Origin of the sequence: Motilimonas sp. E26 (assembly GCF_021278025.1) — a bacterium.
GTDB lineage: Bacteria > Pseudomonadota > Gammaproteobacteria > Enterobacterales > CBDFNC01 > Motilimonas.
In genome coordinates this window covers 57,672-115,342 of the sequence record NZ_JAIBHJ010000004.1, presented here as the reverse complement: position 1 = coordinate 115,342, position 57,671 = coordinate 57,672, and the positions used below count along the sequence as shown (strand labels likewise).

Sequence of the window (57,671 nt, the reverse complement as noted above, 5' to 3'; positions counted from 1 at the left end):
CGCTTTATACCATACCCAAGTCATAATCACAATCTGAGATGCGGAATTGGCGACAAAAACATCCCCGCGCCAGTCACACAAAAGAAGAGATAATCATGAGTGTAGTAATCAAAACAGCTGAAGAAATTGAAAAGATGCGCATTGCTGGGAAACTGGCTGCCGATGTGCTAGAAATGATCGAACCCTTTGTTGTAAAAGGGGTAACAACAGACGAGCTGAATCAAAAATGTCATGATTTTATTGTTGATGTACAACAAGCCATCCCCGCACCATTAAATTATCACGGCTTTCCTAAATCTATCTGTACCTCGGTAAATGAAGTAGTTTGTCATGGTATCCCAAACCACAAAAAACTACGTAATGGCGATATTATTAATATCGACATCACAGTGATTAAAGACGGTTATCACGGTGATACATCAAAAATGTTTGTGGTCGGCGACGCGAATCCGTTGACGAAAAAATTAGTGCAAAACGCACAAGAATGTTTATACAAAGGCATTAAGTTAGTTAAACCAGGTATTCGCCTTGGCGAGATAGGTGCAGTGATACAAGCCCATGCCGAACAAAACGGGTTCTCGGTTGTACGTGAATATTGTGGCCACGGTATTGGCGCAACCTTTCATGAAGAGCCGCAAGTGCTGCACTATAAAAGCAAAACCGACCCCAATGCGTTGCTTATTTTAGAGCCTGGCATGTGCTTCACCATTGAACCTATGATCAATTTAGGTAAGCGACATACTAAATTAGATAAAAAAGATGGTTGGACGGTCACAACCAAAGACGGTTCCCGCTCTGCACAGTGGGAGCATACTTTACTGGTGACAGAAACAGGCTGCGAAATATTAACCCTACGTCAAGACGAAACCATTGAACGAGTGATTAATCACGCCTAGGCCAATTCCACTACTTTAACCATAAATAGGAGCTGCCCATGCAAGCCACTGAGACATTAGCTTTAGACGACCTGTCACTTAAGAGTGTCAAAGAGGCAATGGCGGAGTTTAACGCTAAACAAGCAGCGGCCTTCAGTCAGCTGGATGATATCAGTGAGCTGGTGCTAGAGCGCTCCGATTTTATGGACCAGCTGTTAACTCGACTTTGGCATAAATTTACCGATGGAATGGCGAAAGAGCTTAGCTTAGTCGCTGTTGGCGGCTACGGTCGCGGTGAGCTTCACCCAAAATCAGACATCGACTTATTGCTATTAAGCGCTCAGCCTCTTTGCTCTGAAATCGAGCAACAAATCAGTGCATTTATTACTTTCCTGTGGGATTTGCGTCTCGAAATTGGCCATAGCGTAAGAACCATTGATGATTGTATTCAATTGGGGTTAGAAGATATTACTATTGCCACAAACCTTATTGAGAGTCGTTTAATCATTGGTAATGAAACCACCTTTACAACCCTTAAAACGCGATTACATGCTCCAACATTTTGGCCTTCTACTGCCTTCTTTAGTGCGAAACGCGAAGAGCAACGCCAGCGTCATCTCAATTATCGCGATAATGGTTATAGCCTTGAGCCTGATATAAAAAGTAACCCCGGCGGTTTACGTGATCTTCATACCTTATATTGGGTAGCAAGGCGCCATTTTGGCGCAGCGAACTTACTTGAAATGACCATCGATAATTATCTCACCCAAGCTGAATATCGTGAGTTACTTGAGTGTCAGAACTTTCTTTGGAAGATCCGTTTTGCCTTACACCTCGTCACTAATCGTGCCGACAACCGCCTACTGTTCGACTACCAAACCGATGTTGCCACCAAACTAGGCTATCAAGGACAAGGTAATGCTGGCATAGAGACCATGATGAAACAGTTCTATCGCACCATACGGCGAGTGGCAGAGCTAAACGAAATGTTACTACAACATTTTGATGAAGATATTTTAGGCAATGCAGAAATAGAATCAGTGCCCATTGATGATCATTTTCAGCTCAAGGGCGATCTGATCGTACTCGTAACGGCTGGGGAATTTTTTCATCGTCCCGAAAGCATTTTACAACTGTTCCTGCACATTGCTGACAACCCAAATATCAAAGGCATTTATTCCACAACCTTACGTGAAATTCGAGAAAGTCGACGTCGACTCACGTATTGGTTACAAGACATACCACCTTGTCGTGAAAAATTCATGGCTCTGCTTAAACACCCTAGAGGAATGGGCTTACCCCTTACCTTAATGCACAAATATGGCGTTTTAGCCGCTTACATTCCGCAGTGGAATAAAATTTTAGGACAAATGCAATTTGACCTTTTCCACGCTTACACTGTAGATGAACATACTCATCGACTGATTAAGTATATTTACAATTTCCCGACCAAGGAATCAAAAGTAGAACACCCTATTTGTGGCGATCTTTTTCCAACTATTAAAAAGCCTGAATTACTTTTTTTGGCCGCTATTTTTCATGATATAGCCAAGGGGAGAAAAGGCGACCATTCTGAACTCGGCGCCATTGATGCCCAAGCATTTTGTGATTTACACGGTTTAAGTGCTCATGATGGTCGTTTGGTCGCTTGGTTAGTTAAACATCATTTAGTTATGTCGGTAACAGCGCAGCGCCGTGATATTCAAGACCCAGATGTGATCACCGAATTTGCGCGTGTTGTACAAGATGAAAAATACCTTAATTACCTGTTGCTGCTTACCGTCGCCGATATTTGTGCGACCAATGATGATGTTTGGAATAGCTGGAAAGGCGCGTTACTCAAAGAGCTCTATTATCAAACCCAGAAAGCCCTCAGACGAGGCCTAGAAAAACCCATTGACGTACGTAGCCGTATCCGCGATCACAAGCAACAAGCACTGAACAAGTTACTCAGTAAGGCATTTAACTCAAACGCCGTAGAAACCCTTTGGAAGCGCTTTAAAGCAGACTATTTCTTACGCCACACACCGTCGCAGATTGCTTGGCACAGCGAGTATATTCTGCAGCACTATGAGAAAGACAAACCCCTAGTGGTGATCAGCAAGCGCGCCTCTCGAGGAGGCAATGAAGTGTTCATCTATTGTAAAGATTCATTAGACTTATTTGCCACTGTGGCCACCGAGTTAAACAATAAAAACCTCAACATTCACGATGCGACCATTATGAATAGTCGTGACGGCTACACCCTAGACACGTTTATTGTGTTAGAGCCAGATGGCGAGCCGTTAGCCATCGACCGAACGCGTGAAATAAAGCCGGCATTAGAGCAAGCATTGACTCACCCTGAAAAAGTGGTCGCACGCACCCAGCGATTGTCGCGCCGAAAAAAGCAGTTTTCGGTCGCCACTCAAGTGAACTTTCTCAGTAATAAAAATCATCGCACCATGATGGAGCTGATTGCTTATGATTCACCCGGCTTACTAGCAACCATCGGGGATGTTTTCCAAAAGCTAGATGTGGTGCTGCATACAGCAAAAATCACCACAATAGGTGAACAGGTAGAAGATTTTTTCATTGTCACTACCGAAGACGGTCACGCATTAAACTCTGAGCAGCAAAATGAATTAAAACAAGCATTAGTTGCTGCTCTCGCCTGTGACGCACACTCTTAAACATCATCAAATAGGTGTCTGTTAGCTCAGCTGACACCTGTTTGACCCGATAAAGTAACTTTTTTATCAACGAAGAAAATAGTACACTACACATCTCATTAATTAACGATTTGATGATGACAATGAAACAGTTTTTTGAATTTATCCCGCTAATTATTTTTTTCGTTGCTTACAAATTTTACGACATCTATGTTGGCACTGCCGCGCTCATGTTAGCAACCGGTATCATGCTCGCTTTCAACTGGTTTAAATATAAAAAATTAGAAAAAATGCACCTCATTACCTTTGTGATGGTCATTGCATTTGGTGCTCTCACCCTTATTTTACGTGATGATGCGTTTATAAAGTGGAAAGTCACGGTGATTTATTGCCTGTTTGCTGCGGGATTATTGTTCAGCCAGTATGTGCTTAAGAAGAACTTAATAAAACAAATGCTCGGTAAAGAGCTCACCCTACCTGAGGCAGTTTGGCATAATTTAAATATTGCTTGGGCGCTGTTTTTTATTTTCTGCGGTACCCTGAATGTTTACGTAGCTTTCTACCTATCGCAAGATATTTGGGTCAACTTTAAAGTATTTGGTTTGATGGGCTTAATGCTCATTTTTACCTTTCTCACTGGTATTTATTTATACAAGTATCTCCCTCAAGAAGATAAGGAATAATCTTATGTGGTACTCCATCTATGCTTCAGATGTTGCTAACAGCTTAGCACTGCGCCAGCAAGCTCGGCCAGCTCATCTTGCCCGCCTAGAAGCACTAAACGCCGAACAACGCCTGTTGGTGGCAGGTCCATCACCAGCCATAGACAACGAAAATCCAGGGGATTCAGGCTTTACCGGATCGGTAGTAATTGCTAAATTTTCGTCTATTGATGAAGCGAAGACTTGGGCAGAGCAGGATCCTTATGTAGCCGCTGGTGTTTATGCAAATGTTGAAGTCAAACCCTTCAAACTCGTTCTGCCTTAACCCCTCCTGAATAATTTTCACACATAATAATCCAGCACATGAATAATTCCTTCATGTGCTGGCCCCATTCATATTTATCCACTGCTCTTGCCAAATACTTATGTTGCCAAATAAAGTTTAGCAACCACTTTATTGATACATTTCACAATAAAGAGTAAAAAACCATTCATTATCAAATTTATCTCCTACCTTTACCCCTGCAACTAACAAAATAATCAATAGAGGATAATTATGAAACTACGTACGTTTATTGCCGCATCTTTATTTGCAGTAACATCTATGAGCCAAGTTGCCTTAGCAGCCGATACAGCAACAGATACTGGCGCTACTCAAGAGATAACAGCAGTTAGCCAACAAGTGATTAATATTAATACTGCAACTGAAGACGAGCTCACTAAAATAAAGGGGGTTGGTGAGAAAAAATCAAAAGCGATTATTGCTTATCGTAAAGAGATTGGTCAGTTTAAAAATGTCGACCAATTACTTGAAGTAGATGGTATTGGCCAAAGTATTTTAGATAATAATAAAGATCTATTAGCAGTAAAATAGACGCGCCAGCCTCTCTAGGTGTCACTCGATTATAGTGGCACCGATTCATTCTTTGATACATCTAATTTCAACACATTGCCCAGTTGAGAGGTAAAGTTTAACTTAAGCAAGTTAGGGAGCGCGATCCGATCCTGCTGATACCTGTGCCCTGCTAATATACCAAGTCCCATCCCCGTGTATTGAAATAATTTATTAGGGGGGGCAAAGCCAGCATTTGAATAAGTCAGACAATGTCGGCTAGCATCAAGATAACATTGGATTGCATTAACTGGATGTGACAATGCTAAATCATGTATTTGATCATTTAGAAAGCGAATCATTTGAGCTGGTGATCGCAAACGATAATGGCTATTTGACTGATGTTGACGGTATGAGTCATTAAGTAAACTTTTAAGCAAAACCCCTATAACAGCCGCTTCAGTACCAAACAAAGAAACATCAAGCACAAACACACATACCTCATGCTGACTTAATGGATAATGAACAAGTAGCAAACCCAACGGTTGCGAGTCAACACGGAAAGAAAAACCACTGATGTCAAAGTTTTTTGCACTCGCTAACTCTTGCATCAAAAGCGTAGAAGCTGGATCATCTTGACGAAAGTGGGCCATATGACTCATTAATTCAGCATCGGCCATATGTTTATTCGATAGTACTTCAAAACCCGATAATTTCGGTTTTAAAATCGATAAAATACTTTGTTCTATTGTGAGCCAGTTTTGCAGTGGCTTCATGAAGTAATCTTTCGCGCCGTGACGCAATGCTTCTTCTATCTCAACCATTTCACTTGCTGCCGATATGACAATAACAGGCAGATTCGGATACTGACGCAAAATAGACTTAATGACTTCCTGACCGTTCATTTCAGGCATATACAAATCGCACAGCACTAAGTCTGGCTTTAAATCGGCAACAAGAGTCAGCCCATGACGGCCATTTTCTGCTTTTGCAACGATAGCGCCCCGTTGCTTTAAAAAGGCCGCTAATTGCTCGCGAAAAACCGCCTCATCTTCAATAACTAGAAAGGTAAAGTCAGCAAGTGTATAACTGCTTTTACTCATTCATAAACTCTTCCAATTCTTCATCTGATAGAGACGGCCCTATAGGCGAAACAAGGTTAGAGCCTTCCGTTTGAAAGTTCTGATATTGAATATAACTATCACGAATAAAAATATACGAGTCCAGTGATTGCTCAATTAAAGGATCTTGATCCAATAAAATAGCACGTTTATATAGCGCGTCTGTTCCCCAATGAAGTAAGTATTCAAAGTAAGTAAACTCACTGAATGGGAAATACAGCCCATCAACAATCCCACCGACCAATTTTCGAGTGGTGCGAGGGCCATAAAATGGCACCATAAGGTAAGGCCCATGATTGACCCCAACCATCGCTAATACGCTTTGGAATTCGGCCCGATTACGCTTTAAACCACTGCGCCCAGCAACATCAATCAACCCACCAATACCAAATGTAGTATTGACTACAAAGCGCATGACGCTCCCCATTGATGACTCAATATCAAGCATCAACAAATGGTTAACTGCGCTAGAAGGCTCATCAAAGTTCAAAATAAAGTTATTGATGGCTTCTCGGCTCCCCTCAGGGAGATGCAGATAGGCTTTAGTCGCGGGAACATAGATAGACTGGTCTAGGGCGTAGTTGAAATCCCAAACTACGCGGTTCACCCCTTCAAAAGGATCGCTAATTAGACTGTCGTCGACAGGCTTAATGGCTGCTACAGATGCAGAGAAGAACAAAAAAATTCCCACTATCACTACAGATAGTCGTTTAAATAAAGCGTAGATCACATACATACCTATAAAATACACAAAAAGAGCATTAAACCAGTCAGCACTGCAGCGCTGACTAGATTAATAGTAACACTATATCTTATGATCGATGGCTATTTCTATGACACCTTTTTGACCCGATTTAATCACACTACTCTCACCTTCCCACTCTCCTGCCGCAACCGCTACATTCTCATCATTAGATATGCGAGCCTTGATAATAAACTCAGCTTGTTGGCTTAACTTTAACTCAGGCATCATCGCGTCAGCATCAGACAAGGTGACAGTGGCTGGAAACTCAGATAAAGGCAGTTTCTTTGCCGCTAGTGGCATCTTAGGACCATTAACCATTTGCGCAAAAACAAACAAATAACCCGTTTCAGGTAAATCGACTTGCTCGCTGATCGTCACTTTTACTTGATAAGTCATCGAGCCTGCTGGCGAGCCTTTTTTCGCCTCATTTGCTTTCGCCAGTTGCTGCTGGGCATAAGCGATACTGTTTTTAACCATGCCATAGCGTTCACTCGATGGCGCGAGCAAAGGCAGTATTTTACGCCAGCGTTCAATCGCGCCCGCAAAGTCTTCTTGTTGCAGCGCCATAAAGGCATAGACAGATAAGGCTTGAATATTATCTGGCTCAAGCCCTACGGTAGCAATAATCAGGTTTTCCGCTTGTTTAAGCTTTAACGCATCCTCTGTCTGCAACAACGCTTGAGCATATGCGACACGTACATGACTGTCTGCTGGCGATAGTTTATAAGCTTTATGTAGTGCATCTTGGGCCAATTGGCCGTCGCGTAAGGCAAAAGCAAGGCGGCCCAACATTAACCAACCTTGCGTGTCATCGGGTTGATTAGCAAGATGAGTACGTAAGGCTAACATAAAATCGTCAACTTCTTGTTTTGAAGGAGGCTGGCCATCCTGCATGGTCATTTTATGCTGTAGGGTTTCATAGTTGGTCATCACACTTTGCCAATGACTCACTTGTTGACCCGCGCCATATTGTAAATATAGGCCAATACATATCCCAAAAAATAATATGATTCCTGGGAGCAATAGCAAAGTTAAATTAATACGCTGAGCCGATGATTTAGCCTCTACCACATCTTCTAACAAATTTTGCTGTAGTTCAGTCAGTACCGCAGCTTGCTCAGCCACAAGCCCCTGCTCAACGTCTTGCTCAATTTCTTTAACGCGTCCTTTGTACAAGGTTTTATTCAGACTATCTCGATCAGCTTCAATCACTTGACGGTTTCTTAAAACCGGTACGATTAAAGCTAAGCTCGCAATGACTAACAGCAAAATACATAACAGCCAAAAAAGCAGCATTAGTCTTTATCTCCATTTAAAATTCGCTCCAGCCTTGCTTGCTCTGCCGGATCCATCACCGGTTTTTCAGCTAAGGCGGCATTTTTACGCGTTCTGAAAACCAATACAGCTAACCCACCCAACACAAAAAATAGCGGCCCTAACCACAAGAAGATGGTCGCGGGTGTCATGGGTGGATCATAGGTGACAAAATTACCAAAACGAGCGGCCATATAATCAACCACTTGCTCCCTATTCTTGCCTTCTTTAACTAATTCATATGCCTTTTGGCGTAAATCTTGTGCCAATGGCGCATTTGAATCTGCAATGTTTTGGTTTTGGCATTTAGGGCAACGCAGCTCCTTAGTTAACTGCTGATAAAGAACTTCCTGCTCTTGGCTATCAAACTCGTAAACTTGAATTGCTGCTAAACCCGCGCTGCTCATCAATGAAATAAGCAATAAAGTAATAATACGCATTACTTCAAATCCTTAAAAATAGGTAATAAGGTTTGCTGCCAAACGTGATCGTTAACATCACCGACATGACGATATTGGATCACACCTTGACTGTCTATTAAGTAAGTTTCAGGTGCACCATACACGCCTAAATCCAACCCTAACATGCCGTCTTTATCGTACAAGCTCACTTGATAAGGATTACCTAAATCCGTCAACCAGCGAATGGCTTTTTCTCTATCGTCTTTATAATTCAAACCTACAATGTAAACACCGTCAGCAGCCAACTTGTTCAAGTAAGTATGCTCTGCATAACAAGTTGGGCACCAAGTCGCCCAAACATTAAGTAACATCGGCTTACCTTTGAAAATCGACGCATCATGACGCGTTTCTGGCTCATAGAGATCTTGCAAGGTAAAAGTGGGTACGGGTTGACCAATCAACGCCGACTCTAATTTCGATGGATCAGAATACAATCCCTTAAATAAGAACACCACGGCCGCTAAAAATATCCCCAGGGGCAGCAGAAAGAGCCAAAGACGAGGCTTATTGTCCATTACTCATTCCTTTTCCACTAAAGCGATAGCGCTTATCTAACATCATCAGCACTCCGGCAAAAGCCATAATGAGGGCCCCAAACCAAATCCAACGGATAAATGGTTTGTAGTAAATACGTAATGCCCAAGCGCCATTATCCAGCTGCTCACCAAGAGCCGCATAAAGATCGCGAGTGAAACCAGCATCAATCGCTGCTTCAGTCATCACGTTGCGCTGCACCCGATAAAAGCGTTTTTCTGCGCGCATGGTCGTCACGTACTTATCACCTCTATCCACTCGCAACACCCCAGTATGACCATCGAAATTTGGGCCTTTTAGCGCATCTACCCCTTCAAAGGTAAAACGATAATGCTCAAATTCAATTTGATCCCCTGGCACCATTCTCACATCTTTTTCAATGCTGTAATTTTGCGTCATAGTGATACCTATGACCATCACAGCAAAACCAATATGGCCAGTAATCATCGCCCAGTGACTAATACTGAGTTTTTTAACACCAGTGAAAAAACGATGACGATGAGTTGCTCGCAGCCAAGTTTCTTGGCAAGACGTTACCACAACCCAAACCCCTAAGAAGCAACCCAACAAAGCCAGCCAAGTAACGTAAGGGGTACTGACCATAATGTAACAAGCGGTTAGAACAACGGAGGCGACAATGGCAACCAACAGTGTTGCGACTAAATCACCGGGATTTTGTTTTTTCCAACGAACCAACGGGCCTACACCCAATAGCAACATAAATGGCACAATTAATACGGTGAAGATACGATTAAAGAAGGGTTCACCAATCGAAATACTGCCTAAGCCCATTTCTTTATGTACTAAAGGTAATAGAGTTCCCAGCAACACCACAATAAGAGCAGCAATCAGCAAAATGTTGTTGCCCAGTAAAAATGACTCACGTGAAAACAAGCTGTAACTACCACGGCTTTTAACTGCATTGGCTTTAAAAGCATACAACAGCAACGAGCCACCAATAACCATGATCAAAAAGCCTAAAATAAATAAGCCTCGCTCTGGATCACTGGCAAATGCGTGCACCGACACTAATACGCCAGAGCGCACTAAAAACGTCCCCAATAAACTTAATGAGAAAGCCGAAATAGCCAACAGTACCGTCCAAGCCTTAAATACACCCCGCTTTTCTGATACCGCCAAAGAATGAATCAGTGCAGTGCCCACTATCCAAGGCATAAATGAAGCGTTTTCTACTGGATCCCAAAACCACCAGCCTCCCCAACCGAGTTCGTAATAAGCCCACCAGCTACCAAGGGCAATACCTGCCGTTAGGAAGACCCATGCGGCCATCGTCCAAGGACGTGACCAACGTGCCCAAGCTGAATCTAAACGGCCTTGCATCAAAGAAGCAATCGCAAAAGCAAACGCTACAGAGAAGCCCACATATCCCATGTAAAGCATTGGAGGATGTAAAATCAAACCGATATCTTGCAGCAGCGGGTTTAAATCTCGGCCATCAACAGGAAAGTAAGGTAAGGTGCGCTCGAAGGGGTTGGAAGTGACAATCACGAAGAGGTAAAAACCTACTCCCAACATCCCCATGACGGCTAACACACGTGCGGCAGACTCTAATGGCAAATTTTTACTGAGCAATGCAACTGCGGCAGTCCAGCCAGATAAAATCAGCATCCACAATAACAAAGAGCCCTCATGTGACCCCCAAACCGCTGAAATACGGTACTGCAATGGTAGTTCGGAGTTGGAATGTGAGGCCACATAAGCCACCGAAAAATCGTTTACAATAAAGGCGTATGTTAAACAGGCATAAGAAAGCCCAACAAACAAGAACTGGCATACAGCTAAGGTTCGAGCACTATTCATTAACCCTGCATGCCCTTTGTAAGCACCCCAAAGAGGATAAAAACTCAACAAAGCAGCTAAGCCGAAAGCAATGATTAAAGTAAATTGACCGAGTTCAGGGATCATTTATGGGCGCCTTCTAACTGTTCTTCGGTGTATTCAGGCTTGAAATGTTGCATCCCTTTAAGTGATTCAGCAATTTCAGGGGGCATATACTCCTCATCATGCTTAGCCAACACTTCCGACGCCGTGACTGTGGTCGCATCTTTTAAAACGCCCATTGCTACAATGCCCTGCCCTTCACGAAATAGATCGGGTAAAATACCATCAAACTCAACAGTGACTAAATCGCCACCCGCATCATAGAGTTTGAAGCTCACCTTTAAACTGCTTTGGTCCCGTACTACAGAACCCGGCATAACCATGCCACCAATTCTTAACCGCTGACCTGCTTCTGGTTTAACAAGCTGTTTGCCTTTACCTTTAACCAGTTCTGAAGGCGTGTAAAACAGATCAATATTTTGCGATAAGGCATATAACACCAAACCAATTGCTGAGCCTATACCGAGTACAATCGCCAAAATAACGGCAAGGCGCTTTTTGCGTCTTGGGTTCATAACGTATTCTCCATACTGCGAGCGGCTTGCATACGCTTGTTGCGCTCAATGTTATTACGTACTTGTTTAAATAATCGTGCCCGCTTCATTCGCGTGTCAATGACTATCCCTAGCATGCTGATAAACGTCGCACCAAAAGACAACCAAACATAAAAGCCATAGCCGCCCATCGCAAAAAAATCAGCCCAACTTACAAATTCCATTACTTACCCCCCATCACTAAGGCCTTAACCCAAGGACGATGACTTTCTCTTTGCAAAATTTCATTACGAAAACGCATTAACATTAGGGCACCAAAAAATGTCGCAAATGCTAATAACATAATTAACAGCGGCCAAAGCATTGAAAGCGCGATGGATGGCTTATCAAACTTGGTAATGGAAGCCCCTTGATGCAAAGTATTCCACCATTCCACCGAGTAATGAATAATAGGAATATTAATCACGCCAACTAAGGTCAGAATACCGGCCGCTCGCCCTGCCAACACTTTGTCTGAAAACGCGTTATATAAAGCAATCACACCCAAATACAAAAATAACAAAATCAATTCCGAGGTCAATCTAGCATCCCAAACCCACCAAGCGCCCCACATGGGTTTGCCCCAGGCCGCGCCAGTAAATAAAGCAATAAAAGTAAACACTGCACCCACAGGAGCCATCGCCGCGACGGCCATATCTGAAAGGCGAATTTGCCAAACCAAACCGATAAATGCCGCCACGGCCATACTGGTGTAGGCTCCCATAGACAAAATAGCAGCGGGAACATGTATATAAATGATGCGAAAGCTATCACCTTGCTGATAGTCCGCAGGCGCGAAAGCTAAACCCCAGACTAAGCCAACAGCAAAAGAAATGCAGCAAACGACAGTAAACCAAGGTATAAGCTTTCCAGCCAGTTCATAGCTAGTTTGCGCTTTGGCATAAGGGTGTAACCACTTCCACATAGATTGACTCTCTATTTTATTAATGAGCGAACCATGCCCACTTAATCATAAAAACAATGTTGTAAATACAACGTCGTAAAACAATACACTTTGTTGGCAACCCACACCCATTTAAAGCTAAACGGGTACGGGATAACACTAAAAATTAGCTAACACTAACTCGTAACGATGCGGCAACTGCAAATGGTGCAAGGGTAATCGCAGTGACAAGCATTGCGCCCATAATAGCTAAGGCACCAATGTACGACTGGCCAAAGTTAGCAGCATCAATCGCCATGGTCGAAAAAATCAATACAGGAATACACAAAGGCAGCATAATTAAGCTAAGAATAACCCCCCCTTTTCTCAAGCCAACCGTCAGCGCAACACCTATTGCACCAATGAAACTCAAAATAGGAGTGCCTATCAGCAAAGTGAATAACACGGCCCAGTAAGTATTGAGATCAAGTGAAAGTAGGACCGCAATTAAGGGCGATATTAAGATAATAGGCAGACCCGTGAGTAACCAGTGGGCAATGATCTTGGCCGTGACCAACAAAGATAATGGATAAGGGCTGAGCATTAATTGCTCTAAACCACCGTCGCTAAAGTCATCTTTAAACAAACGCTCGAGTGAAAGTAGTGACGCCAACAACGCTGCCACCCAAATAATGCCAGGGGCGATGCGTAACAACAACTGGGGCTCTGGCCCAACGCCAAGAGGAAACAAAGTGATCACTATGATAAAAAACCATAAGGGATTAAACACGTCAGCAATACGTCGAAAAGCCGTTAACAGTTCACGCCGCATGACCTGATAAAAAGCGTTTAGCATTTTTCCGCACCTATACCAACATACAACTCTTCTAATGATGGCTTGACCATCACCAATTTAGAAAAATCAGCCGCAGGCAAATTTAGGTCTTGATGGGTAGTGAGTAAGATCATGCCTGAATTCTCTGCATGTTTAACAAACAGTTGCTCTAATACTTTCACGCCATTTTTATCAATGGCAGTGAACGGCTCATCTAAAATCCATAGCGGCGCCGTTGAAATCCAAAGCCGTGCCAATGCCACTCGCCTTTGCTGACCGGCAGATAATTGCGCGGCGGGCACCTCTTCCAGCCCAGCTAAACCAACCTGTGCCAACACACTGTAAAGATCGCCTTGATAGCTAGGCTCAAACATTTTTTGATAAAAACGTAAATTTTCAAGTGCACTTAACTCAGGCTTTACCCCACTCTGGTGACCTAAGTAGAGTAAATTTTGTTGATACGCTTCACGATCGTCAGATATAGCTAACCCTTGCCACAATACTTGGCCATGGTAAGGTGTCATAAGTCCAACTAATAAGCGGAATAAGCTGGTCTTGCCCACTCCATTTGGACCTTCAACTTGGATGATCTGACCGGGTTTAACTTTAAGCGATAAACCCTCGAACAGTAACCTGTCTTCTCTCACGCAACTGAGGGATTTTGCTTCCAGCATGGGTTACGCACTATGATTATAATTGGCTGCGGATCATAGCACAGATAATACCTTGTATTAACCAGTGTTCTCGCAGTTTTAGCTTGGTTTTACCGACATTTCACCTCAGGATAGATGATGGCTCAAAAGATAAACTCAACTCCGCCCCTCTCGCAGCCCGTAAAGGTTCTGGAGAAAAAAGAGTTTAACAGTAACTGGGTAGCAAATAGCTCACCCGATCTTTTAGCTCCCAGCTCAGCAGAAGAAGTTAATAAGCAAATGGCTCAACTGACTCTCTTGGCAAAAAAACAACCTCTGTCTTCACATTTGTCTCAGCTTATCGCCTTATTAAAAAAACTCCCCCTCACAAGTCAACCTAAGGCGCTACATACTTTGCTGGGTCAGCTGTTTCCCACTAGCCCATCGGCATTAACATCGTTACTGCAACAGCTTTTATCCCCTGAAAAAAATAAGGCCAATCAACTGGCACTACGCTGGCTCGCATTGACAATGAAATTTAAAGACTTGCAAGCCTCTAGTTTAGAGCACGCGATAAAAGATGTACTACAAGGAATTCAAGTATCGCAACATGATACTCCCAACCATCAAGTGTGGTTGATGCAATTACCATGGTTCATGCAACAGCAATTAAAAACAGTGCAACTGAAGATCAAACAGCCAAAAAAAAGCGAAAAAGGCAAAAAAAAATGGCAAATACAACTTAAGCTGCCTATCAGTGACCATGAAATGTTAGCCCATGCAGTGATAGAGGAATCGATAGTTGATATAAAACTTTACACGACTCATGAGGCAGATTTAGCGAGAATACAAGCTTACCAAGGCTTGTTAAGCGAGCAACTTAGCAAAGCTGGTGTACGAAACCATTGCCAAAGCTTCCTCGGAAAGGTTACTGAGGATTTTTGTAAAGAAATACACAATGAAGCAGCTATCAATATCATCGTTTAATATTTAAGGATTCGGTATGAAAAAATCCATTGCTATTTCATATTTGGATAAATCTAAGTCACCTGTGGTTAGCCAGAAAAAGCAGGAACATGAAGCAGAAGCGTTAAATAAAGCCGCTCTCGAAGCAGGCTTAATCGTGCATCAAGATGAGCACTTACTTTCACTTTTGGACAGTTTAGAGCAGGGAGAAGAAATTCCAGAAGCTCTATATACAGTAATCGCCGAACTGATTAGTTTCTCATACTTACTCCAAGGAAAGTTCCCAGAACATTGGAATCATCCCCTAGAGCAAGTCGATATCAAGATATAGCCATTAATCAGTGCAGGTAAACTAACGAGACTTGCCGTGTAAACTGAGCAACAACTCAGCTTCCGCTTTTGGTAACTCACACTCATTCATCAGTTCTTCTAAACCAGCGCCAAGGGCGACCATTTTCACAGCGCGCGTATACAGTTTATTGTCAGGTGCGGTATCAACAATTTCTTGTTGTTTTTCGACGGCCTCTTTCAACCCTTCATTTAATTGATGAAATTTTTTCCCTAAGCCAATTGAGCCTGAATGCAGCTCTCTGATTTGCTTATTGAGGGACTCTTTTGATTTTAATAGCTCTTTTGTTAATTGCTGTAAGGCTTGTATTTTCTTCGCCTGCTTTTTTTGCACCAGCGCCGAAAAAACAAGAGAAATAATAGCTAACAGTAATGCGAGCCCAATTAGGCTCGTCTGAATTAATGGGTCTAACATGGCTTATAATGCGCTCATTTCATCCCACTCTTCATCACTGAGTAACTTGTTCAAATCAACAAGAATCAGCAACTGGCCATCACGGTTACTGACGCCTTGAATAAATTTAGCGCTTTCTTCCGTTCCAACATTAGGCGCGGTATCTATTTCAGAGGCGCGCAGGTAAACCACTTCCGCCACACTATCAACCATAATACCGATAACTTGCTTTTCAGCTTCAATAATCACGATACGTGAATTGTCACTGACCTCTGATGGACACAATCCAAATCGAGAACGGGTATCGATAACCGTGACAACATTACCACGCAAATTAATAATACCTAATACGTAATCAGGCGCACCAGGCACGGGAGCTATTTCGGTATAACGTAATACCTCTTGTACTTGCATAACGTTAATGCCGTAAGTCTCTTGCTCTAATTGAAATGTTACCCATTGTAACACTTCATCTTCAGACACATTTTCGGCTACATTTCGTTGTTCACTCATCCGCTTTCCCTCTAACCTAGAATATCGCTTTCTAACATAAAATTAGCACGACACTGATAATAATGGTTTAAAAACTCGCTTGTTTTAACAAAAACTTTGAAGAAAGACTTTTAAGCCCCTTCTATATTCACGCCACGCGACAACAACTTAACTAATTCACTTACATGAAGTAATGCGCACATCTTTTTCTTTACCATTCCTGCCAACCAAGGACGTTTACCTTCTTGATGGCGCCACTTAACTTGATCTTTGGTCAGCTTCTCTGTCCCTATCAAATTACAGCAACTTAGCCCCCAAGAAGTATCACCAAGTAAGATAAGATACTTATAATCGATATCTTCAGGGGCATTATCCGTCATCACCCATTTAGCGGTATCAACAACATTGAGCTTTTTTTCTCGTTGCGTCATCATGCCAGCAAACCAAGCAGGCTTACCGAAAATACTGGTCACGTTATCGATTTTGTGGATCCCGCCTAGCTCAGTCAACATCACAGCAAAAGATATGCCCGCAACTTCAAAAAACAAAGCTTGAAATTCATCTTCTGGCTCAATGTTTCGCCATTGATTAGACTCTGCTTGACTAACTGCTGAACTGACCTCACCTTTTATCTGAGTATCGACAACCGCTTCAACGCTTTGCTCAGGCTCAGGCTCAGGCTCAGGCTCAGGCTCAGGCTCAGGCTCAGGCTCAGGCTCAGCAAACACTAACTCACTAGGCAGCACAGAGCCAAAGGAAACTAAACCCGTTAATTGTGAGTCAACCTCTTCTAATAATGAATCAACACCGATTGATTGCTGTTCTGCAGCCAACGGCTGCGTTAACAACTCAGGCTCTGGCTGTTCAGGAGCAACGTTATTAAGTAGATTTTGTAGCGGCAACTCGCTGTTTGGCCTTGCACTTACAGCACGAGAAGTAAACGAAGCACGCGACTCTGACACAGGTGTAGCTTTTGCTTCCTGTTTAGGCTCGTCAAGCAACGCTGAAAAATAGCGTTCCATCGCGTCTTCATTGGGTAAACGACTCATTATTTAGCCTGATTCCTATTATCAATTCTAATGCTTAAGCATGCCACATTTAGGCTACTTTGATTGCTCTTTATTCTCTAATTGCTGTAAATGATTAAGTAATGTTTCATATGCAAATACCCCACGGCAGTTTCGAGAAAAGGCAGAAGGTGGAATATGCTTTAAACTTGCATCACGAAATTTAGTATCAATCGGGATCACTGAATTCCACGCATCCCTCGGATGCTTATCTTTAATTGCTTGCAACGTATTTAAAGACGCTTTAGTACGCTTATCAAACATGGTTGGAATAACACAATACTTAAATGGTTGTGGCCGCGAACGCTGCATAATATCGAAGGTGCGGATCATCCGCTCTAAGCCTTTTAAGGCAAGGAACTCAGTTTGAACTGGAACCAATATCCGACTGCAGGCTGCTAATGCATTTACCATCATCACCCCCAATACAGGTGGGCAATCTATCAATACATAATCATAGTCATCTCTGACTTGATCGAGTGCTCGCTTTAGAAATAGTCCCATGCCTTCTCGATTGCCAAGCACGCGATCAAGCGTCGCCAAAGCCATATTCGCCGGAATAATATCTAACCCCTCAAATGGTGTTTTTAAGGTATATCGCAATACCGTCGCCTTATCAGGTGAATGGGTCTGAAAAAGCTCATACAATGTGCCATCGATTAGATCTGAATCGTATCCAAGATAGCTTGTTAGGGAAGCATGAGGATCCGTATCAATTAACAAAACGCGGTGACCCCGTTCAGCAAGTAAACCTGCTAGGGAGATAACTGTGGTCGTTTTGCCAACCCCACCCTTTTGATTTGCAACTGTCCAGACTATCAAGTATTTATTCCTGTCGTGTGGTTATTCGTAAGCCACCATTTGGTAACTCAACTTCAATTATTTTACTGTCATCTGATGTATCGGCCGATGTTTCTGAAAGTATAGGCTCTATCGTCGCCTCTGTGGTGAGATTCCCTGATGCATTAACCAATGGAAGCGCCGTACTGGGCGGCTCATAAGCATACTTAGATAACGCGATCACCACTCTGCGATTTTTACGCCTGCCCGCGGCATCTTTATTACTGACAATCGGATAATATTCGCCATACCCCTCGACTGCTAATCGGGCTGGGTTAATACCATTTTGCTCTAATAGACGTAATATACTGGTCGCACGCGCGACTGATAGCTCCCAATTAGAGGAAAACACTTCATTGTTAATTTTTTGATTATCTGTGTACCCCCTGACTCGTAAAAAGTTGCTTACGGGTAAAAGAATGTCAGCAATTCGAGTGAGCAACTGCGCCGACGAGTTAGAAATTTGTGCACTGCCACTGGGGAAAATAATGCCACTACTAATATCAATGGTTAACCAATCACCATCAAGCGTGACGCTGGCTTGACCATTCTCTAATTCTTTTAAAAGGCTTTCATTTAATTCTGTTTCAAGGGAGGTAAGTGGCGCGCCTAGCTTATTCCGATCTAAATTCGAAAGATCTTGGCCACCATCAACAATTGAGCCAGCATCCTCTAATAATCCAGCCCCTTGCTCTTCTATTATTTCATCCGCTTCATTAGTTAAAATACCTTCAGTATCTGAAACTTCGACATGTTTTGAGAACTCTTTTGTTGCCGAATAAAAGTTCTCTATGACAACCTTATATTTGTCTTCATTAACTGTTGCTGCGGCGTAGAGGACAACAAACAGCGCAAACATCAAGGTCATATAGTCAGCGTAAGAAACCAGCCAACGTTCGGTGTGGTTATGCTCTGGGATATGTTTTTTTTTAACGCGCCGAGTCATATTAGTGACTCTCAACAGAAAAAGACTCTAACCGACGCTCTATAACTAATGCATTTTCTCCATTAACGATGGACACTAACCCTTCAATAGTCATTTCATGGTAAAGTGCTTGTTTGTAATTGAGCGCCCTTAATTTGTGGCAGATGGGTAGAAAAATAAAGTTAGCAAAGCCGACGCCATAAATAGTCGCTACAAAAGCAGCAGCGATACCGCGACCAAGCACACTTGGATCATCAATATGAGACATAGCTTGGATAAGCCCCATAACCGCACCTATTATACCCACTGTAGGGCTGTAGCCCCCCATCGCCTCATACACCTTAGCACTACGTTCATAGTACTCTTGCTTAAGGTCAACTTCTTGCTCTAACACACTACGTAATGTTACGGCATCGATCCCATCGACTATCATGGAGAGTCCTTTCTGAGTAAAAGGATCGATATTCTTATCTTCAATAGTTGACTCCAAGGCTAAAAAACCTTGTGCTCTTGCGATAGAAGACCATTGCTTTAAGTGGGTAATTTGCCGCTTTACCGGGTATACAGGGGGATTAACTAATTGAGGAAGCATCATTACCGCATGGCGAAATTGATCGGCGGTGGATTGGAACAGAACTGCACCTAGAGTCCCCCCTACCACAATAACAAAGGCGGCAAGGTTGAGTAAAAATGAAAGATTCCCTCCTGTGAATGACTCAGCAACTATCAATGAGGCGAATGCTAGAAATAAACCAAATAGCCCCAAGATATCCATTAGGAAAATTCCGTCATTATACGCTGAGCCACCTTATCAAGAGGCAATGATTCTGAAGAAATGCCTTCTTTGGTTACAGCTTGGGGCATGCCATACACCACACACGTTTTTTCATCTTGCGCCCAAATAGTTGCCCCCATATTTTTCAACATTCTGCCACCATCGCGACCATCAGCTCCCATTCCGGTTAATACGATAGCTAAAACCTTGCTTTGATAGAGCTTAGCTAAAGATGCAAACGTAATATCAACACAAGGCTTATAATTAACCTTATCGTTACCATCAATAATACGAATACGGGCACTGGCTCCTCGGCCTTCAACTAGCATTTGCTTACCACCGGGCGCAAGGTAAGCTTGCCCTTTGACAATAGGGTCGCCGTCTTGTGCTTCCTTAACCTTAATTTTACATAAGGAATTAAGCCTAGCAGCGAATGCTGCTGTAAAAGTAGCAGGCATATGTTGAATCAATAATATAGGCAGTGGAAAGTTCGCTGGAAGCGCTGTTAAGACTGTTTGCAATGCAACAGGACCACCAGTAGAAGTGCCAATAGTGAGAATATCGTAGCTTTTGCCAGTTCGTTTGAAATTAATGGGAGTACTACGAACCTCATTGGCCGTGGTGGTGCGTGCAACCGGTGCCGCCGCGCGAGCGTTTAATTCAGGCCTTCTTTTTAGTTCTACAGCAGAAGCTGAACCCACGGCAGCTGAAGAGCGTAAATTTGCTGAAGCGGCGCGGGGAGAAAAAACGCGACGCCTGGCTATCGCTTTCACTCGCTGTTGTAAAGTGCGAGTTGCTTCTTCCTTATCACGCGCGATATCTTCGAATTTTTTCGGCAAAAAGTCTAGCGCGCCAGCCTCTAGTGCTTCTAAAGTGGCTGTCGCACCTTGATGAGTCAAAGAAGAAAACATCAAAATAGGCGTAGGCGTCGACGCCATGATTTCACGCACGGCTGAAATACCATCTAACACCGGCATTTCAATATCCATGGTAATCACGTCGGGCTTCAGCCGCTGCGCCATGTCAACCGCTTCACGGCCATTTTTAGCTGTATCAATCACCTCTAACATTGGGTCTTGATTGATTATTTCACTTACACGTCTTCTAAAGAAGCTCGAATCATCTACAACTAATACCTTTATTGACATCTACCTTCTCAACTTCGAAGCATTAAGCGTAATGCTTTAATAAACTTGGGATATCCAAAATTAATGCAATACCACCATCACTGGTTATAGTGGCACCCGCCATGCCTGGCGTGCCTTGTAGTAAATCATCAAGGGCCTTAATCACCACTTCCTCTTGTCCAATTAGACTGTCAACCACGAAACCAACTTGTTTCATACCTAATTGCACTATCACAACATGGCCTAGACCTTCCCGCTTTTTACGGCTAGGGGCGGCACCATTTCTAATCAACCAATCTTGTAAATAGAACAGCGGAATGGCTTTTTCCCTAACAATAACAGTCAACTGACCATCCACTATATTGGTCTTACGCAGATCCAGGTGGAAAATTTCATTGACATTCGTTAAAGGTAAAGCAAATGTTTGCTTACCAACCAGTACCATGAGTGTGGGTAGGATCGCTAGTGTAAGCGGAACTTTAATTTCTAATCGAGTTCCAGTCCCTAGGTTTGAATCAATATGAATTGCACCATTCAACTGAGTGATACTGGTTTTAACCACGTCCATACCCACGCCGCGACCTGAAATGTCTGAAATTTCAACCTTGGTTGAAAAGCCCGGGGCAAAAATAAGGTTATAGGCCTCAGTGTTCGACATCCTTGCTGCTGTATCGGGATCGAGAATACCTTTGTTAATAGCAATGCTTTTAAGTTTTTCTGCATCCATTCCAGCGCCATCATCTTGGATAACCAGTAAGATATGATCGCCTTCTTGCGAAGCTGAAAGTTTAATTTGCCCCATTCTTGGCTTGCCATTTTGTTCACGCACATCAGGCATTTCTACCCCGTGGTCCACCGCGTTTCGCACTAAGTGAACTAAGGGATCAGCAAGCGCTTCAACTAAGTTTTTATCTAAATCCGTATCCTCACCTTCAAGGGTAAGATTAATGTCTTTCTTTAGTGTTCGCGCTAAATCTCGCACCACCCGCGGAAAACGGCCGAACACCTTCTTAATTGGTTGCATACGGGTTTTCATTACCCCGCCTTGCAAATCAGCAGTAACAACATCTAAATTAGCAACGGCCTTAGCCATTGCTTCATCACTGCTGTTGATGCCTAAACTCACTAAACGGTTTCGAACCAGTACAAGCTCGCCCACCATATTCATTATTTCATCTAAGGTGCGAGTATCAACTCGTACTGTAGACTCGCCTTGAGAAGGTGGATTGGCCCTGTTCGTAGCAGGTTTGTCCGCAGCAACAGGCGCCTGAGGCTTAACTGCAGCCGCTGGGGCAGGCGCTGGGGCTGCAGGAGCTGGAGCGACAGAAGCAGTATCTTTAGCGGGTTCACTGGGCTCAGGTGCACTAGCTATAGTTGGGCTTTGCCCTGCACCATGTAATTCATCAAGTAAACGCTCAAATTCATCATCGTCAATAACACTATCATCTGCTGGCGGAGGAGCCGCAGCAATTTTGTGCTGTCCCTTCCCGTGTAGCTCGTCCAACAAGGATTCAAATTCATCATCAGTGATGTCTCCCGAGCTAACACTTGGCGAAGCTGTAGCTTTCGATGGACTTGAATTACCATGTAGCTCATCAAGTAATCGTTCAAACTCATCTTCGGTAATTTCATCAATGCCAGCACCATCAGTTGCAGAACTTTCCTGTGTCATTTCAGGCTCAGGTGCAGCTATCGGTTCGGGGGTAATATGAGGCTCAGGGGAGGCCACGGGCTCAGCTCCAGCGGGCTGACTCAGTTTATGCAGGGCATCTAGGATAGCTTGTGGCGCAGGCGTTAAAGGCTCTCGGGCCTGCACTTGCGCAAACATTTCATTAATGCAGTCCAAGGCTTCAAGGATAGTATCCATTAACTCAGAACTAACAGGACGGCCACCATTACGTAATGTGTCAAACACATTTTCCGCACCATGACAACAATCTACTAATTCAGTAAGAGAGAGGAAGCCGGCTCCTCCTTTAACGGTATGGAAACCTCGAAAGATGGCATTCAGTAAATTGGTATCATCCGGCTGTTTTTCCAAGTCAACCAATTGCTCAGAAAGCAGCTCGAGTATCTCGGCAGCTTCTACCAAAAAGTCTTGTAAAATGTCTTCATCGACCTCAAAGCCCATGCGCTACTCCTAGAATCCTAAACTTGATAACAAGTCATCAACATCATCTTGACCCGAAACGACATCATCTCTCGACTCGGCATTCATTATCGGGCCTTCAGCTTCAATCCCTGATATTCGAGGTGCATCGGTACTACTTTGTTTTGGTTTTTGTTCAAACTCACCAAACATAGTCAGCATTTCTACCAATTTCACTTCCACTTCCTGAACTAAAGTGATTACGCGCCGGATCATCTGACCCGTTAAATCTTGAAAATCTTGAGCCATTAAAATTTCAGTCAATAAGTGTTTTAACTTATCGGCGTCCTGCTCTGAATCCTTAAGGATCTTGTCTAACTTGTGACAAAGTTCCTTAAATTGAACCAGTTCGATTTCTCGATTCATCAAGCTGTTCCAACCTGGCAAAACTTGTTGGATGTTCTCATTGAGTCGATCGGCTAAGGGCAAGCTTTCATCCACAGCATCCATGGTTCGGTTCGCCGCTTTATCCGTCATTTCTATCACGTAAGTCAGTCTATCTTTCGCATCCGGTATTTCACTATTTGCTAATTCAGATAAGCGATTATCGTTTTGAAAATCAATTAGCGAGTCATGTAATTGACGCGTCAGTAAACCAACTTGCTCAAACAGTTCGTTCTTAGAGGGATCTGACAGCACACCAGAAATCAAAGAATTCGCCTGTGCAACTTCGCCAAGCTTAAGTAGTTCAACCAAATGCTGTGCTTGCTCAAGCGAAAGCAGTGCTTCGTTGGTGCTTGTCATCACGCCCCCTTACTGAAGTCGTTCGAAAATTTTATCAAGCTTTTCTTTCAACGTTGCGGCAGTAAATGGCTTAACAATATAACCATTCACACCTGCTTGTGCCGCTTCAATAATTTGTTCACGCTTGGCTTCAGCCGTTACCATCAGCACTGGCAGATGGCGAAGGCTTTCGTCTTTACGTACCTCTTTTAACAAGTCAATACCTTGCATTCCTGGCATGTTCCAGTCGGTAACAAGAAATTCAAAATCGCCATTCTTCAGCATAGGTAACGCTGTGCTACCATCATCCGCTTCATGGGTATTGTTGAATCCAAGATCACGCAATAGGTTTTTAATTATTCTTCGCATTGTTGAAAAATCATCAACAATTAGAATCTTCATGTTTTTATCCAACTTATTCTCCTCAAATGGCAGTTGGTTGTACTCAACTCTATGTGCTGAAGTGTTCTGTAACATACTACAAATCAGTATAGTTACTTAATATCATATCAACAGGCTAAGTTTGCCAATCAAGCATTCGCCCTTTTAAGCGGTGAATAGCTTGGCTGTGTATTTGGCTAACTCTCGACTCACTGACACTTAACACTTCACCAATTTCACGTAAATTTAGCTCTTCATCATAATATAAAGATAATACAAGGGCTTCGCGTTCGGGTAAGGATTTTATACAAGATGCGAGGTCATACTGAAATTTTTCTTCAAAAACCCCTTCAAATGGCGAATTTTCATCCAGCTCTGTTGATGGCAAGGAATCTTGGCCTACGGCTAAGTCTTCAATGCCTATTAATTTACCACTATTTACATCTCTGAGCATGGCATGGTAATCGTCAACACTCACTTGTAACTTGTTAGCGATATCACTGTCTTTGGCATCAGAGCCCAACTCTTTCTCTACGCTGTCGATAGCTTGTGCAATGAGACGGCTGTTCTTATGCACGCTTCTCGGCACCCAATCACCACGACGCATTTCATCAAGCATGGCACCTCTGATGCGAATGCCGGCAAAGGTTTCAAAGCTTGCTCCCTTGCTCGCGTCAAAATTCCGACTGGCTTCAAGCAAACCAATCAGACCCGCTTGAGTTAAATCTTCGACCAACACACTCGCAGGTAACCTCGCCATTAAGTGATGTGCAATCCGTTGCACTAAGGTTCCATAGCGTTCAACCAGTTCATTCGGCTGAACTTGACTGGTGTAAGCATGGACTTTATTCACTAATTTTCTCTCTTTTGTCTGCTGTGTTATCAAGCAGTTTTTCGATAAAAAACTCTAAGTGGCCACCAGGCTGATTGGGTACTGGCCAAGTGATCGCTTTGCTGGATAAGGCTCTAAATGCCAATGATGAAGGAGATTTAGGAAAAGACTCAACGACTAATTTTTGCTTGCGTACTGATTGACGAACATTGTTATCAAATGGAATACAAGCGACAAGCTCTAAGGCCGTGTCTAAAAAGCGATCAGTCACACGCGTTAACTTAGAAAATAATTCTTGCCCTTCGCGTAAGCTGCGAACCATATTAGCGACAATCTTAAAGTGAAACACGCCATATTGCGTATTTAACAACTTAATTAACGCATAAGCATCGGTAATTGACGTAGGTTCATCACAGACCACCACCACGATATCTTGGGCTGCTCGAGCAAAGCTGAGCACCATATCTGATATGCCTGCAGCAGTATCGACTAACAGCACGTCAATAGGTGTTTGCAACTCACTAAACGCTCGAATAAGGCCAACGTGCTCAGCTGGCGTTAATTCCACCATGGATTTTGTGCCAGACGTAGCAGGTATTATTTTCATCCCTTGAGGTGCATCAATGATCACTTCATCTAAGGTGCATTCACCCGATAAAACATGGGATAGATTTTTAGTCACACGAAGGCCAAGTAATACATCCACATTTGCCAACCCTAAGTCAGCATCTAGCACTAACACGCGTTTGCCTTGTGCTGCGAGAGAAGCGGCCAAGTTCAAGGTAACGTTAGTTTTACCTACGCCCCCCTTACCGCCTGTCACGGTAATCACTTTAACTTTGTTATTTTTCATCATTCGCAGCCCACTCGCCTGATCATTTAACATCGATTTATTCATAATACTCCGAAGTGTGGCAGTCATCTGCTTCGCTATACCACTGATGTTGGTCTTTCGCCATTTCCTGCTCCATTAAACTTAACGCGCTGGACACCATATATTTGGCGCTGGCTATTTTGATATCTTCAGGCACCCTTTGACCATTGGTAATATATGAAATAGGTAAAGCATGCTTAATTGTAACACTTAGTATTTCACCTAGACTCAAACTTTCATCTAGTTTCGTGAGAATACAACCAGATAAGGGTATTCTTCGAAAATGTTCGATGGCTTCTTGTACAACTCGACGCTGAGAAGTGGCAGGGATCACCAAAAAGCTGCGAATACGCACTCGCGAGTTTTTCATCAAGGTTTCCAGCTGCTCAGATAAACGAACATCTCTCTGCCCCATTCCGGCTGTATCAATCAGCACTAATCGCTTAGTTCGCATTTGATATAAAATATCAGATAGCTCATCGGCATCCTTGGCGACGCGAACCGAACAACCTAAAATTTTACCGTATGTCGCTAGCTGTTCATGGGCGCCAATACGATACGTGTCGGTGGTAATCAAACCGACTTGGTCAGCCCCATGTTCCATAGCAAAACGCGCTGCTAGTTTAGCAATGGTGGTGGTTTTACCTACCCCTGTTGGCCCTAACAGGGCAACTGCGCCGCCCAATTTAAGAATTTCGTTTTCACCTATGGTCACTTGATCTTCAAGTAATTGAGTTAAGTATTGTTTCGCTTCTGCAGGTGAACAACTTTCAGGAATACAACTGGCTAGTTGATCCGAAATGTCATCGGAAAAACCACATTTATTCAACCATTTAATTAGCATTGCTCGAACTGGCTCTTTGCGCTCTAGCTCTTGCCACATCAACCCTGAGACTTGGTGCTCTAACAATTTACGCAGCGAAGCCATTTCTTCGCGCATGGAATCTAAGATCTTATCATCCTTGCTATTATTACTTGGCGCAGACTTCACTGGTCGCGCTGGCGCAGGACGCGGTTTTGGTTGTTCCCACTCATTTTGTTCCATCAAAGTGGCGGGTTTCGCACTCGGCCTTGCCGGTTTAGCCATCGGACTGCCTTGTTTTTTAAGCAGTGCTGACAGTGAATCAGCAAGGTTTTGCCCAGAGCGTGCATTAATTGTTTTAGCTTGCTCCATGGCGGCATTGCTCACTTGAGTTGAGTTAGCGCGTGGGCGACTGGACAAAACAACACTGTCTTCCTTCAAATCACGATTTTCTTTTACATCGCGAGATTGCGCTTTTGATTCTGTGGCCGCTTGATAATCTACTGCCGCAACAATCTCAATACCACCGGTGACTTTTTTGTTGGACATGATCACTGCGTCCGGCCCTAAAATGTCCTTCACTTCAGCCAGTGCTGCGCGCATATCTTTGGCAAAAAAACGTTTAATTTTCATACTGCAGTCTCCTGTCGATTACTGCCCGACAGAGTTAACGATTCTAATCTGCTTATCTTCAGGAACTTCTTGATATGACAGAACTTGTAATCCAGGGATTGTGTTTTTAACAAATTTAGCAAGGGTAGTACGTAATACGCCTGACGTTAGCAAAACAGCGGGCTGACCTGCAAGCTCTTGCTGTTGAGACGCTTCAAATAATGCGCGTTGGATCCGCTCTGCTAGCCCAGGCTCTATACCTGCACCATCACTCCCGCCAGCCTGAATAGAATTATGCAAAATCTGCTCCAACTCTGGTGATAAGGTAATAACTGGAATTTCCGGCTCTGCACCGACAATATTTTGACTGATCATGCGTTTTAACGCGATCCGACAAGCCGCCGTCAACACTTCTGAATCTTGGCTTTTCACGCCGTAATCAGACAAGGTTTGCACTATCGTCCGAATATCACGGATTGGCACGCCTTCATTGAGTAGCCCTTGCAACACTTTTACAATCACCCCTAGTGGTAAAATGTCAGGTACTAGCCCTTCTACAAGTTTAGGATGACTTTTTGCTAATAGGTCTAATAAATTCTGTACTTCTTCATGCCCTAGTAATTGCGCAGCATGATTAGTTAATATTTGACTCAAATGTGTGGCTACAACGGTTGCTGCATCAACAACTGTATAGCCCATGGCTTGAGCATGCTCACGCTGACTCGGTGAGATCCAAAGTGCATCAAGTTGAAATGCTGGTTCGATGGTTGGTACGCCATCCACCGTACCAAATACCTGACCGGGGTTTATCGCCATTTCTTTGTCATGTAGCACTTCAGCCTGACCGCTGGTCACCCCCATGAGGGAGATACTGTAATAACTTGGCGGGAGATCTAAATTATCACGAATATGGACAGGGGGGACCAAAAAGCCTAGCTCTTGCGATAATTTTTTACGTACCCCTTTAATTCGCTCTAATAGCTCACCACCTTGGCTTTTATCCACTAATGGAATCAATCGATAGCCAACTTCCAAGCCGATCGTATCCACAGGTTGCACATCATCCCATCCCAATTCTTTCGTTTTATTGGCCGGATGACTACCCGCTACATTTTTCTCACTGGCAACCAAGGCCTGAGCAGCTTGCTCTTTTTGTTTTTTCATTAACCAATATGTTCCGCCCGCTGCACCGAATCCCAAAGACAAAAATGCAAAGTGCGGCATGCCTGGCACTAACCCCATCACAATTAAGATACCTGCGGTGATCATTAAAGCTTTAGGGTTACTGAACATCTGGCCCATCACCTGTTCACCCATGTCTTCAGAGCGATTTTCACGGGTGACTGTGATTGCAGCAGCAATAGAAAGTAATAAGGAAGGGATTTGAGCAACAAGACCATCACCAATAGTTAGCAAAGTGTAGATCTCGGCCGCATCGCTAAAGCTAAGGCCATGTTGCGCCATACCGATAATAAAGCCGCCAATGATGTTGATGAATAAGATCAGGATACCGGCAATTGCATCCCCTTTTACAAACTTACTGGCACCATCCATCGAACCATAGAAATCAGCTTCACGCGTCACTTCTTCGCGCCTGACTCGAGCTTGCTCTTGGTCGATCATCCCAGCGTTCAAATCAGCATCAATTGCCATTTGTTTACCGGGCATGGCATCGAGGGTAAAGCGGGCACTTACTTCCGAAATACGACCAGCACCTTTGGTCACCACGACAAAGTTGATAATCATTAGAATTAAGAAGACGATTAAACCAACAGCATAGTTGCCACCGATGACCACCGAGCCAAAAGCCGCGATCACATTACCTGCAGCATCACCGCCCTGATGCCCTTCAAGTAACACCACTCGCGTCGAGGCTACATTTAATGCCAAACGCAATAACGTCGCAATCAGTAACACAGCCGGAAACGAGGCAAAATCTAATGGCCGCTTTGTATAAATAGACACTAAAAGGACAATGAGCGCTAAAGCAATATTAAAAGAGAATAGAATATCTAATAGAAACGCTGGCATAGGTAAGATAACCATGCCTAAGGTTGCAAGAACCATTACCGGCGCACCGACGCCTTTTAGCAGTTTATCCCTGTGCTGCCAGTAGCCAGCCAAGTTTGACTTTAAATTCATTCACATAATTCGACAAAAAAATGACGTTTTAACACTATGCAATAAATACGCCTAATGCAATAAGCTGAGGCAGAAGTTAGGCAATTTAAAGCATAAAAGTTCGCTTTAGTTCAAATTTCTAGTATTTAAACCCTTGTGGCATATCAAACTCTTTGGGTAAAGGTGTTGGCCTCTTACCGCGTCCTTTGCGAAACTGTTCAAGTTGAAAGATATAAGCAAGGATTTGCGCCACTGCAACAAACAGTTCATGGGGAATTTCGCGATCAAGCTCGGTAGTATGATAAATAGCCCGGCATAGTTGTGGTGAGCTCATTACTGGCACTTCATACTCTCGCGCAATTTCTCGAATTTTAAGGGCAATTTGATCCACCCCTTTCGCGACGACCATGGGGGCTCCCCCTTTACTTGGGTCGTATTTTATGGCCACAGAGTAATGAGTCGGGTTTGTTACAATAACATCTGCATCAGGTACTTCTCCCATCATGCGTCGCTGCGCCGCTTCCATTTGTAAGCGCCGAATTCGCCCTTTTACTTCCGGCTTACCATCTTGGTCTTTATGCTCATCTTTCACTTCCTGCTTGGTCATTTTTAATTGCTCTTTTTGATGCCAAATTTGATAAGGCACATCCACCACAACAATCACCAATAAACTCATACATAAAATAAGAAACATCCAAAGCAGCATGTCCAATGCCGCTTCTGCGCTGGAAGGAAATGGAGTTGAACTGAGCACCAATATATCAGCAAAACTAAAATGCAATATCCCCCATACACCACATCCAATAACGGCGACTTTCAAGATTGACTTTAACAGCTCCACTACTCCTTGAGTCCCAAACATACGTTTGAAGCCAGCCAGAGGGCTCATCTTGCTAAATTTGGGCATCATGGCTTCGGTACTAAAGTTCATGCCTCCCAATGCGATAGTACCGACCACGGCCGCTATAAACAAAGCAATCAGTATGGCTAGGGTTGGTAACACCATTTCAGCAATCCCTGTCGCAAATACCACCATCATTTGCGAAGGGTCAAACACCGCTTCTCGCTCAAAAGTAAATGCGTCCGTCATCATGATGACAAAAGCATGGCCAAGGCTGTCGCCAAGCATAATCAAAATAAAAGAAGCCATAATAAGAATAGCTGCCGTCCCCAAGTCCTTAGAGCGAGTAACTTGACCTTTATTTCGCGCGTCACTGAGTTTTTTCCCCGTGGGGTCTTCGGTTTTTTCTTGGCCGTCAGCTTCTGCCATATTAAGGCTCCGTCATTGAATTAAGGTCTGTCAACGCCATTTAGTTATTTACCATAACTCAGGCAATCATTATCAATGTTAGGGTCGGCAAGCACCATTTAACAACTCACACATTAAGCTCGCACCACGTAGCCATTGGGCATCGAAATGCTCGACAACATTACCTATCGTCAGCCAGAGAATGAACAAGCCAAATAACATACTAATAGAAAAACCAAGGGAGAAAATATTTAGCTGCGGCGCTGCTCGGGTCATAATACCAAATGAGAAGTTCACCAACAGCATCGCAACAATAGATGACATTGACATGGCGAGCGCCGCTGTAAACATCACGCCTAACCAGCCGGCTAATTTTTGATATTGTAAAGCTGATAAGCCTTCCATCGAGATAGGCAAAGTTGTGAAACTTTCCACTATCATGTAAATCATGACTAAATGGCCATCTACGGCAAAAAAAAGCAACGTAACTAGCATTAAATAAAACTGACCAACAACCGGAGAAGTCTGGCCATTAAGTGGATCCGCCATAGAGGCAAAGCCTAAGCTAGTTTGCATCGCAATAACTTGTCCCGCAATGACGAAAGTTTGCATCACAAATACCGATACCGTCCCCACCGCCGCGCCAATTAATATTTGCTGCAATACAATTAATACACTTTCTCCGGAAAACAAGGGGATCGGTGGCGGATCAGGTAACACGGGAACAACCATCAAAGTAATAGCTAATGAGAGCAATAAACGGATACGTTTGGGAGTCGTTTTGGCGCCAATCCCCGTCATCACCATCAATAAAGCAGCAATGCGACACAAGGCCCAAAGGTAGCTCGACAACCAAGTGATGACAATATCAGCAGGATAACTCATTAACCGACAACACTTGGGATTTGTTCAATCATGGAATAAAAGAATTCCATTAGCATTCTAAAGCCCCAGTGAGCGCCAAACATTAACGCTAAGATAGTGATAATCAAACGCGGTAAAAAACTCAGTGTTTGTTCATTTATTGACGTGGCAGCTTGGAAGATTGATACAATTAACCCAATGATCAAACTAGGAATAATACACGCACAAACTAAGATCAGCACTAACCATAAAGCGTGTTTAAAAATATCAACAAAGACTTCCGGTGACATAAACGCTCCTTATGATTTGGCTACAAACCAAAACTGCTGGCTAAGCTACCTATGATCAAGTTCCAACCGTCCACTAACACAAATAGCATTAATTTGAATGGCAATGACACAATCATTGGCGATAACATCATCATACCCATGGCCATCAGGATACTTGCTACCACCAGATCGATTATCAAAAAAGGAATAAACACCATAAAGCCAATTTGAAAGGCAGTTTTGAGCTCACTAGTAACAAAGGCTGGGATCAATACATGGATAGGGACTTCTTGTGGCGTTGCCACTTCAATATCAGCCATTTCAACAAACGTTTGAAGATCGGTCACCCTAGTTTGCGCCAGCATAAACTCTTTTAATGGCCCTTGACCTTGCTCGATAGCTTGAGCAAAAGGGATATCTTCCGCTAAGTAAGGCTGGATAGCCTGCTTATTGATGCGCTCAAACACTGGCGCCATGATAAAAAAAGTCATAAATAAGGTTATACCTATAATGACTTGATTCGATGGTGTCTGCTGTAAACCCAAGGCTTGGCGCAAAATACTCATGACTATCACAATGCGGGTGAATGACGTCATCATTATCACCATGGCTGGCAAAAAACTCATTGCCGTCATCAGCGCGAGCACTTGCAATGTCAGGCTATACTCTTGCGCACCATCGGGTCCGGTCGTCACAGTCAAGGCGGGTAATGCGCCTGTTTGTGCAGCGGCGGTACCGCTGATTAACAATAAAGCCGCTAGCCATAGCCAGTGATGTATCTTTCTCATTTCTTTTTCATCATTTTAGCGAGTTGCTCCGCAAAATTAACTGATTCAACTGGTTGAGGCTGCCAAGGCTGATCTAATTTATCGATGAGGTTAATTTGTTGCGCCGTCGCCGCTAACAAATATTGCTGCTCGCCAAGCTGCACCACCAGTAGCTTCTCTCTTCGCCCTAACGGAGTTGAGGCAATCACTTTAATCCCTTGCTGGCCAAAGTGACGGCCTAACTTACTTTGGTTAAATAGCCAAGCTAACGCAAGAATGAGCAAAATAACGAAAATTAAAGCCGATAATACCGCCATCACATCGACACTAGGCGGCTCCGGTGCCGCCCAACTCGGTAAGGAAACAAACAAACTAGATAACAACAGCAGTAATTTCATTATTTTAGTTTCTTGATCCGCTCAGTTTGGCTAATGACATCGGTTAAACGAATGCCAAACTTATCGTTTACCACGACCACTTCACCGTGCGCTATCAAAGTACCATTAACTAATACATCCAGTGGCTCACCCGCGACCCGATCTAACTCAACCACTGAGCCTTGATTTAATTGAAGCAGGTTACGAATACTGATTTGACTGCGCCCAACTTCCATCGAAATTGTAACGGGAATATCCATAATGGCATCCAGTCGGCGTTTTTCTTCTGCCGAAATTGAAGGGCCATCATCAGTATCAAATTGCTCAAGCTCTGCGGGCTGAGCGCCCCCTTCAGCCTCTTCTAATGCCGCCGCCCACTCATCGGCCATTTGCTGGTCATCACTCATCTATCTCATCCTCTAAAACTTCTAATTGGCTAACATCATTATTAATGCGTTTGCCTTGTCTGGTCACTAGCTCAAGCTCTGTTTTCACCGAATCAGGACGTTTAAGTTTTTCGGTGATCCGCACTGCATAATTGTCTTTGGTTCTTCCCATCTTACCGCGATAAGTGGGCAAATCTTCAATGAAAACCGTCATCGTATCCGGCATTTCAATGGGGATAATATCACCTGCTTTTAAATCCATGATGGCGCGCAAACTTAACGTAGTTTCCAATAACTTAGTGCTCAGCTCTACAGGTACGTCCATGATTTCGTCTTTTAGGGCCTTGCTCCACCTAAAGTCGGTATCTTCCTTATCACTTTGCACACCCGCATCGAGTAATTCACGGATAGGCTCTAGCATTGAATAAGGCATTGCGATATGGAAATCCCCGCCGCCACCGTCCAGTTCGATATGGAAGGAGTTCACCACGATCACTTCTGTGGGGCTAACAATATTGGCCATGGCGGGGTTAACTTCAGAGTCGAGATACTCAAATTCAGCATCCATCACCGGTGCCCAAGCATCGTGATAATCTTCAAACACAATTTTTAATAGCATTTGAATTATCCGACGCTCCGTCGGGGTAAATTCTCGCCCTTCAATTTTGGCATGATAACGTCCATCACCACCAAAGAAGTTTTCCACTAAAATAAAGACCAGCCGCGCCTCCATGGTTATCAACGCGGTGCCTTTTAGCGGCCGAAATCGCACCATGTTTAAACTGGTCGGTACAAATAAGGTGTGTACATACTCACCAAATTTAAGCATTTGTACGCCATTAATAGACACTTCAGCAGTACGGCGCATCATATTAAATAGACTGATGCGTAAATGACGGGCAAAACGTTCATTAACCAACTCCAACGTTGGCATTCGACCACGAACAATACGATCTTGCGACGAGAAGTCGAAATTGACCGCATTGGCATTATCAATGGGGGATTCGTCTTCTTCCTCTACATCATCAACACCATGTAAGAGGGCATCAATTTCGTCTTGTGATAAAAGATCGCTCATTATTAATCCATTACACCTTTAAGGATTATTGCAATACAAAACCAGTAAATAACACGGCTTCCACTGTTGGCGCAGAGGCCACTTCATTCATCGCTTTCTGAACTTCTTGCAGGGACTTTTTACGTAATTCACTTTTACCTGACTCACTGCGTAATTCTTCTTCAGTTGCGGCACTAAACACACTTAACAAGGTACCTTCAATTAATGGAATATGCATTTTGGTCAGGTTCTCATTATCAACCCCACGCACCATTAATTGCACCTTGATTTGCACCAAGCGATCTCTGCCATCACCTGCCACGTTAAAAACAAAGGCGCGAGGCATGCCAACATAAATGGCTTTAAGTGTCGAGGCATCCACCTTCGGGGCTGTAGATTTCGAATCATTACCTTCAGTGGCAGCCGCTTCATCTGAACCCGCTAAGAAAAAATAGGCAGCGCCACCACCGCCTGCGAGTAACACCACGACTGCAACAATGATAATAATTAACTTACCTTTGCCACCTTTCTTTTCATTCAGTTCCAGATTTTCATTTGCTTCGTCAGCCATACCATCAGTCCATAAAGAATAAATCAGTTTAATTATTGCATAACAATAGCTTTAGACCATAGCTTGGCTAAGCATAAAAATCGATTGCTGAGTTTGACTGCACATAATTTCGCACAGTTTGGGTCGGTGAATCCTCAACTATGTTTGATTGTTGAGCAGTGCTGGCTTGTCCTGAACCACTTCCTTGAGCGGAATCACCACCTTGTTGTGAGCCACTTTGCTGTTGGCTTACATGACTTTCGCCTAGGTTAATTCCCTGTTGAGTCAGCATTTCACGTAACCGAGGCATATGCTGATCGAGTAGCTCTTTACTCTGTGGTTGCGTCGTTTGAATACTGACTGATAACTGATCATTTTGCATCGAAAGTTTGACATGCATACTGCCTAACTCAGCTGGATCTAAGCGTATTTCTGCCTGCCCTATCCCTTTATTCATCATCATGGTGATCCGCTCACGCATAATAGTGGGCGCCTCACGAGAAGCGAGCTCAAACTTTTGTCCCAATTCAAATTGGCTAGTTGTTTGTGCTTGCTGAGCGTTTATATTAGCCGTAGCTTGACTATTCAAACTTTGCGCGGCGGTTAGTTGTTGCTGGTGATGATGTAAACCTTGAAATGTTTGACTTACAGGTGCTGTTGACTGGCCCGCCGGTTGTACAAAATTCATTGGCTGAGGGGCATTATATCTGTCTGTATTAACTTCTTTAAAATTGCTCTTAAATGATTCTATTGCCTGATTTTCTTTAAGTAAACGCTCCTGCTGAGCTAGTTGACTAACCTGCTCTTTAGCTTGCAGCTTCGCTGTATTTGGCTCAACTTTCTCACCCAAAGAAGCTGGTTTTTCCTGGCTATCGGACATGCTAGCGTCCAGTGTATTAACAAACTCACTTGGCTTAAATTCAGTTCGCTTAGCCATCACATCTGATTCAGTATTGATTACTGGTGCATTTGCAACAATATTCCCTTTCGCATCTGTCGTCACATTGGTGCCTTTTTCCTTCGACGACACTAAGCCTGCATTAACCACTGCAACGGATTTATCCGCTTCTTTTCCAACATCTGTTACGACCGCATCCGTCTCAGCAATGTTAGTCGTCTGTGTATTTAAAGGCTTAAGTTGAGAATTAGCTCCCTGATAACCTTCACTTTCGGCTAATAATGTCGCCTTAGTTTCTGCGCCTTGTACCTGATGGCTATCTGAACGCCTAACAGTATCGTCCGCCTTCGGCTCTTGGTTGTTCAGAGCTGGGCTAACGACTCGAGTATCTTGCTGCTGGTTGGGTTCGCTAGTATCCGCTTTTGGGATGTTTTTTGATACCAAAGCGTCCGCTTCTTGCGCCATTGGTTTAACCCCTTCAGAACTTTCTTTTTGCTCAGCCGTTACTCGCTGTTGACTTAACTGAACATACTGCTCCTTTGCCTCAGTTACGACATTAACCGCTTCTTTAGCTGCCTGAGTATCAAACTGCTGTAAAGCTTTCGCTTCCTCCGTCTCCGGATTAACCCCTTCTTCAGAAACGAGTGGGCCTGTTTCTTGCGCAGCTTGCTTTGCTATTTTTATTTCTGATTGATTCAGCGCTGAGTGCGGATCTGTCACCACAACGTCATCATCTAGTTTAGAGGTCAATTTATTGAGTAAAGATTCAATGCTGTCAGTACTTTTAATTTTGCCTTGTTCAAACTGAGGTGATGCTTCAGCATTACTATGAGGTGATGCTTCAGCATTACTAATAGAAGAATCTGCACTCAAATTCGCTAGGCTAGGAGCATCATTCAATGACTCATAGGTCGACGCTGAGTCTTCTTCTGATTGTTCATTAGACTCCTGTTGCAATGCTTGCTTTAAGGCTTGGCTGATAGAATTAAGTGCGGTCACAGGTTTAACCGCAGAGTCCGTACTATCAGCTCGCAGAGCCTTAGGGGTCTGTTGCTCTGCTTGCTTAATTTGAGCAAGGATATCTTGCCCTATGTCAGAGGCTACAGATTGCTTTTCGCTACCGTCAGTTGTCGCCGTTAGCGACTCATTAGCCTTTTTTTGGCCATCTTCTATTTTCTGTTTATCTGCAAACTCTTTTTCAGCCTGAATATCTTGATCTTGCTTAGCACGTATTGCCTGTTGCTCATTTTCAATATCAGCATGTTGCTCCGCCTTCTTAGCTTTAGCAGCCTCATAGGTTTGCTTAAATTCAATGTGTCTGTCAGCTTCTTGATCCATAAACGCCGCAGAATCATTCGGTTGCGATACAGAGACATTATTTAACTGAGATTGAACTGATTGCATCATACGTTACATCCGTATTATTGAGCGGCAAACACTTGCCGAAAAGCCAACATAGGCGACTGTTAAATTACTGAAGCAAAAATCGATCCAATGATACTACTAACGAGATGAGTGCTTTTGAAAGTACTGAAAGTTTGAAAATTCATCGAGCATTTTTTGCTCTTGCTTATCCGCTTTTCGTTGTGCTACTTGCTTACGTTTAGCCAGTAAAGATTCAACTGCTTTACGCTGACTTTGCACTTGCACCCAGTTGCGTTTTTTTACGTCAACTTGATGCATCACCTGTGGCAAGGCCTGTTGCTGTTGCTGCATCGCATTTTCTAATTTAACAATAAATTTTTGATAGTAAGTAAAGCTATCGGCATACAAGCCCGCTGCACCTTTGTCATGCATTTGTTGAACGTATTGATTGCGGTAATTTTGCAAGTTAGCGAACTGCTGGCGAAACTCAATAAGTTGTTGCTGGGCTTGTACCATTTCTTGCGCGGCTTGTTGTTCGTGCTTTATGTGTTGCTCTAGAACCAAGTGCAATGCTTTATCCGACATATCAATATCACCCTTTACAACTTAATAACCCGTTGCCTGCTAACAATGACGCAAACTATTAACGCTGTTGACCACTGTTGACAAATTCTTGCGCCAATCCAGCTAACTGACTCAAGCTGTTCTCATAAGTAACAGACTCTTTCATTGGCTGTTGCAAAAAGTGATCCAATCTTGGCTTAATTTTCATCGCTTGATCAATACGCGGGTCACTGCCTCTCGAGTAGGCGCCGATAGTGATTAAATCTTTATTTTCTTGATATAGCGAATAAGCTTGCTTAATGGCTCGCGCCAGCATTTGATGCTCATCACTTGTCACCATTGGCATAACCCGACTAATCGATTTTGCGACATCAATGGCAGGGAAGTGTCCCGCATCGGCTAGCTCACGAGCAAGCACTATGTGGCCATCCAAAATGGCCCGTGCAGCATCGGCAATCGGATCTTGTAAATCATCCCCTTCCGTTAACACGGTGAAAAATGCCGTGATCGAGCCTTGTCCGCCACTGCCGTTACCCGCTCTTTCTACCAAAGCTGGTAACTTAGCAAATACCGAAGGCGGATAACCTTTGGTAGCAGGCGGCTCACCAATAGCTAATGCTATTTCACGTTGCGCTTGCGCAAAACGGGTTAAAGAGTCCATCAGAAGCAAGACACTTAACCCTTGATCGCGAAAATATTCCGCCACGGTCAACGCGGTTTCACAACCTTTTAATCGCATCAACGGTGATGCATCGGCCGGTGCAGCAATAACCACCGCCCGCGCGCGCCCATCTTCACCTAAAATATCATCTATAAATTCTTTTACTTCACGGCCACGTTCACCAATCAAGCCTACCACCACTACATCGGCACTGCTGCCTCGTGTCATCATGCCAAGCAACACACTTTTACCTACACCAGATCCAGCAAAAAGCCCCATACGCTGACCTTTACCCACAGTAATCATAGCGTTAATGGCACGAACACCTACGTCCATAGGATGGCGGATAGGATCTCTGGCAAGGGGATTGATACGCGCGGCACCGTATTTGACTCGTTCGTGGCTCATAATGTCGCCTAGACCATCTAACGGATTGCCCACCCCATCAATCACTCGACCCAGTAGCTCCATGCCAACGGGGATCCCCTGCGTCTCGTTCATTGGGATCACACGCGCCCCAGGCAACACACCGGATAAACGTTCGCTTGGCATTAGGAATAATTTGTCACCCGAGAAGCCAACCACTTCGGCTTCAATTAGCCCTTCCATCGTTTCAACTTGACACAAACTACCTAAAGGAGCGGTACAGCCAATGGCTTCTAACGTTAGCCCAACTACACGCGTCAATTTTCCGGCGGCAACCGGTTTAGGTGATAAATGGGCAGCTTGATAATGGGATAAACGACTAGCCAGCGGGGTCATGAGGAGGCTCGGTTATGGTATTGGGGTCGTCATTATTTTCAACGCTTTCGCGCGCATTAGGAGGTAACTCTGTACTATCTACCGAAGTGACTTCATCTGTATTTTCCTGTTCATGGACCACACGATGAACCGGCTCCGGTAACGGGTCAGGCAGCATCTCCTGTACTTCTTTCTCGGCATCCCCTAAGGCTTGTTGTATATGTGCATTATTTTGCGTTAAAAACTGTTTTAATACTTGGTTTATTCGCATTTCTAACGGGTAATCGACACTGGATAATTCCGTTTTAACCTGGCAATCGCCGCGCTGTAAACTAGGCTCGGCAATTAAGCTCCAGCCACGTTTTTCACACTCTTGCGCACTATATACCGTTTCAATCATGGCAATATCATCAGGGTGGAAGTGCAACTTCGCCGTTTGAGTGGCAAAAGGCAGCACGTCTATGGCTTGCTTCAATGCCCCAAGTATCACTTTTGGATTGGTAGTTACTTCAGTTTTAACAATGTGTTGTGTTAGCTGCAGTACTAAATTCACTAGCTGCTGCTCTACTTCTTGATCTAAATGAGCAACGGGCTGACATAAATCTTGTGTTAGCTTAGCCCAAATAGCGGATTGTTTTGCGATTTCATCCGCGCCCTGTGCTAAACCTTCGGCGATACCTTGCGCTAAGCCTTCAGCGTGCCCTTTCGCTAAGCCTTCGGCTTTTCCTTGCGCTTCACCTTGTTCAAATCCAGCTTCTCGTCCTTGCTCAAACCCTTCTTGGTAAGCGTCTTCACGGATAGCTTCTATTTCTTCGAGGGAGGGAGGCTCAGGGGGAAGTTCTTCAATTTCTTCTTCTACCTCTCGATGAAACCAATCAGGAGGCATATTAAGGGCATTAGTATCGGTGCGCTTAACAGGCTCTTCTACCTCAGGTATTTGCCAAAGTTCTGGCTTACTGTCGTGCTCTGGTGAATGAGGCATTATAAGAATTCATCCCCACCGCCACCACCGAGCATAATTTCACCCGAGTCAGCTAAACGTCTTGCAATAGAAAGAATCTCTTTCTGCGCCGATTCTACTTCACTGACGCGCACCGGCCCCATCGCTTCTAGATCATCAGCCAACATTTCGGCAGCACGTTTGGACATATTGCGCATGATTTTCTCTTTCAGCTGATCATCCGCACCTTTAAGGGCACGCTGCAGAACGTCTTGGGCGACGTCACGTAATAGTGCTTGTATACCGCGATCATCGACATCAATTAAGTTATCAAATACAAACATCAAGTCTTGAATTTGTTGGCTCATTTCTTCGTCAGACTCGCGAATAGAGTCCATTAATGGGCCCTCAATACTGGTATCCAAGTAGTTCATAATATTGGCTGCGGCTTTCAGGCCACCCATTTTCGCCGCTTGTGCACCAGCTTGACCGGCAAACTGTTTTTCCATGATCTCATTGAGCTCTTGCAGTGCCGCGGGCTGAACCTCTTCAAGGTTAGCAATCCGCATCATCAAGTCGAGGCGAACGCGCTCAGGGAACTGACTCATGATCTCGGATGATTGCTCTGGCTCTAAGTAAGATAAAACGATGGTTTGAATTTGCGGGTGCTCGTTTTGAATGATACTGGCCACTTGACGAGCATCCATCCACTTGAGGGAGTCTAAACCGCGCGCACCACTGCCCATAACAATTTGATCAACGAGATTACCCGCTTTATCTTCACCTAAGGCTTGGGTTAAAGCATTACGTACAAAGTCTTCACTGCCAATACCAATGTTGGTGAATTTTTGAATATCTTCGAGAAAACTACGGTGTACGGCGGTGACTTTTTCTTGCGAAAAATCTTGCATTGACGCCATCGCCATACCTAAACGTTGCACTTGTTTGGGCTCTAAATGACGAAAAATTTGCGCGGCGTCTTCTTCGGTTAAACTCAGCATTAAAATGGCTGATTTCTCTACGCCAGCTAAATTCGCAATATCAAATTTTTCGGGTTCTTTTTTTTCATCAGGCATCAGAATTCAACCAATCTTTAATTACTTGAGCTGAAAGATCAGGTTCATTGGCCACTAACGCCCGAACCGCTTTCACTAAATCTTCGTCTTTGTGTAAATCAGGTAAATTGAAGTGGCCATCTTTTATGCCAAAATCTAACTCATCACCTGAGTCTGCGGCAACAAGTCGTAGGTCATCATCTCCCGACAAAGATCCCACTGCACCACCCATTTCAAACTCTTCTTTATCTACCGATTCAGGGTAAAGCAATTTCTTAAGCATAGGTCTGATAATGGCAAATACCACTATTAAAATAACCAGCATTGAGCCGCCGAAGCGCAACATTTGATAAAACTGATCAGACTGCCAAAATGGAGGTGGCTCGATATTGTCCAATTCAGGACGATTGAACGGCACTGTCACCACTTCTAAAATGTCACCGCGATTCACATCGAACCCTAAACCACCTTGTAATAGGCGACGAATACTGGCTAGCTGTTCTTGGGTTCTTGGCACGCGTGTTACCGCGCCCTCAGCTCCAGCTTCAGTTTGATAGTCAACAGCAACTGACACGGTGAGACGACGTACAAAACCACTTTGTTGACGTGAGTGACTAATGGTTGTGTCTAACTCATAGTTTCGGGTGGCTTCTTTGTGACTGCTCCCTGGCGCGCCTCCACCATTGCCACCTGTTGCATCTTCAGGAATATTGGCGTCCATTGGCGGCTGATTGGTTAATGCCCCCGGCACATCTGCACCGTCACCGCCAATGGTAGAGTTTTCGACGGTCATCTCACTGCGCAATGCCGGTAAGTCGGGGTTATAACGTTTCTGAGTTTGCTCTACTGCGGTAAAGTCCATAGTCACATCAACTTCCGCGGTATAGTTATCAAACCCGACCACTGGAATTAAAATTGAGTCAATTTTGTTTCTGTATTCTTCTTCGCGTTTACGCTCTAGCTCAAATTCTTTACGGCTTTTCGCCGCTAACGGATCTTGACTCCCCGAATTGAGTAATCGACCACGCTGATCGGTGACCGTGACACGAGAGGGCTCAAGGTTTTGCACCGCGGACGAAACCATATCGACAATGGAGTCCACTTCTTCTTGCGTTAAGCTGTCTGCGCGACTAACGGTCAACACCACTGTTGCACTGGCTTTTTGTTCACGGCGGGTAAACACATTTTCTTTTGGAATGGCCAGCAGTACTTGCGCTTTTTGTACATTTTTCATGGCTTGAATAGCAAGGGCTAACTGACGCTCTCTGCTTAATTTCAAGCGTTCACTTTCAAGGCGCTGGCTGACGCCAAAGCCCATGTCTTGCATTAAGATTTCATCGCCTTTTTCATCAACTGGAGCAACGCCGTTTCGCGTCATTCGCAACTTAATTTGTTGATAATCTTCAGCCACCACTAAAATAGTGTTGCCTTCTAGCTGGTAAGGGATTTTTTCTTGGTCTAAAAAGTCAAGGGTGGTAATTAACTGTTCAGTTTGGAAGCTACCTAAGGGGCGATAGTCGGGCGCTTTACCCCACAGCCACAAAATAACCACGATAGCTAAAACAATAGCAAGACCGATGATAATGGTGACTTGACGCAATACGTCAACATTTCCGAGCATTGCCAGAGGCGAACTTTTTTGCTCGCCTTGCTCAAGTTGATCTGTTTGACTCATCGCGGTGCTATCACCACCTACCATTAAGTCTGTATTTTGATTTGCTTCAGCCACTTAAATGATTCCTTACTACACTGGCATACTCATGATTTTTTATAATACGCTTCAACCATCTTGTTACGCACTTGTATTAACTTTACTTCAGTCACTTAAATAATGCTTGGCTACACTGGCATACTCATGATGTCTTTATATGCTTCAACCATCTTATTACGCACTTGTACCGTTGCTTCAAAGGCAACACTGGATTTACTGGCAGCAATCATAACATCGCCTAAACTTACGTCACGATCCCCCATCTCAAAGCGGTTTCGTAACTCACTTGTATTCTGCTGTAAGCCATTTACATTGTCGATAGCTTGTTTCAGAAGTTGTGAGAAGTCCCCTTGTGCGGACTGGGTAGCGGGGAGTTGCGACTCTAAACCTTTAGCTTGAACGGATAAGGCTTGCATTTCATTGAAAAGAGATGATGTATCTGAAATATTCATATTGACCTCTGTAATATGCCTGTCAAATTGTTGACTAAGCCCTGTTCGGCCTGTCGTTATATTAGTAATAGCAATTTTCAGGCCAAAATAAAAAAGACGGTTTAACCGTCTTTTTTGTTATTTTAAATCAGCTAGTTATTATTTATATCGCCATGCCCATTTCTTTCATTCTAGCCAATTTGTAACGCAGTGTTCGCGGGCTAATTCCAAGCTTTTCAGCAACATCTTTACGTTTCCCATCACAGGCTTTTAAGGCATCAAGAATAATAAGATGTTCTTGCTGTTTTAGCTCATCGCCCAGTTTTTCCTCGACGATGGCCGTAGAGCCAGTATCGCTATTATTTTGTGCAATAAATGCTGTTGAGTTAAATGAACCTTGCTGCTGGCTATGAGCACTCGTTTGACCAGCCGCGTTTAACTCATCCTCTAATATTAAATGGTCAAGGTCTATGTCAGCGCCACCAGATAATATTAAGGCGCGTTGCACCACATTTTCCAATTCACGAACGTTACCTGGCCAAGGGTAATGAGTAAGGCGATGCACAGCCGCGTCTAAAATTTTTGGTGCTAGCTCAGAACTAGCATGGCGCTGTAACAAATGCTCCGCTAAAGGAATAATATCACCTGGACGCTGGCATAAAGGTAGCCATTGTAATGGGAACACGTTCAATCGATAGTAAAGATCTTCACGGAATAAGCCATCTTTAACCGCTTGCTTTAAATCTCGGTTACTGGTGGCTAAAACCCGAACGTCTAGTTTCACTGTCTTACGACCACCTAAACGCTCAACCTCTTTTTCTTGCAGTACACGCAGCAACTTAGACTGTAGACTTTGCGCCATCTCGGTGATTTCATCGAGTAAAATGGTCCCACCTTGCGCTTGCTCAAACTTACCAGGACATGCTTGCACTGCGCCAGTAAATGCCCCTTTTTCGTAACCAAACAGGGTCGCTTCCAGCATATTTTCTGGGATTGCTGCGCAGTTTATCGCCACAAAAGGCTGATCAGCGCGTGGTGACATATCATGAATATAGCGAGCCATGATCTCCTTACCTGCGCCACTTGGGCCCGTCACCATCACCGACGCATCACTTTTGGCGACCTTAGCGGCAAGCTTTAATAGCGCTTCGGTACTCGGGTCGCCATACACGGGCGTGCACTTTTCACATTTTTGTGCTGGTGCATAACGGCTCACCTGATTAAGTAACACCTCTGGCGCAAAAGGCTTAGCCAAATAATCAATCGCGCCTTCGCGCATAGCTTTAACGGCATCATCAATGGTGGCGTAGGCCGTCATCAATAACACCGGAACCTCGGCATACTTGGCTTTAATATTTTGCAATAAGGTTAAACCCGACATGCCACCCATTTGTATATCACTAATGACCAAGTCAAATTTACGACGGCTTAGCTGCACTAATGCCGCCTCACCACTATCGGCTTCGGTACATTCGTAACTGGCTAACAATAAGGTATCGACTAACGCTTCACGTAAGCCTGCATCATCTTCAACCACTAAAATTTGTGCTGTAGACATAAGGTTATCCTCCTACTACTTGCGCTGGCACACTGGCGATTGCATGTAAGGGTAAACATAAAGTAAAGCAACTGCCCTGCCCCACCACTGACGTCACTTTCATTTCACCTTCATGGGCTTTTGCTACCGATTGCACCACGGCTAACCCTAACCCCGTGCCCTGCGGTTTAGTGGTATAGAAGGGCTGAACAATTTCGGGGAGTTGCTCTGGCGCGATACCAGGACCATTATCTAACACGCTAATTTCCACTTGTGAGTCAGCATTACAACTGGCACGCAAATGAATTTTTGCGCCGCTGCCACAGGCTTGCAACGCATTATGGATCAAGTTGCCGATAGCGCTAGCCAAGGCATTTTTATTGGCGAGTAGATAAAGATCTGGGTCAGGTAACGCAATGCTTAAGCTAGCATTGGCTCGCTCCATCATCGCATCACAGCCTTGCTTCACTTCTTGTAATAAACTTTGAATTGAAATGTCTGCGACAACTTGCTTTTCACCGCTGCGGGCAAATAACAACATATCTGTCACTTGGGTTTCTAAGTCTTGCAGGCGGCTCATGAGCTTTTTCTGAAAATTGACACGAGACGTTTCAGGCAAGCTGGCACTGCCTAAGTTAGCAGCATACAACATGGCCGCAGATAACGGGGTACGGATTTGGTGCGCTAACGAGGCCACCATATTACCAAGGGCAGATAAGCGCTTCATCTGCGCCATTTTATCTTGCAGTTCACGGGTTTGAGTTAGATCGGTTAAGGAGATCAGTTGCCCTGAAAAGCCTTCAAGAGGGGAAATAGACAATTGAATTTTGCGACCATTGACCAAAGATACTTCATGGCCGTCATCGGCTTGCGGCGCAAAAGCACGACGAATGATATTAAACCAAAACTCACCAACCAAAGGGTCGCCTAACAGCTCAATGGCAACAGGGTTAGCTTGAGTCACCAGACCGTTGTTGTCGAGCAAGATCACGCCAGAGGGCAGTAAATCGAACACGTTAGCCAAGGAGCAATGTTGTGCCCTTAACATGGCAAGCTCACCGGCAAATTCTTCTTTCGCTAATGTCGTTTCTATCACAGTCAAAACCCTGGCGCTTATAAACTTATAGCTAGTTAATGCTAGTTTCGTGCCAGAGTTTTAAACTGTTATATTTTAGTTAGATAGAGAAAAAAAGTAATAAAACAGAAATTACTCTTTTGAAGAAAGTCCATATTTCTTCATTTTTTCAACTAAGGTGGTGCGCCGCATCCCTAATTGCTCTGCGGCGCGAGCAACCACGCCCCCCTGTTGGTCAAGCGCTTGGCGGATCATATCCACTTCAAACTCGGCCAACATATCTTTTAAATTCACGCCTTCTTCGGGTAGCGCCGCTGCTGTACTCGTTTGAAACCCTTCACTTAGTAAATCAAACTCATCTTCAGCTGACTCAGGTGTCGTTTTCGCTTGCTCGTCTTTACCGTAATCATCATTGAAGATGCTCAACAAGGCTTCACGTTCAGCAAATGCACTCGGCAGCGCCATGGTTGCATCTTCGGTTTCCAGATGGCGATATTTTGCGGGTAACTCTGCCACATCAACAATCTTGTTTGGATGCAGTATCAATAAACGCTCAACCAGATTTGACAGCTCTCGCACATTACCCGGCCAAGAGTGCAACATTAATGATTCTATAGCACGTTGCGTAAAGCGCAGTGTGGCGTTGTGCATGGTTTCATGACGGGCCAATAACTCTTGTAATAATAACGGCACATCGTCTTCACGTTCACGTAAAGCAGGCGTTTCAATCGGGAACACATTTAAGCGATAGAATAAATCTTCACGAAATCGCCCTTGGGCTATCATGTCTTCAAGACCTTGGTGTGTCGCCGCAATAACACGCACATTAGCCTGTAGGGATTTAGCGCCGCCAACACGCTCAAAGGTTCGCTCTTGTAATACTCGCAGCAGCTTCACTTGCATCGGCATTGGCATGTCGCCAATTTCATCTAGAAATAAGGTGCCGCCTTCAGCTAATTCAAAACGTCCCTTACGCGCCGCAAAGGCGCCAGTAAATGCGCCTTTTTCATGGCCAAACAACTCACTTTCCAACAGGTCTGGCGGGATAGCGCCACAGTTAACTGGTACAAAAGGGCCATTTTTACGATCTGACATTTCATGGACCGCGCGAGCAACCACCTCTTTACCAGTACCTGACTCACCTAAAATCAACACACTGGCTGCAGTGCCCGCTACCTGCTCAATTAAATGACGCACCTCTTGAATGGCATCGCCCTTACCCACCAGCATTTTTAACAGATAGGAGTTTTGGCTTTGATCTTTAAGCTCACCGATTTGAGTCAAATAAGATTGGCACTGATGCAGTAAGCGCGTCAATTGATCATAACTAAATGGCTGACTTAACCGACCTAAATAATTTGCTGCATCTAAATCAAGGCTTTCACACACCCCAACAAAGGGCAACTGTGGATGCTGCTGAACAATCTCAAGGGCTTTTGAGGGCGGTATCTCCCCCAAAAGGACGCCTTTATAGCGAGTAATGATTTCAACTTGATCCAAGTCGGCTAAATGCTCAGACTCCTCACCAATAAAGGATAAAATCGTTTGCAGTAACCGTTGGTTCTCTTCGTTACTGTCGATGATTAACACGGATAAAGGTGCGGCCATTGGTGATCCTCATAAACTCAAACCGCTGGAAAATTGACTAAAGGCGGTTTATTGACGCCTCCATTCTAGAGGATCTGAATCAGACTACAAGTTCAGAACCGAACATTAGTCACAAATTTGACGTTGATTAGATAGTTGACGCTTAATTGGTCGAACGAACCCTTTATCATCAATAAACTGAGTACCTATACTGACACTGTTGGTATAAATAATGCAAAATAAGACAAATTGAGTTGTTCTACTGGTGTGTATAGGCACCCTCTAAAATAAGCGATGCAATAGTATGTTTAATAACAAAAACATTTTAATTACAGGTGGTACAGGTTCTTTTGGTAAAAAATGCATTGAAATACTTTTAGCCAAGTATCAGCCTAAAAAAATCATCGTCTATTCAAGAGATGAACTTAAACAATTTGAAATGCAGCAAGACTTCAGTCAGCCATGTATGCGTTACTTCATCGGTGATGTACGAGATGGCGAGCGACTAAGACGCGCGATGAAAGGGGTTAATTACGTTATTCACGCAGCGGCTTTAAAGCAAGTTCCTGCTGCTGAATACAACCCAATGGAGTGCATTAAAACCAATATCAATGGGGCTGAAAATGTCATAAACGCCGCCTTAGATAATGAAGTCTGTAAAGTGATCGCCCTTTCAACCGATAAAGCGGCAAACCCAGTTAACCTTTACGGGGCAACGAAACTTGCCTCGGATAAGCTATTTGTTGCCGCCAATAATATGGCGGGTGGCCATAAAACCGTTTTTTCAGTCGTGCGCTATGGCAATGTGGTTTGTTCGCGAGGTTCGGTAGTGCCCTTTTTTCAAAAGTTAATAGATGATGGAGCCACAGAGCTTCCCATCACTCATGAAGACATGACCCGTTTTTGGATTACCTTGCCCCAAGGGGTCGATTTAGTTCTCAAAAGCTTTGAACGCATGCTTGGCGGTGAAATTTTTGTGCCTAAGATCCCATCAGTTAAAATCACCGAACTCGCTCGAGCGATGGCGCCAGACCTGCCGCAAAAAATTGTTGGCATACGTCCTGGTGAAAAACTTCATGAAATTATGTGCCCAGCTGACGATTCGTACCACACCTTTGAATTTAAAGATTATTATGTCATTGCGCCCAGCATTAATTTTAGTTCACGCACAAATGATTTCACTATCAATGCATTGGGAGACAAAGGGAGTGAGGTAGCTGCCGGATTTGAATACAACTCAAGGAATAATCCACACTTTCTCACTGCTGATGAAATTTTGGAATACAACCGTTAATGTCTGACTATATCCCTTACGGTAAACAAACCATTTCACAAGCTGACATCAATGCCGTTGTTGATGTACTGCAATCAGAATATTTAACGCAAGGTCCACAAGTCCCTGCTTTTGAACGGGCTGTTACGCAATATTGCAACGCGCAATACGCGGTTGCATGTAATAGCGCAACTTCGGCTTTGCACCTTGCCTGTTTAGCACTCGATGTCGGTGCAGGTGATATAGTTTGGACTAGTGTCAATACCTTCGTAGCATCCAGTAATAGCGCATTATATTGTGGTGCCAAAGTTGATTTTATCGATATTGAGCTCACCACAGGCAATTTAAGCATTGATGCCCTAACCGCTAAACTTGAATCTGCAGCCACTAACAACCAATTACCTAAGGTGGTTATCCCCGTTCATTTCGCAGGGCAAAGCTGTGATATGAAGGCTATCTCAGCATTATCAAAAAAATACGGTTTTAAAATTATCGAGGATGCTTCTCATGCCATAGGTGGCAATTATCTCGATAACAAAATAGGCAGCTGTGAGTACAGTGATATTTGTGTGTTTAGCTTTCATCCGGTCAAAATCATCACTAGTGGTGAAGGAGGCATGGCACTGACCAATCAAGCTAATGTAGCCAAAAAAATGCATCTATTACGTAGCCATGGTATCACACGAGATCCCAATGAGATGCAAAGTGAAAGTCACGGTGATTGGTATTATCAACAAATCGAGCTTGGTTTTAACTACCGCATGACAGATATCCATGCCGCCTTAGGTTTACGCCAACTTGCTGACATAGACTCGTGGGTTGAACAACGGCATCAATTAGCAAAAAGATATAATAAAGCATTCGCAAACACTCAAATTACACCATTAAAACAAAACCTAGATGGATACAGTGCATATCATTTATATGTGGTGCGATTAAGGGGGTTAGACTTAAATGCTAAACGCCGCGTCTTTAACGCGTTACGTAAAAATAACATCGGCGTGAATCTACATTATATTCCTGTACATTTGCAGCCTTATTATCAGCACCTTGGCTTTAATGAAGGAGATTACCCAGTATCTGAGCAATACTATAAAGAAGCCATTTCACTTCCATTGCATCCGAGCCTGACAAAGGTGGAACAGGATTTTGTTATCGAGCAACTTCTGGCCTGTTTATGAAGCTAGCACTTGGCTGTGTTCAATTTGGCTTAGATTATGGTGTCACAAATTCATCGGGACAAGTCCCTCTAGAAGAAGCGAGGCGAATACTTTGTTATGCTACACAAGTAGGCATCGATACTTTAGATACAGCGGCCATGTATGGAAATAGTGAACAGGTATTAGGCTCACTTTTAAAGCCGTTTAATAGTGAGTTCAATATTGTCACTAAACTAGGCCATGTCACAACAAAGACAGAACTAGTTAAAAGCTTCAACAACAGTTTATCCCTTCTAAACCAAAGCCAAGTTAGCGGCTTAATGCTTCATCGCCCTGAAGTATTATTGAGTAAAGAAGGCTCTGTTATTGCCAGTACGCTTGCAGCATTAAAAGCCGAAGGCAAAATATCTCATTGGGGGGTTTCAGTTTACGACCCCATACAAACTAAAACCATTACCGAACGATACAAAATTGATTTAGTACAATTACCATTGAATGTATTTGATCAGCGGTTTGCGTCGTCAGGCATGCTCAAGCAACTCAATGAGCAGGGGGTAAGGATCCACGCACGTTCGATACTCCTGCAGGGCTTACTCTGTCAATCACAATGGCCAAGCTATTTTTCACCTTGGCAAGCTCAACGTCTAGCCTACCAAAAACTCGCCAAGCAACATCAGCTTACTCTGTTGCAGTTAGCGCTCAGTTTTTGTCACTCTCAGCCTCTTGTGGAACGATTTGTGCTTGGTTGTCAATCAGTGGCGCAATTAAGTGAGATTGTCATGGCTTATAAAAAAAGTCAGGGACAAGAAGTAATCAACTTTGCAGAATTAGCCAACACAGATATTAAACTCATTATTCCGTCCAACTGGCCGACAAATAAACAAAGAGCGTGAATGAAACCGACTACAGCGAGATGCACTCGATATGATCTTAGCCATTTTACAAGCTAGAATGTCGTCGCAACGACTACCTAAAAAAGTACTAAAACAGATTTTAGGCGAACCGATGCTAGCTCATCAAATACGACGTATAAGAGCAAGTAAAAAAATCGATAAACTGGTAATAGCAACTAGCGACCAAATAGATGATTCTGCTTTGGTAGCCTTTGCGCAAGAATATCAGGTTGAAGTTTTCCAAGGTAGCCTGAACGATGTTTTAGCTCGATTTTATCACTGTGCCAGTCACTACAAAGCAACACATATTGTTAGATTGACCGGAGATTGCCCACTGAGTGACGCAAAAATTATTGATAACACAATAGCACTACACATCAATCAGAAAGCAGACTATAGCTCTAATTGCCACCCAGCTACTTTCGCCGACGGCTTTGACGTAGAAGTAATAACATTTGACGCCTTGCAACAAGCCTATTATCAAGCTCAAGAGCAAAAAATGCGTGAACATGTTACCTTATATTTGGCGAAGTCGCCGGATGCATTTGTGCAAGCAAACCTGACCACCTCACCTGATACATCCCATTTCCGAGTAACGGTCGATAATCAAGATGATTTTGAGTTAGTGTCGCAGATATACCAAAGCATGTCAGAACAAGGTAAAGATTTTACTTACCAAGAAATAATTGATTGGTTAAACGCACACCCTAAACAAAGCGGTATTAACGCTCACTATCAACGCAATGAGGCGATTTCTGTATGTCACAAATAGATCCGAGATATCAAACCAGCAGTGACTTTTATCAACAAGCTAAGACGTTAATCCCTCTTGCATCTCAGACATTTAGTAAAAGCCGATTGAGCTTACCTTATGGCGTAGCGCCATTATTTTTAGAGCGAGGCGAAGGCTGCCAAGTATGGGATATCGATAACAATCAATATACTGATTTTATCAACGGTTTATTATGTGTCAGCTTAGGTTATCAAGATCCCGACGTCGACCGTGCCGTGATTGCACAAATTAGTAAAGGGGTTAGCTTCTCCCTGCCCCATAGACTTGAATTCGAAGTTGCTCAGTTACTCGTCGACTTGATCCCTTGTGCTGAAATGGTTCGATTCGGTAAAAATGGCAGCGATGTCACCGCCGCCGCCATTCGCTTAGCACGTGCTTTTACCAATAAAGAACATATTGCCGTATGTGGTTATCATGGCTGGCAAGATTGGTATATAGGGGCTACCAGTCGAAATTTAGGCGTACCAAAATCAACTCAAGCCCTTACTCATCCTTTTCCGTTTAACGATCTTAGTGCACTTAACACACTATTAAGCCAGCATGAATTTGCAGCCGTGATCATGGAGCCAATGAATGTAGTTGAACCTGAGCCGGGTTATTTAGCGGGCGTTAAGGCACTATGTGAGCAACATCAATGCTTACTGATTTTCGATGAAATCATCACTGGCTTTCGTTTTGATTTAAAAGGTGCGCAACATTTGTTCGGCGTGACGCCCGATCTAGCCACCTTTGGAAAAGGCATGGCTAATGGTTACCCACTTTCAGCGATTGTTGGTAAAAAAGAAATTATGATGTTAATGGAAGATATTTTCTTCTCCGGTACATTCGGTGGTGAAGCGTTATCTCTGGCTGCAGCAAAAGCCAGTATCGAGAAGATGATCCGTTGCCAAGTGCCAGAGCACATCAATCAGTTGGGAACAAGCCTGCAACAGGGCCTCGCGTCGCTGCTTGCTAAAAGTGAACTCTTTAAGCTAGTCGGGCATCCAAGCTGGAGCATTTTAAGCCTCAGCCATGATAGCGAACAATTAATTAAAAGCGTCTTTTTGCAAGAAATGTATCAGCGCGGTATGCTCACTCTCGGCACGCACAATATTAGCTACGCTCATCAACACCACGATATCACGCGATTAATCAGTGCATACCAGGAAATAGTGCCTTTTATCGAACATCACTGGCAACAAGGCACGCTTAGAACAATATTGAAAGGGGCGGTTATAGAGCCTGTCTTTAAGGTGCGTTAATGAAAGTTGTGTTTCGAGTCGATGCCAGTAGCCAACTGGGTTTTGGCCATTTAATGCGTTGTTTAACTTTGGCAAACAGCCTTGCTCAGTGCGGTGTTGAGTGCATTTTCATCTGTAGAGAAATGTCTGGATTTCAACCCGACAAAATTGAGTCTCAAGGCTATCGATTGTATTACCTAACCGCTCAATCTAACTCAGATGAAACGGGAGATGCTCAAGCCACTCTTGAGATCCTCACAACGCTAACACCCAGCTGGCTCATAGTGGATCACTATCACCTCAACTCTGAGTGGCAACACACGATTAAGCAAGGTGGTGGCCTAGCACACACAAAATTGATGGTTATCGACGACCTTTGCCGCCCAGCACCTTATGCCGATCTCTTATTAGATCAAAGCCTAGGCCGTCAAGATACGGATTACAAACACCTACCAGCTGAGTGTAAACTGGCGCTCGGCGTTGATTACACTTTACTAAATGCAGCCTTCATTGAACAGCGTGCTGCAGCAGAGGCTAAAAGGCGACACTTTGCTCATCGTGAGCTGCTCGTTTCCATTGGCGCAACCGATCCACTAAACCTCACACAATTAGTGATCGACGGTTTGGCCTATTTATCTACAGAGATCTATCCCAAAGTTACGATTGTTCTCTCAAAGTCTGCGCCCTATTTAAATCATGTAGAATTGGCCATTGCGCAGCAACATAATCGCAACATCATATTAATTAAAGATGCCACCAATATGGCAAGCTTAATGCTGAATGCCGACTTCGCAATCGGTGCATGCGGAACCAGTAGCTGGGAGCGCGCCTGTCTGGGACTGCCCTGTTTGTCTTTTGTGAGCGCTGATAATCAAGTATTTATCAGTCAGTCGATGCATAAGGCAGGTTTATGCCAACTGGTTGACGCTGATATCTCACCACAGCAGTTAGCTCAACAATTAACGCTGACGAGCCAACCTGACATAGCAAAGGCCATGAGTCAGGCTGGTTTTAATATGATCAGCGGTCAAGGCTGCCAACGCCTAGTCACCACATTGTTTAAGAGCAGCCCATTAGAGGTAAAATTGCGAACTTTTCTTGCTAGCGATGAAGCCCAAATTTTTCAATGGCAGCAAGCGCCGAATATTCGTCAATTTGCTCGTACGCCAACGCCCCCAACATGGCCAGAGCATCATCGCTGGTTTCAAAAAATGATGCACAACGATGATCATAACTACATTATCCAATGGAATGGTTTGCCTTGTGGATTGATCCGATTAACACCGCAAGTCGAAGACTGGGAAGTCTCTATTTTGATTGCGCAGGCTTTTCACGGCATAGGCATTGCTAGCCGAGCGCTCACAGAGTTGCAGTGCAAACATCCCGTAGTAATGACCGCCGAGATATCCCCTATGAATAAAGCCTCGATAAAACTATTTTTGCAGGCTGGTTTTTACCCTATTTCATCAGACCAATACCGCTATTCCGGAGACAAGCTAAATGCCTAGCCCTATGAAAATTAATGGCCGAGCTATCGCCAATGGTTTATTGCCTTATATGATTGCAGAAATTTCAGCTAATCATAATGGCGACATTAACAACGCGTTTCGGCTAATTGAACTGGCTAAACAGGTCGGTGCCGATGCCGTGAAAATCCAAACTTATACCGCTGATACAATGACCATAGATGCCAATCAAGCCGAATTTAAAATTAAGGGTGGCTTATGGGATGGTTATTCCCTCTATGAGCTCTACCAGCAAGCGCATACCCCTTGGGAATGGCATCAAGCACTATTTAAAAAAGCCCGTGAGGTTGGGATCACTTTATTTAGCTCCCCATTTGATGAAACAGCCGTTGATTTGCTTGAAAGGCTAGGCGCACCAGCGTATAAAATCGCGTCTTTTGAAGCGCTAGACTTTCCTCTTATTGAGTATGTAGCAAAAACTGGAAAGCCGATGATCATTTCGACAGGCCTTGCTGATCTAGATGAAATCACCGAACTCCATCAATTTTTAACTAAAATGGGGCATCAAGATTTTTGTCTATTGCATTGTATTAGTGGCTATCCTACCCCTGTTGCTCAGTCAAACGTAGTTACACTGACAGATTTGCATCATCGCTTTAATTGCCATTCGGGGTTGAGCGATCATAGTTTAAGCCATAGTGCTGCTGTAGCCGCTACAGCACTGGGGGCTGCGGTGATTGAAAAGCACTTTACCCTTAAACGCAGTGATGGTGGCCCAGATGCCGCATTTTCACTCGAGCCTACCGAGCTGGCCGAGTTGTGCCAATTAATCAAAGAAGTGCATTCTGCCACAGGCACAGTAAATTATGAGAGAAAGCCTGCTGAATTAGGTAACTTACCGTTTCGCCGTTCAATATATGCGGTGAAAGACATTAAAGCAGGCGAAGTATTAACGGTAGATAACATCAAGCGAATTCGGCCCGGCTATGGCTTAGCCCCTAAGCATTACCCCGAGGTATTAGGCCTAAAGGCACAAGTATCTCTCGAAAAAGGTCAGGCGATAAGTTGGGATAAGATCACAAAATCCTTATCGTCACGTTAACTAGACTCTTTTAATAAGAGGCCTTCATAAACAAGTTTTTCAACAATGGGCAGTAAATTACCAGCATACGCATTTATTTTGTCGCCGATACCAATTAAATCAAGTGAGCCATCAGCATAGGCCAGTAAATTCATCATATCTTGAACATGATTAGCTGAATCTTTGCTACTAATAGTAGGATATAGTCCGCGCCTACCTAGCTGTGGCTCACAACAAACACTGGCTTGATACCTGGTGTTATGCTCAAGTAACAAAAGACAAGATTTCAACACGTTAAAACCACCAAGTAGACCATCAGACGTCACTAAGTTCAAATCATCAAGGGATGTATGATACTCAGGATAAGTGCCATATTTTGAACGCATTACCGAGCAAACAGGCAAGTCAACACCTGGTGAACAATATTGCCGCTCATCGCTACCTCGGTCTAAATAGCTATAATAATCTACTTCACTGTCTAAATGCTTTAATACGTGTTTAGCTACGCGATCAGCTAAGGTATTTTCCTGTCTTGATGGTAAGTAAGAATAAGTACGTTCATCGCCAATACACGTCACCACAAAACCAGCCTTAACATTTTTTTTCAACGATGCTAAATGCTGAGATATGTAATAAATCGAGCCGATGGTTTCTGGCAGAAAAACGATGCGATAAGTGTAACGCCGCGAAGGTAACTGGTTTAACCATTTTGCCAAAAAAGTGGTCACTACCGGTCCAGATAACTCATTATTCGCCATTGAAGGATGGCAAACATAGGTAGAAATAAGAATTTCATCTGGGCTCTCACCCGGAATAATAAGCTCACCATAGGTCATGCTGCCCGGCTTTAGCTGGCTTTTAATCACAACACGATATTGCCCCTCATCTAGCGTTTCACGCTGCCTATGCGTTAAACAAAACCCCCAGCGCCTGTGATAATAGGAAGTCACATAAGGAATGGCATCGGGCTGTTCAGGCAGTGAATATAGATGGGGTTGCAACTCAGCAAGCGAGATAGTCCTGTTCACAGGCTCAGAATACCCCAACAAATGAAGGTTATGAGTAGTGAAATCAACTATTCTATTGCCTTTACTATCCTCTATATAAGCTTCATCGACATTCCACTCCTCTGGGATGTACCAGTCAAACGCGGGCGTACCTGAAGCAACTTCATGAACTGAAATATCCAGACCTTGCTGCTGTAAAATAGCCAGTGTTTGTCTCACACCATTGCCTGTTAAACTTCGACAAATGGGGTAAAGCTGAGACGCCAGCCGGTGCATTTCAGCGCCCTTCGTTATTAATTCCTCACTCACGATTGCTCCTTAATTTCTGCTAATTGCTGTTCTGTTAATTCAGGGCCTTTAGCTAAAAACCAAGGATTCAACTTTAGTTGCCTTAGAGCGAGCTCTATATACGGCTGAAGCTCAACCGCAAATAACGACCCTCGACCCAGAGCGACTTGCTTAACTAAGCCAGCATGCTCACCAAGGTGTTGTAATGGTAAACAATCCGCCTCACTATTTTCGCACAATAAACGAACATAATATTGCCAAGTTGAGCTGTGACCATTGAGCTCACCAGTAAAGGCTTTATCAAAGCGATAAGGCACATTCAGTTTTTTTTCAAGGGAGTGGATAGAGGTTAAGTAGCGTAAATCGAGTCCGATATTACAAATTTTACAAGGCGTTGACAGTAGGCGTTCAAAAAAACTATCTTTGCCAAAACTGGTATTAGGCAAATTGCTAAATAACGATAAAGCATGTGGACCAAAACCAGCAACAGAAAAAAGGGGGTCATTAGAGCGAGAAACGCCCGGTAAGCCGCGAAACACCTCGCTAAAGGCGCCAACAGCAGAAGGTGTAGAGCGATTATCAAACGGAGCTGAATGACAAAAACTATAACTAAAGGTTGGCGTAATAAAGCTCCCTTTAGGCCCTAACACTGTTTTTATTGCTTCAACAAACACATTAACCAGTGACTGCCCCTCTTGCATTTCTTTTAACAACCCCAAAGGCAACAAAGCAATATGGCTAAACACTAAATCCCCTTCGACAACTCCAGCCTCTCTTAAGGCCGTAACAATGTCATCTTGAGTATAGTGATAACGCTTTCCGTCAACGTAACTACCCATCCTAGCTAATAATCTCGAGTAACTGCTTAACACTCATCGAATTAGTTAATTGCTCATCGGTAAAGCGGATGTCAAAACTGTCTTCAATGGCAAATATCAAGTTCATGTGCGCAAGAGAATCCCAGCTCTCAATGTTCGTTGAATCTGACGCTAGCGTAA

At 43.8% G+C, this 57,671-nt stretch carries 60 protein-coding genes (1 of these 60 only partly in view); 14 read left to right on the top strand and 46 right to left on the bottom strand.

The window, feature by feature from the left end:
• Positions 1–95 precede the first annotated feature (95 nt).
• From map to K1M91_RS04850, 5 genes are all read left to right on the top strand, one after another.
• Positions 96–896: a type I methionyl aminopeptidase gene (gene map, locus K1M91_RS04870; protein ID WP_232800430.1), complete on the top strand. Its 801-nt coding sequence runs from the start codon at positions 96–98 to the stop codon at positions 894–896.
• A gap of 38 nt (positions 897–934) precedes the next feature.
• A complete protein-coding gene (glnD, locus tag K1M91_RS04865) occupies positions 935–3,547 on the top strand; it encodes a bifunctional uridylyltransferase/uridylyl-removing protein GlnD (protein ID WP_232800429.1) in 2,613 nt (870 codons plus the stop codon).
• Between the two features lie 122 nt (positions 3,548–3,669).
• Positions 3,670–4,209: a septation protein A gene (locus tag K1M91_RS04860; RefSeq protein WP_232800428.1), complete on the top strand. Its 540-nt coding sequence runs from the start codon at positions 3,670–3,672 to the stop codon at positions 4,207–4,209.
• Between the two features lie 4 nt (positions 4,210–4,213).
• Complete coding sequence (locus K1M91_RS04855; protein WP_232800427.1) at positions 4,214–4,513, top strand: YciI family protein; 300 nt, start codon at positions 4,214–4,216, stop codon at positions 4,511–4,513.
• A gap of 231 nt (positions 4,514–4,744) precedes the next feature.
• On the top strand, positions 4,745–5,062 hold the full coding sequence (locus K1M91_RS04850) for a helix-hairpin-helix domain-containing protein (RefSeq protein ID WP_232800426.1): 318 nt from the start codon (positions 4,745–4,747) through the stop codon (positions 5,060–5,062).
• Between the two features lie 29 nt (positions 5,063–5,091).
• Here K1M91_RS04850 and K1M91_RS04845 read toward each other — a convergent pair whose 3' ends face one another.
• The 11 genes from K1M91_RS04845 to ccmA form a co-directional block, all read right to left on the bottom strand.
• Positions 5,092–6,123 carry a response regulator gene (locus K1M91_RS04845; protein WP_232800425.1) on the bottom strand — a complete coding sequence of 344 codons (1,032 nt, stop codon included), beginning with the start codon at positions 6,121–6,123 and terminating at the stop codon, positions 5,092–5,094.
• Entirely contained in the window at positions 6,116–6,871 is a 756-nt protein-coding gene (locus tag K1M91_RS04840; protein WP_232800424.1) for a VacJ family lipoprotein, read from the bottom strand. Before K1M91_RS04840 ends, K1M91_RS04845 begins: the two co-directional genes overlap by 8 nt.
• A gap of 75 nt (positions 6,872–6,946) precedes the next feature.
• On the bottom strand, positions 6,947–8,182 hold the full coding sequence (ccmI, locus tag K1M91_RS04835) for a c-type cytochrome biogenesis protein CcmI (RefSeq protein WP_232800423.1): 1,236 nt from the start codon (positions 8,180–8,182) through the stop codon (positions 6,947–6,949).
• The gene (locus K1M91_RS04830) at positions 8,182–8,640 is read right to left on the bottom strand and encodes a cytochrome c-type biogenesis protein (protein ID WP_232800422.1); all 459 of its coding nucleotides are present in this window, start codon (positions 8,638–8,640) and stop codon (positions 8,182–8,184) included. Before K1M91_RS04830 ends, ccmI begins: the two co-directional genes overlap by 1 nt.
• Positions 8,640–9,176 carry a DsbE family thiol:disulfide interchange protein gene (locus K1M91_RS04825; protein WP_232800421.1) on the bottom strand — a complete coding sequence of 179 codons (537 nt, stop codon included), beginning with the start codon at positions 9,174–9,176 and terminating at the stop codon, positions 8,640–8,642. The genes K1M91_RS04830 and K1M91_RS04825 overlap by 1 nt, the downstream gene beginning before the upstream one ends.
• Entirely contained in the window at positions 9,166–11,121 is a 1,956-nt protein-coding gene (locus K1M91_RS04820; protein WP_232800420.1) for a heme lyase CcmF/NrfE family subunit, read from the bottom strand. The genes K1M91_RS04825 and K1M91_RS04820 overlap by 11 nt, the downstream gene beginning before the upstream one ends.
• Positions 11,118–11,612 carry a cytochrome c maturation protein CcmE gene (gene ccmE, locus K1M91_RS04815; RefSeq protein ID WP_232800419.1) on the bottom strand — a complete coding sequence of 165 codons (495 nt, stop codon included), beginning with the start codon at positions 11,610–11,612 and terminating at the stop codon, positions 11,118–11,120. The genes K1M91_RS04820 and ccmE overlap by 4 nt, the downstream gene beginning before the upstream one ends.
• On the bottom strand, positions 11,609–11,815 hold the full coding sequence (gene ccmD, locus K1M91_RS04810; protein WP_232800418.1) for a heme exporter protein CcmD: 207 nt from the start codon (positions 11,813–11,815) through the stop codon (positions 11,609–11,611). The genes ccmE and ccmD overlap by 4 nt, the downstream gene beginning before the upstream one ends.
• Positions 11,815–12,555 (bottom strand): heme ABC transporter permease, encoded by a 741-nt coding sequence (locus K1M91_RS04805; protein WP_232800417.1) that lies wholly within the window; start codon positions 12,553–12,555, stop codon positions 11,815–11,817. Before K1M91_RS04805 ends, ccmD begins: the two co-directional genes overlap by 1 nt.
• Positions 12,556–12,700: 145 nt before the next feature.
• The gene (ccmB, locus tag K1M91_RS04800) at positions 12,701–13,369 is read right to left on the bottom strand and encodes a heme exporter protein CcmB (protein ID WP_232800416.1); all 669 of its coding nucleotides are present in this window, start codon (positions 13,367–13,369) and stop codon (positions 12,701–12,703) included.
• Positions 13,363–14,022, bottom strand: a complete 660-nt coding sequence (ccmA, locus tag K1M91_RS04795; RefSeq protein WP_232800415.1) for a cytochrome c biogenesis heme-transporting ATPase CcmA — start codon at positions 14,020–14,022, stop codon at positions 13,363–13,365. The genes ccmB and ccmA overlap by 7 nt, the downstream gene beginning before the upstream one ends.
• A gap of 117 nt (positions 14,023–14,139) precedes the next feature.
• On the opposite strand from ccmA, the gene K1M91_RS04790 reads away from it, so the two are divergent.
• Positions 14,140–14,967 carry a hypothetical protein gene (locus K1M91_RS04790; protein WP_232800414.1) on the top strand — a complete coding sequence of 276 codons (828 nt, stop codon included), beginning with the start codon at positions 14,140–14,142 and terminating at the stop codon, positions 14,965–14,967.
• 16 nt (positions 14,968–14,983) lie between these two features.
• Entirely contained in the window at positions 14,984–15,277 is a 294-nt protein-coding gene (locus K1M91_RS04785) for an EscU/YscU/HrcU family type III secretion system export apparatus switch protein (RefSeq protein ID WP_232800413.1), read from the top strand.
• 21 nt (positions 15,278–15,298) lie between these two features.
• On the opposite strand, the gene K1M91_RS04780 is transcribed toward K1M91_RS04785, so the two are convergent.
• The 32 genes from K1M91_RS04780 to K1M91_RS04625 form a co-directional block, all read right to left on the bottom strand.
• Entirely contained in the window at positions 15,299–15,709 is a 411-nt protein-coding gene (locus tag K1M91_RS04780) for a DUF2802 domain-containing protein (protein ID WP_232800412.1), read from the bottom strand.
• A 3-nt stretch (positions 15,710–15,712) separates the two neighbouring features.
• The gene (locus K1M91_RS04775; protein WP_232800411.1) at positions 15,713–16,201 is read right to left on the bottom strand and encodes a chemotaxis protein CheW; all 489 of its coding nucleotides are present in this window, start codon (positions 16,199–16,201) and stop codon (positions 15,713–15,715) included.
• Between the two features lie 110 nt (positions 16,202–16,311).
• The gene (locus K1M91_RS04770; protein WP_232800410.1) at positions 16,312–17,229 is read right to left on the bottom strand and encodes a chemotaxis protein CheW; all 918 of its coding nucleotides are present in this window, start codon (positions 17,227–17,229) and stop codon (positions 16,312–16,314) included.
• A 54-nt stretch (positions 17,230–17,283) separates the two neighbouring features.
• Positions 17,284–18,069 (bottom strand): ParA family protein, encoded by a 786-nt coding sequence (locus tag K1M91_RS04765; RefSeq protein ID WP_232800409.1) that lies wholly within the window; start codon positions 18,067–18,069, stop codon positions 17,284–17,286.
• A gap of 4 nt (positions 18,070–18,073) precedes the next feature.
• Positions 18,074–19,033: a flagellar motor protein MotB gene (locus K1M91_RS04760; RefSeq protein WP_232800408.1), complete on the bottom strand. Its 960-nt coding sequence runs from the start codon at positions 19,031–19,033 to the stop codon at positions 18,074–18,076.
• Between the two features lies 1 nt (position 19,034).
• Complete coding sequence (locus tag K1M91_RS04755; RefSeq protein WP_232800407.1) at positions 19,035–19,787, bottom strand: flagellar motor protein; 753 nt, start codon at positions 19,785–19,787, stop codon at positions 19,035–19,037.
• Positions 19,787–20,935, bottom strand: coding sequence for a chemotaxis response regulator protein-glutamate methylesterase (locus K1M91_RS04750; RefSeq protein WP_232800406.1), 1,149 nt, complete (start codon positions 20,933–20,935; stop codon positions 19,787–19,789). Before K1M91_RS04750 ends, K1M91_RS04755 begins: the two co-directional genes overlap by 1 nt.
• Before the next feature lie 22 nt (positions 20,936–20,957).
• Complete coding sequence (locus tag K1M91_RS04745) at positions 20,958–23,045, bottom strand: chemotaxis protein CheA (protein ID WP_232800405.1); 2,088 nt, start codon at positions 23,043–23,045, stop codon at positions 20,958–20,960.
• 9 nt (positions 23,046–23,054) lie between these two features.
• Positions 23,055–23,807 carry a protein phosphatase CheZ gene (locus K1M91_RS04740; protein ID WP_232800404.1) on the bottom strand — a complete coding sequence of 251 codons (753 nt, stop codon included), beginning with the start codon at positions 23,805–23,807 and terminating at the stop codon, positions 23,055–23,057.
• Between the two features lie 9 nt (positions 23,808–23,816).
• On the bottom strand, positions 23,817–24,200 hold the full coding sequence (gene cheY, locus K1M91_RS04735) for a chemotaxis response regulator CheY (RefSeq protein ID WP_232800403.1): 384 nt from the start codon (positions 24,198–24,200) through the stop codon (positions 23,817–23,819).
• Positions 24,201–24,303: 103 nt separating this feature from the next.
• Positions 24,304–25,020, bottom strand: coding sequence for an RNA polymerase sigma factor FliA (locus K1M91_RS04730; RefSeq protein ID WP_232800402.1), 717 nt, complete (start codon positions 25,018–25,020; stop codon positions 24,304–24,306).
• Complete coding sequence (locus tag K1M91_RS04725) at positions 25,013–25,885, bottom strand: MinD/ParA family protein (protein ID WP_282561093.1); 873 nt, start codon at positions 25,883–25,885, stop codon at positions 25,013–25,015. The genes K1M91_RS04730 and K1M91_RS04725 overlap by 8 nt, the downstream gene beginning before the upstream one ends.
• Before the next feature lie 4 nt (positions 25,886–25,889).
• The gene (gene flhF, locus K1M91_RS04720) at positions 25,890–27,308 is read right to left on the bottom strand and encodes a flagellar biosynthesis protein FlhF (protein ID WP_232800401.1); all 1,419 of its coding nucleotides are present in this window, start codon (positions 27,306–27,308) and stop codon (positions 25,890–25,892) included.
• A gap of 18 nt (positions 27,309–27,326) precedes the next feature.
• Positions 27,327–29,429 (bottom strand): flagellar biosynthesis protein FlhA, encoded by a 2,103-nt coding sequence (gene flhA / locus K1M91_RS04715; RefSeq protein WP_232800400.1) that lies wholly within the window; start codon positions 29,427–29,429, stop codon positions 27,327–27,329.
• A 118-nt stretch (positions 29,430–29,547) separates the two neighbouring features.
• Positions 29,548–30,678 carry a flagellar biosynthesis protein FlhB gene (flhB, locus tag K1M91_RS04710; protein WP_232800399.1) on the bottom strand — a complete coding sequence of 377 codons (1,131 nt, stop codon included), beginning with the start codon at positions 30,676–30,678 and terminating at the stop codon, positions 29,548–29,550.
• Between the two features lie 78 nt (positions 30,679–30,756).
• Complete coding sequence (fliR, locus tag K1M91_RS04705) at positions 30,757–31,542, bottom strand: flagellar biosynthetic protein FliR (RefSeq protein ID WP_232800398.1); 786 nt, start codon at positions 31,540–31,542, stop codon at positions 30,757–30,759.
• Positions 31,542–31,811, bottom strand: a complete 270-nt coding sequence (gene fliQ / locus K1M91_RS04700) for a flagellar biosynthesis protein FliQ (protein ID WP_232800397.1) — start codon at positions 31,809–31,811, stop codon at positions 31,542–31,544. Before fliQ ends, fliR begins: the two co-directional genes overlap by 1 nt.
• Before the next feature lie 20 nt (positions 31,812–31,831).
• A complete protein-coding gene (fliP, locus tag K1M91_RS04695) occupies positions 31,832–32,578 on the bottom strand; it encodes a flagellar type III secretion system pore protein FliP (RefSeq protein WP_232800396.1) in 747 nt (248 codons plus the stop codon).
• Positions 32,575–32,955: a flagellar biosynthetic protein FliO gene (gene fliO, locus K1M91_RS04690; RefSeq protein WP_232800395.1), complete on the bottom strand. Its 381-nt coding sequence runs from the start codon at positions 32,953–32,955 to the stop codon at positions 32,575–32,577. Before fliO ends, fliP begins: the two co-directional genes overlap by 4 nt.
• Positions 32,955–33,341 (bottom strand): flagellar motor switch protein FliN, encoded by a 387-nt coding sequence (gene fliN, locus K1M91_RS04685; protein WP_232800394.1) that lies wholly within the window; start codon positions 33,339–33,341, stop codon positions 32,955–32,957. Before fliN ends, fliO begins: the two co-directional genes overlap by 1 nt.
• On the bottom strand, positions 33,334–34,398 hold the full coding sequence (gene fliM, locus K1M91_RS04680; RefSeq protein ID WP_232800393.1) for a flagellar motor switch protein FliM: 1,065 nt from the start codon (positions 34,396–34,398) through the stop codon (positions 33,334–33,336). Before fliM ends, fliN begins: the two co-directional genes overlap by 8 nt.
• Positions 34,399–34,423: 25 nt before the next feature.
• Positions 34,424–34,948, bottom strand: a complete 525-nt coding sequence (fliL, locus tag K1M91_RS04675; RefSeq protein ID WP_232800392.1) for a flagellar basal body-associated protein FliL — start codon at positions 34,946–34,948, stop codon at positions 34,424–34,426.
• Positions 34,949–35,015: 67 nt separating this feature from the next.
• On the bottom strand, positions 35,016–37,232 hold the full coding sequence (locus tag K1M91_RS04670) for a flagellar hook-length control protein FliK (protein WP_232800391.1): 2,217 nt from the start codon (positions 37,230–37,232) through the stop codon (positions 35,016–35,018).
• A gap of 96 nt (positions 37,233–37,328) precedes the next feature.
• Positions 37,329–37,775 carry a flagellar export protein FliJ gene (fliJ, locus tag K1M91_RS04665; protein ID WP_232800390.1) on the bottom strand — a complete coding sequence of 149 codons (447 nt, stop codon included), beginning with the start codon at positions 37,773–37,775 and terminating at the stop codon, positions 37,329–37,331.
• Between the two features lie 58 nt (positions 37,776–37,833).
• Positions 37,834–39,177, bottom strand: a complete 1,344-nt coding sequence (gene fliI / locus K1M91_RS04660; RefSeq protein ID WP_232800389.1) for a flagellar protein export ATPase FliI — start codon at positions 39,175–39,177, stop codon at positions 37,834–37,836.
• Positions 39,161–40,138, bottom strand: a complete 978-nt coding sequence (gene fliH / locus K1M91_RS04655) for a flagellar assembly protein FliH (RefSeq protein WP_232800388.1) — start codon at positions 40,136–40,138, stop codon at positions 39,161–39,163. The genes fliI and fliH overlap by 17 nt, the downstream gene beginning before the upstream one ends.
• Positions 40,138–41,172 (bottom strand): flagellar motor switch protein FliG, encoded by a 1,035-nt coding sequence (gene fliG, locus K1M91_RS04650; protein WP_232800387.1) that lies wholly within the window; start codon positions 41,170–41,172, stop codon positions 40,138–40,140. Before fliG ends, fliH begins: the two co-directional genes overlap by 1 nt.
• Positions 41,165–42,880, bottom strand: coding sequence for a flagellar basal-body MS-ring/collar protein FliF (gene fliF, locus K1M91_RS04645; protein WP_232800386.1), 1,716 nt, complete (start codon positions 42,878–42,880; stop codon positions 41,165–41,167). Before fliF ends, fliG begins: the two co-directional genes overlap by 8 nt.
• Positions 42,881–42,990: 110 nt before the next feature.
• Positions 42,991–43,314 (bottom strand): flagellar hook-basal body complex protein FliE, encoded by a 324-nt coding sequence (gene fliE, locus K1M91_RS04640; RefSeq protein WP_232800385.1) that lies wholly within the window; start codon positions 43,312–43,314, stop codon positions 42,991–42,993.
• A gap of 142 nt (positions 43,315–43,456) precedes the next feature.
• Positions 43,457–44,851, bottom strand: a complete 1,395-nt coding sequence (locus tag K1M91_RS04635) for a sigma-54 dependent transcriptional regulator (RefSeq protein ID WP_232800384.1) — start codon at positions 44,849–44,851, stop codon at positions 43,457–43,459.
• 4 nt (positions 44,852–44,855) lie between these two features.
• Positions 44,856–45,878 (bottom strand): ATP-binding protein, encoded by a 1,023-nt coding sequence (locus K1M91_RS04630; RefSeq protein ID WP_232800583.1) that lies wholly within the window; start codon positions 45,876–45,878, stop codon positions 44,856–44,858.
• Between the two features lie 159 nt (positions 45,879–46,037).
• Entirely contained in the window at positions 46,038–47,513 is a 1,476-nt protein-coding gene (locus K1M91_RS04625; RefSeq protein ID WP_232800383.1) for a sigma-54 dependent transcriptional regulator, read from the bottom strand.
• Positions 47,514–47,796: 283 nt separating this feature from the next.
• Between K1M91_RS04625 and pseB the strand changes: the two genes are divergently transcribed.
• The 7 genes from pseB to pseI are packed head-to-tail and all read left to right on the top strand — an operon-like array spanning position 47,797 to position 55,399.
• Positions 47,797–48,786, top strand: coding sequence for a UDP-N-acetylglucosamine 4,6-dehydratase (inverting) (gene pseB / locus K1M91_RS04620; RefSeq protein WP_232800382.1), 990 nt, complete (start codon positions 47,797–47,799; stop codon positions 48,784–48,786).
• Complete coding sequence (gene pseC, locus K1M91_RS04615) at positions 48,786–49,946, top strand: UDP-4-amino-4,6-dideoxy-N-acetyl-beta-L-altrosamine transaminase (protein WP_232800381.1); 1,161 nt, start codon at positions 48,786–48,788, stop codon at positions 49,944–49,946. Before pseB ends, pseC begins: the two co-directional genes overlap by 1 nt.
• Positions 49,943–50,818, top strand: coding sequence for an aldo/keto reductase (locus tag K1M91_RS04610; RefSeq protein WP_232800380.1), 876 nt, complete (start codon positions 49,943–49,945; stop codon positions 50,816–50,818). Before pseC ends, K1M91_RS04610 begins: the two co-directional genes overlap by 4 nt.
• Before the next feature lie 31 nt (positions 50,819–50,849).
• Entirely contained in the window at positions 50,850–51,590 is a 741-nt protein-coding gene (locus K1M91_RS04605) for a glycosyltransferase family protein (protein ID WP_232800379.1), read from the top strand.
• Positions 51,578–52,852, top strand: coding sequence for an aminotransferase class III-fold pyridoxal phosphate-dependent enzyme (locus K1M91_RS04600; RefSeq protein ID WP_232800378.1), 1,275 nt, complete (start codon positions 51,578–51,580; stop codon positions 52,850–52,852). Before K1M91_RS04605 ends, K1M91_RS04600 begins: the two co-directional genes overlap by 13 nt.
• Entirely contained in the window at positions 52,852–54,339 is a 1,488-nt protein-coding gene (gene pseG, locus K1M91_RS04595; RefSeq protein ID WP_232800377.1) for a UDP-2,4-diacetamido-2,4,6-trideoxy-beta-L-altropyranose hydrolase, read from the top strand. Before K1M91_RS04600 ends, pseG begins: the two co-directional genes overlap by 1 nt.
• On the top strand, positions 54,332–55,399 hold the full coding sequence (pseI, locus tag K1M91_RS04590; protein ID WP_232800376.1) for a pseudaminic acid synthase: 1,068 nt from the start codon (positions 54,332–54,334) through the stop codon (positions 55,397–55,399). Before pseG ends, pseI begins: the two co-directional genes overlap by 8 nt.
• Here the strand turns inward: pseI and K1M91_RS04585 are convergent.
• The 3 genes in view from K1M91_RS04585 to K1M91_RS04575 are tightly spaced (at most 1 nt apart) and all read right to left on the bottom strand, a layout consistent with a single transcriptional unit that may run on beyond the window.
• The gene (locus K1M91_RS04585; RefSeq protein WP_232800375.1) at positions 55,396–56,694 is read right to left on the bottom strand and encodes a DUF4910 domain-containing protein; all 1,299 of its coding nucleotides are present in this window, start codon (positions 56,692–56,694) and stop codon (positions 55,396–55,398) included. The two genes, pseI and K1M91_RS04585, sit on opposite strands and share 4 nt — an antisense overlap.
• A complete protein-coding gene (locus K1M91_RS04580) occupies positions 56,691–57,512 on the bottom strand; it encodes an AAC(3) family N-acetyltransferase (protein WP_232800374.1) in 822 nt (273 codons plus the stop codon). Before K1M91_RS04580 ends, K1M91_RS04585 begins: the two co-directional genes overlap by 4 nt.
• 1 nt (position 57,513) lies before the next feature.
• On the bottom strand, positions 57,514–57,671 hold the 3' portion of the coding sequence (locus tag K1M91_RS04575; RefSeq protein WP_232800373.1) for an acyl carrier protein. It continues 58 nt past the right edge of the window; only the last 158 of its 216 coding nucleotides appear in the window; its start codon lies off the right edge, out of view; its stop codon occupies positions 57,514–57,516.

Bases quoted from the DNA above. Each gene is read 5' to 3' on its own strand.
- map (WP_232800430.1), top strand. From the start codon at position 96: ATGAGTGTAGTAATCAAAACAGCTGAAGAAATTGAAAAGATGCGCATT.
- glnD (WP_232800429.1), top strand. From the start codon at position 935: ATGCAAGCCACTGAGACATTAGCTTTAGACGACCTGTCACTTAAGAGT.
- K1M91_RS04860 (WP_232800428.1), top strand. From the start codon at position 3,670: ATGAAACAGTTTTTTGAATTTATCCCGCTAATTATTTTTTTCGTTGCT.
- K1M91_RS04855 (WP_232800427.1), top strand. From the start codon at position 4,214: ATGTGGTACTCCATCTATGCTTCAGATGTTGCTAACAGCTTAGCACTG.
- K1M91_RS04850 (WP_232800426.1), top strand. From the start codon at position 4,745: ATGAAACTACGTACGTTTATTGCCGCATCTTTATTTGCAGTAACATCT.
- K1M91_RS04845 (WP_232800425.1), bottom strand. From the start codon at position 6,123: ATGAGTAAAAGCAGTTATACACTTGCTGACTTTACCTTTCTAGTTATT.
- ccmI (WP_232800423.1), bottom strand. From the start codon at position 8,182: ATGCTGCTTTTTTGGCTGTTATGTATTTTGCTGTTAGTCATTGCGAGC.
- K1M91_RS04830 (WP_232800422.1), bottom strand. From the start codon at position 8,640: ATGCGTATTATTACTTTATTGCTTATTTCATTGATGAGCAGCGCGGGT.
- K1M91_RS04825 (WP_232800421.1), bottom strand. From the start codon at position 9,176: ATGGACAATAAGCCTCGTCTTTGGCTCTTTCTGCTGCCCCTGGGGATA.
- K1M91_RS04820 (WP_232800420.1), bottom strand. From the start codon at position 11,121: ATGATCCCTGAACTCGGTCAATTTACTTTAATCATTGCTTTCGGCTTA.
- ccmE (WP_232800419.1), bottom strand. From the start codon at position 11,612: ATGAACCCAAGACGCAAAAAGCGCCTTGCCGTTATTTTGGCGATTGTA.
- ccmD (WP_232800418.1), bottom strand. From the start codon at position 11,815: ATGGAATTTGTAAGTTGGGCTGATTTTTTTGCGATGGGCGGCTATGGC.
- K1M91_RS04805 (WP_232800417.1), bottom strand. From the start codon at position 12,555: ATGTGGAAGTGGTTACACCCTTATGCCAAAGCGCAAACTAGCTATGAA.
- ccmB (WP_232800416.1), bottom strand. From the start codon at position 13,369: ATGCTAAACGCTTTTTATCAGGTCATGCGGCGTGAACTGTTAACGGCT.
- ccmA (WP_232800415.1), bottom strand. From the start codon at position 14,022: ATGCTGGAAGCAAAATCCCTCAGTTGCGTGAGAGAAGACAGGTTACTG.
- K1M91_RS04790 (WP_232800414.1), top strand. From the start codon at position 14,140: ATGGCTCAAAAGATAAACTCAACTCCGCCCCTCTCGCAGCCCGTAAAG.
- K1M91_RS04785 (WP_232800413.1), top strand. From the start codon at position 14,984: ATGAAAAAATCCATTGCTATTTCATATTTGGATAAATCTAAGTCACCT.
- K1M91_RS04780 (WP_232800412.1), bottom strand. From the start codon at position 15,709: ATGTTAGACCCATTAATTCAGACGAGCCTAATTGGGCTCGCATTACTG.
- K1M91_RS04775 (WP_232800411.1), bottom strand. From the start codon at position 16,201: ATGAGTGAACAACGAAATGTAGCCGAAAATGTGTCTGAAGATGAAGTG.
- K1M91_RS04770 (WP_232800410.1), bottom strand. From the start codon at position 17,229: ATGAGTCGTTTACCCAATGAAGACGCGATGGAACGCTATTTTTCAGCG.
- K1M91_RS04760 (WP_232800408.1), bottom strand. From the start codon at position 19,033: ATGACTCGGCGCGTTAAAAAAAAACATATCCCAGAGCATAACCACACC.
- K1M91_RS04755 (WP_232800407.1), bottom strand. From the start codon at position 19,787: ATGGATATCTTGGGGCTATTTGGTTTATTTCTAGCATTCGCCTCATTG.
- K1M91_RS04750 (WP_232800406.1), bottom strand. From the start codon at position 20,935: ATGTCAATAAAGGTATTAGTTGTAGATGATTCGAGCTTCTTTAGAAGA.
- K1M91_RS04745 (WP_232800405.1), bottom strand. From the start codon at position 23,045: ATGGGCTTTGAGGTCGATGAAGACATTTTACAAGACTTTTTGGTAGAA.
- K1M91_RS04740 (WP_232800404.1), bottom strand. From the start codon at position 23,807: ATGACAAGCACCAACGAAGCACTGCTTTCGCTTGAGCAAGCACAGCAT.
- K1M91_RS04725 (WP_282561093.1), bottom strand. From the start codon at position 25,885: ATGTTAAATGATCAGGCGAGTGGGCTGCGAATGATGAAAAATAACAAA.
- flhF (WP_232800401.1), bottom strand. From the start codon at position 27,308: ATGAAAATTAAACGTTTTTTTGCCAAAGATATGCGCGCAGCACTGGCT.
- flhA (WP_232800400.1), bottom strand. From the start codon at position 29,429: ATGAATTTAAAGTCAAACTTGGCTGGCTACTGGCAGCACAGGGATAAA.
- flhB (WP_232800399.1), bottom strand. From the start codon at position 30,678: ATGGCAGAAGCTGACGGCCAAGAAAAAACCGAAGACCCCACGGGGAAA.
- fliR (WP_232800398.1), bottom strand. From the start codon at position 31,542: ATGAGTTATCCTGCTGATATTGTCATCACTTGGTTGTCGAGCTACCTT.
- fliQ (WP_232800397.1), bottom strand. From the start codon at position 31,811: ATGTCACCGGAAGTCTTTGTTGATATTTTTAAACACGCTTTATGGTTA.
- fliP (WP_232800396.1), bottom strand. From the start codon at position 32,578: ATGAGAAAGATACATCACTGGCTATGGCTAGCGGCTTTATTGTTAATC.
- fliO (WP_232800395.1), bottom strand. From the start codon at position 32,955: ATGAAATTACTGCTGTTGTTATCTAGTTTGTTTGTTTCCTTACCGAGT.
- fliN (WP_232800394.1), bottom strand. From the start codon at position 33,341: ATGAGTGATGACCAGCAAATGGCCGATGAGTGGGCGGCGGCATTAGAA.
- fliM (WP_232800393.1), bottom strand. From the start codon at position 34,398: ATGAGCGATCTTTTATCACAAGACGAAATTGATGCCCTCTTACATGGT.
- fliL (WP_232800392.1), bottom strand. From the start codon at position 34,948: ATGGCTGACGAAGCAAATGAAAATCTGGAACTGAATGAAAAGAAAGGT.
- K1M91_RS04670 (WP_232800391.1), bottom strand. From the start codon at position 37,232: ATGATGCAATCAGTTCAATCTCAGTTAAATAATGTCTCTGTATCGCAA.
- fliJ (WP_232800390.1), bottom strand. From the start codon at position 37,775: ATGTCGGATAAAGCATTGCACTTGGTTCTAGAGCAACACATAAAGCAC.
- fliI (WP_232800389.1), bottom strand. From the start codon at position 39,177: ATGACCCCGCTGGCTAGTCGTTTATCCCATTATCAAGCTGCCCATTTA.
- fliH (WP_232800388.1), bottom strand. From the start codon at position 40,138: ATGCCTCATTCACCAGAGCACGACAGTAAGCCAGAACTTTGGCAAATA.
- fliG (WP_232800387.1), bottom strand. From the start codon at position 41,172: ATGCCTGATGAAAAAAAAGAACCCGAAAAATTTGATATTGCGAATTTA.
- fliE (WP_232800385.1), bottom strand. From the start codon at position 43,314: ATGAATATTTCAGATACATCATCTCTTTTCAATGAAATGCAAGCCTTA.
- K1M91_RS04635 (WP_232800384.1), bottom strand. From the start codon at position 44,851: ATGTCTACAGCACAAATTTTAGTGGTTGAAGATGATGCAGGCTTACGT.
- K1M91_RS04630 (WP_232800583.1), bottom strand. From the start codon at position 45,878: ATGTTAAGGGCACAACATTGCTCCTTGGCTAACGTGTTCGATTTACTG.
- K1M91_RS04625 (WP_232800383.1), bottom strand. From the start codon at position 47,513: ATGGCCGCACCTTTATCCGTGTTAATCATCGACAGTAACGAAGAGAAC.
- pseB (WP_232800382.1), top strand. From the start codon at position 47,797: ATGTTTAATAACAAAAACATTTTAATTACAGGTGGTACAGGTTCTTTT.
- pseC (WP_232800381.1), top strand. From the start codon at position 48,786: ATGTCTGACTATATCCCTTACGGTAAACAAACCATTTCACAAGCTGAC.
- K1M91_RS04610 (WP_232800380.1), top strand. From the start codon at position 49,943: ATGAAGCTAGCACTTGGCTGTGTTCAATTTGGCTTAGATTATGGTGTC.
- K1M91_RS04605 (WP_232800379.1), top strand. From the start codon at position 50,850: ATGATCTTAGCCATTTTACAAGCTAGAATGTCGTCGCAACGACTACCT.
- K1M91_RS04600 (WP_232800378.1), top strand. From the start codon at position 51,578: ATGTCACAAATAGATCCGAGATATCAAACCAGCAGTGACTTTTATCAA.
- pseG (WP_232800377.1), top strand. From the start codon at position 52,852: ATGAAAGTTGTGTTTCGAGTCGATGCCAGTAGCCAACTGGGTTTTGGC.
- pseI (WP_232800376.1), top strand. From the start codon at position 54,332: ATGCCTAGCCCTATGAAAATTAATGGCCGAGCTATCGCCAATGGTTTA.
- K1M91_RS04580 (WP_232800374.1), bottom strand. From the start codon at position 57,512: ATGGGTAGTTACGTTGACGGAAAGCGTTATCACTATACTCAAGATGAC.